At 37.4% G+C, this 57671-nt stretch carries 48 protein-coding genes; 25 read left to right on the top strand and 23 right to left on the bottom strand.

From position 1 onward, the window contains the following. Positions 1 to 55: 55 nt before the first annotated feature. Positions 56 to 880, bottom strand: a complete 825-nt coding sequence (gene coaW, locus SVZ03_01465; GenBank protein ID MDY6932874.1) for a type II pantothenate kinase — start codon at positions 878 to 880, stop codon at positions 56 to 58. Positions 881 to 1015: 135 nt separating this feature from the next. On the opposite strand from coaW, the gene SVZ03_01460 reads away from it, so the two are divergent. The 4 genes from SVZ03_01460 (at position 1016) to SVZ03_01445 (ending at position 3588) form a co-directional block, all read left to right on the top strand. Beyond that, positions 1016 to 1348, top strand: coding sequence for a PadR family transcriptional regulator (locus tag SVZ03_01460; GenBank protein MDY6932873.1), 333 nt, complete (start codon positions 1016 to 1018; stop codon positions 1346 to 1348). A gap of 296 nt (positions 1349 to 1644) precedes the next feature. Beyond that, the gene (locus SVZ03_01455; GenBank protein MDY6932872.1) at positions 1645 to 1770 is read left to right on the top strand and encodes a hypothetical protein; all 126 of its coding nucleotides are present in this window, start codon (positions 1645 to 1647) and stop codon (positions 1768 to 1770) included. A 129-nt stretch (positions 1771 to 1899) separates the two neighbouring features. After that, positions 1900 to 2292, top strand: a complete 393-nt coding sequence (locus tag SVZ03_01450) for an enoyl-CoA hydratase/isomerase family protein (protein ID MDY6932871.1) — start codon at positions 1900 to 1902, stop codon at positions 2290 to 2292. A 369-nt stretch (positions 2293 to 2661) separates the two neighbouring features. Further along, positions 2662 to 3588 (top strand): hypothetical protein, encoded by a 927-nt coding sequence (locus SVZ03_01445; GenBank protein MDY6932870.1) that lies wholly within the window; start codon positions 2662 to 2664, stop codon positions 3586 to 3588. A 115-nt stretch (positions 3589 to 3703) separates the two neighbouring features. Here SVZ03_01445 and mnmA read toward each other — a convergent pair whose 3' ends face one another. Then, positions 3704 to 4771 (bottom strand): tRNA 2-thiouridine(34) synthase MnmA, encoded by a 1068-nt coding sequence (gene mnmA / locus SVZ03_01440; GenBank protein MDY6932869.1) that lies wholly within the window; start codon positions 4769 to 4771, stop codon positions 3704 to 3706. Between the two features lie 215 nt (positions 4772 to 4986). Continuing rightward, a complete protein-coding gene (locus tag SVZ03_01435; protein ID MDY6932868.1) occupies positions 4987 to 6168 on the bottom strand; it encodes a PLP-dependent aminotransferase family protein in 1182 nt (393 codons plus the stop codon). Between the two features lie 573 nt (positions 6169 to 6741). On the opposite strand from SVZ03_01435, the gene cloSI reads away from it, so the two are divergent. Further along, positions 6742 to 8655, top strand: coding sequence for a clostripain (gene cloSI / locus SVZ03_01430; protein ID MDY6932867.1), 1914 nt, complete (start codon positions 6742 to 6744; stop codon positions 8653 to 8655). 100 nt (positions 8656 to 8755) lie between these two features. Here cloSI and SVZ03_01425 read toward each other — a convergent pair whose 3' ends face one another. The 5 genes from SVZ03_01425 to SVZ03_01405 form a co-directional block, all read right to left on the bottom strand. Continuing rightward, on the bottom strand, positions 8756 to 11530 hold the full coding sequence (locus SVZ03_01425) for a hypothetical protein (protein MDY6932866.1): 2775 nt from the start codon (positions 11528 to 11530) through the stop codon (positions 8756 to 8758). 310 nt (positions 11531 to 11840) lie between these two features. After that, entirely contained in the window at positions 11841 to 12176 is a 336-nt protein-coding gene (locus SVZ03_01420) for a hypothetical protein (GenBank protein ID MDY6932865.1), read from the bottom strand. A 154-nt stretch (positions 12177 to 12330) separates the two neighbouring features. Next, entirely contained in the window at positions 12331 to 12495 is a 165-nt protein-coding gene (locus tag SVZ03_01415) for a hypothetical protein (protein MDY6932864.1), read from the bottom strand. A 28-nt stretch (positions 12496 to 12523) separates the two neighbouring features. Further along, a complete protein-coding gene (locus SVZ03_01410) occupies positions 12524 to 13399 on the bottom strand; it encodes a radical SAM protein (GenBank protein MDY6932863.1) in 876 nt (291 codons plus the stop codon). Between the two features lie 9 nt (positions 13400 to 13408). Beyond that, entirely contained in the window at positions 13409 to 14056 is a 648-nt protein-coding gene (locus tag SVZ03_01405; GenBank protein MDY6932862.1) for a radical SAM protein, read from the bottom strand. Positions 14057 to 14673: 617 nt separating this feature from the next. On the opposite strand from SVZ03_01405, the gene SVZ03_01400 reads away from it, so the two are divergent. The 6 genes from SVZ03_01400 to SVZ03_01375 all read left to right on the top strand — a co-directional run bounded on the left by SVZ03_01400 (position 14674) and on the right by SVZ03_01375 (position 20683). After that, positions 14674 to 15186 (top strand): cytochrome c3 family protein, encoded by a 513-nt coding sequence (locus SVZ03_01400; protein ID MDY6932861.1) that lies wholly within the window; start codon positions 14674 to 14676, stop codon positions 15184 to 15186. Positions 15187 to 15245: 59 nt separating this feature from the next. Beyond that, complete coding sequence (locus SVZ03_01395) at positions 15246 to 17228, top strand: molybdopterin-dependent oxidoreductase (protein MDY6932860.1); 1983 nt, start codon at positions 15246 to 15248, stop codon at positions 17226 to 17228. Positions 17229 to 17238: 10 nt separating this feature from the next. Further along, positions 17239 to 18030 (top strand): 4Fe-4S dicluster domain-containing protein, encoded by a 792-nt coding sequence (locus tag SVZ03_01390; protein MDY6932859.1) that lies wholly within the window; start codon positions 17239 to 17241, stop codon positions 18028 to 18030. Continuing rightward, positions 18003 to 19358 (top strand): NrfD/PsrC family molybdoenzyme membrane anchor subunit, encoded by a 1356-nt coding sequence (nrfD, locus tag SVZ03_01385; GenBank protein MDY6932858.1) that lies wholly within the window; start codon positions 18003 to 18005, stop codon positions 19356 to 19358. Before SVZ03_01390 ends, nrfD begins: the two co-directional genes overlap by 28 nt. Before the next feature lie 519 nt (positions 19359 to 19877). Beyond that, the gene (locus SVZ03_01380) at positions 19878 to 20078 is read left to right on the top strand and encodes a hypothetical protein (GenBank protein ID MDY6932857.1); all 201 of its coding nucleotides are present in this window, start codon (positions 19878 to 19880) and stop codon (positions 20076 to 20078) included. Between the two features lie 149 nt (positions 20079 to 20227). Beyond that, positions 20228 to 20683 (top strand): DUF3795 domain-containing protein, encoded by a 456-nt coding sequence (locus SVZ03_01375; protein MDY6932856.1) that lies wholly within the window; start codon positions 20228 to 20230, stop codon positions 20681 to 20683. 86 nt (positions 20684 to 20769) lie between these two features. Here the strand turns inward: SVZ03_01375 and SVZ03_01370 are convergent, their stop codons facing one another. Beyond that, positions 20770 to 20934, bottom strand: a complete 165-nt coding sequence (locus SVZ03_01370) for an SDR family NAD(P)-dependent oxidoreductase (GenBank protein ID MDY6932855.1) — start codon at positions 20932 to 20934, stop codon at positions 20770 to 20772. Positions 20935 to 21623: 689 nt separating this feature from the next. Here SVZ03_01370 and lon point away from each other — a divergent pair. The 10 genes from lon to SVZ03_01320 all read left to right on the top strand — a co-directional run bounded on the left by lon (position 21624) and on the right by SVZ03_01320 (position 36818). Then, a complete protein-coding gene (lon, locus tag SVZ03_01365; GenBank protein MDY6932854.1) occupies positions 21624 to 23996 on the top strand; it encodes an endopeptidase La in 2373 nt (790 codons plus the stop codon). Positions 23997 to 24262: 266 nt separating this feature from the next. Next, positions 24263 to 25138: a phosphatase PAP2 family protein gene (locus SVZ03_01360; protein ID MDY6932853.1), complete on the top strand. Its 876-nt coding sequence runs from the start codon at positions 24263 to 24265 to the stop codon at positions 25136 to 25138. 269 nt (positions 25139 to 25407) lie between these two features. After that, a complete protein-coding gene (locus SVZ03_01355; GenBank protein MDY6932852.1) occupies positions 25408 to 26565 on the top strand; it encodes a hypothetical protein in 1158 nt (385 codons plus the stop codon). Between the two features lie 292 nt (positions 26566 to 26857). Next, positions 26858 to 28432, top strand: a complete 1575-nt coding sequence (locus tag SVZ03_01350; GenBank protein ID MDY6932851.1) for a VWA domain-containing protein — start codon at positions 26858 to 26860, stop codon at positions 28430 to 28432. Positions 28433 to 28701: 269 nt separating this feature from the next. Then, on the top strand, positions 28702 to 31284 hold the full coding sequence (gene clpB, locus SVZ03_01345; GenBank protein ID MDY6932850.1) for an ATP-dependent chaperone ClpB: 2583 nt from the start codon (positions 28702 to 28704) through the stop codon (positions 31282 to 31284). A gap of 77 nt (positions 31285 to 31361) precedes the next feature. Next, positions 31362 to 32447, top strand: coding sequence for a hypothetical protein (locus SVZ03_01340; protein MDY6932849.1), 1086 nt, complete (start codon positions 31362 to 31364; stop codon positions 32445 to 32447). 354 nt (positions 32448 to 32801) lie between these two features. After that, complete coding sequence (locus SVZ03_01335; protein ID MDY6932848.1) at positions 32802 to 33968, top strand: hypothetical protein; 1167 nt, start codon at positions 32802 to 32804, stop codon at positions 33966 to 33968. A gap of 155 nt (positions 33969 to 34123) precedes the next feature. Then, entirely contained in the window at positions 34124 to 35620 is a 1497-nt protein-coding gene (locus SVZ03_01330) for an AsmA family protein (protein MDY6932847.1), read from the top strand. A 117-nt stretch (positions 35621 to 35737) separates the two neighbouring features. Then, a complete protein-coding gene (locus tag SVZ03_01325; protein ID MDY6932846.1) occupies positions 35738 to 36268 on the top strand; it encodes a hypothetical protein in 531 nt (176 codons plus the stop codon). Next, positions 36261 to 36818: a hypothetical protein gene (locus tag SVZ03_01320; GenBank protein MDY6932845.1), complete on the top strand. Its 558-nt coding sequence runs from the start codon at positions 36261 to 36263 to the stop codon at positions 36816 to 36818. The genes SVZ03_01325 and SVZ03_01320 overlap by 8 nt, the downstream gene beginning before the upstream one ends. A gap of 46 nt (positions 36819 to 36864) precedes the next feature. Here the strand turns inward: SVZ03_01320 and SVZ03_01315 are convergent, their stop codons facing one another. The 6 genes from SVZ03_01315 to SVZ03_01290 all read right to left on the bottom strand — a co-directional run bounded on the left by SVZ03_01315 (position 36865) and on the right by SVZ03_01290 (position 42399). Further along, the gene (locus tag SVZ03_01315) at positions 36865 to 38694 is read right to left on the bottom strand and encodes an aldehyde ferredoxin oxidoreductase family protein (GenBank protein MDY6932844.1); all 1830 of its coding nucleotides are present in this window, start codon (positions 38692 to 38694) and stop codon (positions 36865 to 36867) included. Beyond that, the gene (locus SVZ03_01310) at positions 38691 to 39224 is read right to left on the bottom strand and encodes a 4Fe-4S dicluster domain-containing protein (protein ID MDY6932843.1); all 534 of its coding nucleotides are present in this window, start codon (positions 39222 to 39224) and stop codon (positions 38691 to 38693) included. Before SVZ03_01310 ends, SVZ03_01315 begins: the two co-directional genes overlap by 4 nt. A 337-nt stretch (positions 39225 to 39561) precedes the next feature. Further along, positions 39562 to 40149 carry a 2-oxoacid:acceptor oxidoreductase family protein gene (locus SVZ03_01305; protein MDY6932842.1) on the bottom strand — a complete coding sequence of 196 codons (588 nt, stop codon included), beginning with the start codon at positions 40147 to 40149 and terminating at the stop codon, positions 39562 to 39564. Then, positions 40146 to 40997: a 2-oxoacid:ferredoxin oxidoreductase subunit beta gene (locus SVZ03_01300; protein MDY6932841.1), complete on the bottom strand. Its 852-nt coding sequence runs from the start codon at positions 40995 to 40997 to the stop codon at positions 40146 to 40148. The genes SVZ03_01305 and SVZ03_01300 overlap by 4 nt, the downstream gene beginning before the upstream one ends. A 35-nt stretch (positions 40998 to 41032) precedes the next feature. After that, positions 41033 to 42175: a 2-oxoacid:acceptor oxidoreductase subunit alpha gene (locus SVZ03_01295; protein MDY6932840.1), complete on the bottom strand. Its 1143-nt coding sequence runs from the start codon at positions 42173 to 42175 to the stop codon at positions 41033 to 41035. Continuing rightward, entirely contained in the window at positions 42172 to 42399 is a 228-nt protein-coding gene (locus tag SVZ03_01290) for a 4Fe-4S binding protein (GenBank protein MDY6932839.1), read from the bottom strand. The genes SVZ03_01295 and SVZ03_01290 overlap by 4 nt, the downstream gene beginning before the upstream one ends. Positions 42400 to 43468: 1069 nt before the next feature. On the opposite strand from SVZ03_01290, the gene SVZ03_01285 reads away from it, so the two are divergent. The 3 genes from SVZ03_01285 (at position 43469) to SVZ03_01275 (ending at position 47700) form a co-directional block, all read left to right on the top strand. Beyond that, positions 43469 to 43825 (top strand): response regulator, encoded by a 357-nt coding sequence (locus SVZ03_01285; GenBank protein MDY6932838.1) that lies wholly within the window; start codon positions 43469 to 43471, stop codon positions 43823 to 43825. Between the two features lie 132 nt (positions 43826 to 43957). Next, positions 43958 to 46324 carry a PAS domain S-box protein gene (locus tag SVZ03_01280; protein ID MDY6932837.1) on the top strand — a complete coding sequence of 789 codons (2367 nt, stop codon included), beginning with the start codon at positions 43958 to 43960 and terminating at the stop codon, positions 46322 to 46324. A 218-nt stretch (positions 46325 to 46542) separates the two neighbouring features. Then, positions 46543 to 47700: a response regulator gene (locus SVZ03_01275; GenBank protein ID MDY6932836.1), complete on the top strand. Its 1158-nt coding sequence runs from the start codon at positions 46543 to 46545 to the stop codon at positions 47698 to 47700. Positions 47701 to 47744: 44 nt separating this feature from the next. Here SVZ03_01275 and SVZ03_01270 read toward each other — a convergent pair whose 3' ends face one another. The 4 genes from SVZ03_01270 to SVZ03_01255 form a co-directional block, all read right to left on the bottom strand. Beyond that, positions 47745 to 48497: a prolipoprotein diacylglyceryl transferase gene (locus SVZ03_01270; protein MDY6932835.1), complete on the bottom strand. Its 753-nt coding sequence runs from the start codon at positions 48495 to 48497 to the stop codon at positions 47745 to 47747. Positions 48498 to 48513: 16 nt separating this feature from the next. Then, positions 48514 to 49143: an STAS domain-containing protein gene (locus SVZ03_01265; protein MDY6932834.1), complete on the bottom strand. Its 630-nt coding sequence runs from the start codon at positions 49141 to 49143 to the stop codon at positions 48514 to 48516. A gap of 11 nt (positions 49144 to 49154) precedes the next feature. Beyond that, positions 49155 to 50057: a hypothetical protein gene (locus SVZ03_01260; GenBank protein ID MDY6932833.1), complete on the bottom strand. Its 903-nt coding sequence runs from the start codon at positions 50055 to 50057 to the stop codon at positions 49155 to 49157. An 85-nt stretch (positions 50058 to 50142) separates the two neighbouring features. Beyond that, positions 50143 to 51105, bottom strand: coding sequence for a nitronate monooxygenase (locus SVZ03_01255; protein MDY6932832.1), 963 nt, complete (start codon positions 51103 to 51105; stop codon positions 50143 to 50145). A gap of 442 nt (positions 51106 to 51547) precedes the next feature. Between SVZ03_01255 and SVZ03_01250 the strand changes: the two genes are divergently transcribed. After that, positions 51548 to 53038, top strand: a complete 1491-nt coding sequence (locus tag SVZ03_01250; protein MDY6932831.1) for a CoA-binding protein — start codon at positions 51548 to 51550, stop codon at positions 53036 to 53038. Positions 53039 to 53134: 96 nt separating this feature from the next. Here SVZ03_01250 and flgE read toward each other — a convergent pair whose 3' ends face one another. The 4 genes from flgE to SVZ03_01230 form a co-directional block, all read right to left on the bottom strand. Continuing rightward, a complete protein-coding gene (gene flgE, locus SVZ03_01245) occupies positions 53135 to 54508 on the bottom strand; it encodes a flagellar hook protein FlgE (GenBank protein MDY6932830.1) in 1374 nt (457 codons plus the stop codon). A 41-nt stretch (positions 54509 to 54549) separates the two neighbouring features. Beyond that, positions 54550 to 55101 (bottom strand): flagellar hook capping FlgD N-terminal domain-containing protein, encoded by a 552-nt coding sequence (locus SVZ03_01240; GenBank protein ID MDY6932829.1) that lies wholly within the window; start codon positions 55099 to 55101, stop codon positions 54550 to 54552. A 24-nt stretch (positions 55102 to 55125) separates the two neighbouring features. After that, the gene (locus tag SVZ03_01235; protein MDY6932828.1) at positions 55126 to 56415 is read right to left on the bottom strand and encodes a flagellar hook-length control protein FliK; all 1290 of its coding nucleotides are present in this window, start codon (positions 56413 to 56415) and stop codon (positions 55126 to 55128) included. 170 nt (positions 56416 to 56585) lie between these two features. Beyond that, positions 56586 to 57311, bottom strand: coding sequence for a cytidylate kinase-like family protein (locus SVZ03_01230; protein MDY6932827.1), 726 nt, complete (start codon positions 57309 to 57311; stop codon positions 56586 to 56588). Positions 57312 to 57671 lie beyond the last annotated feature (360 nt).

Raw genomic sequence — 57671 nt, 5'->3', positions numbered from 1 at the left:
TCTGAATGTGTTGCTATTAATCAAAGGATAGTGACTCGGTTCCGAGATTCTCGACTTAGGTGGTAATATTTCTGTCTACAGTAATTGCTGCTCCAATGGCTGTAGCATAGTCAGCATATTCTGGAATATAAAATTTCATGCCTAACAGGTCGCCTACATCAATTATTATACTTTTTACATACGGTATGCTTGCAAGTTTCCCTATTAAAATAATATTTATATATCCAGTTGCTCTGGCTGCTGAAATTGCTAATACGCCAATTGTTTGACACACGAGATTGATGATAGCCAATGCAATATCCTCATCAGATGCATCATCAGACAATTTTCCAAAGTTGGAGGCTGTTAATGATCCCGGTAAATGGTCTATAGGCCCTCCAGCGATATCCTGTACTGTTAGGTCTACCTTGTCAAGCGATCCGGTGCTTGCTTTCTCAAGTAGTATGTTGATATTTGATATATTAAGAATTTTTTTTGATAATCCAATGAGCGTGCCACCGCCAATTCCGCATCCACCCCAGTGTGAAATGTCATTATCATCAACTTGAACAATGGCCGTTCCGGTTCCCATGCTTACAACAATGCCCTTGTGAATATTGGTAAGGAATGATCCGCCAGTCCCAATTGATGTAAACTCATTTACCTTGGTAACGGGAATGTCTAATAATTTTGAATTGATGAATGAGGATCCTACCCCTGTTGCTGCAATCATTTTTACATTAGACAACGGTAAATTGAGGGAGTCTAACAATTTACCCAATGCTCCGGCAGCAGCGGTTATTGGATCGTCCGCTTTTACAGATATAGGATTTATAATACTGCCATCCTTTAAACCTACAATATCAGTTGTTGTTCCGCCAATATCGATACCTACTATCATATTTATTCCTTATTCAGCTAAGTATTTTTCAACATCAATATTCGATTATTATATCTTTAGTGCAAGATTATTATTGTACTGTTCTAAAAAAAATATCCATCCTGATATGTTTTATCTCTGTGGTCTTCTGGATACATGCTAAAATTTAGCAATATTGATAAATTTCTTGACGAACTCGGAATAAATGACGGACAGTTATACACTACTCTGAAAAAGCTTGATAGCGAAGGCCTTGTTATAAAAGATGTTGTTCATCAGGAGGGAGTACCGAGTAAACATAAATATAGTATAATTGAAGATGGGAAAGAGGAGTTTAAGGATTGGTTGGAAAATTTTAATGAAGAAGAGAACAAGATTCGGTACAATTTTCTCCGCAAAGATGCTTTAATAACAAGATGTGCATTTATTAAGCATATGAACAAGAAGGTTGCGCTGAGGAAAGTGAGGAAACAAATTGAAATAACTTAGAAGAGCATTGATGTATCAAGAATCGCCTGCAAGAATGTGATTTTGTTGGAATTGGATAGATTAAAAATATAAATTATAGAATATGGAATTATTAAGGAGCAGATGCGTTTTCAATGGCTCAAGGAATTTTATGATGAGTTACAAAAGTATGACAAATTTGATACTAATTAATAGAAAAGTTTAATTGTTTTTGTTATTGTGATTCAAGATCGATTAGGATGTTTCATTGTAGTTAGAGTTATTTGACAATTAACAGAAGCACAATATAAATTTTGATGATTTTGAGGGTAAATAAAATGACTACTTCATTGATTCAGGTTACATCTCCATGGGATGGCATTGTAACAATTACCCTTAATCGACCGGAGAAAAAATGCGCTTTCTATAGCGCTGCGACAGGAGTTAACGTCAGAACTCTATAAATTACAGGACCAGGAAGATGTTAAAGTAGTTATCATAACCGGAGCTGGTGATGCCTTTTCTGCAGGATTTGACCTTGAAGAATTTAAAAAATTAGACGACCCAGATTTTGTTAAAAAAATTTGGGATTTATGTGTTCATTCCATTTGGCATTTTTGAAGTTTCCACTGGCTACTATCGCGGCTGTTAATGGTTATGCCTTAGCAGGTGGTTTTGATATGGCAACGATGTGCGATATCCGTATCGCGTCTGAAAATGTAAAATTTGGACATCCTGAAATGAGTTTTGGATATGTAGTTTACTCGCCCCTTCATGATATTGTAGGCGGGGCCCAGGCAAGGGAGCTAATCCTGACTGGACGAACAATTGATGCATCAGAAGCTCTCTCAATTGGGTTAGTCTCAAAGGTTGTGCCAGGAGAGAGGCTAGAGGTAGAAGCCCGTAATGGTGCGACTCAGATCGCAAAAGCCTTACGGCATTTTTTGCTACGGACTAAGGCAAAAATAATAACAGAGCAAGTATAGAATTTACAGGGACACTCGATTTATAGGTCTATTTAGTGGAATGTAATATCTAATGCTATGGTAGAAATCAGATAGTAATTACTGAAAATTTGCTTATGCTTTTGCATAATTGTCTTATTGACATTAAATAGTTCAGCATAAGAGTATTTCTATGGATTATTTGTTTCTTTAATAGACTTGAGTGGTAAGCATTAGACTTATAGATAGTAACAGTTGATAAAAATATAGAGTAATTGATCCTCTCTATGACTGCAAAGTAAATAATAAACTCAAGCATTGAATTAATAATCCAATGTGGTAGTGAGTCTTTGCGATTATATAATCTTTATAAGGGATCCTTGATTAAATGAGTTGGAGGTGGTATATTTGATGACTAATAATAAAAACTTGGGTGAACCAAAACCTGTGGATGCTGCAACGGTCATATTGATGCGGGATAATAGTCAGGTGGGAATAGAAATTTTTTTCATGCAGAGACATCATAAGCAGGCCTTTATGGGGGGGATGTATGTATTCCCTGGAGGTAAATTGGATAAAGAAGACAGTGTCCTTGATCTCGATGATCATATTAAAGGATTTACATTCCACGAAGCGAAATCCCTGTTGAATGAGCCAGAGCTGGATGATGAGGTGGCTGTTGGTCTCTTTGTCGCTGCTATTAGAGAGACTTTTGAGGAGTCTGGAGCGCTTATGGCTCTTAGGAGTTCAGGAGAGAAGATCGATTTTAGCATTCCTGAGGTACAGATCTGCTATAACGAGTATAGAAAAAAGATACATAATGGCGAGATGACGATGAAGGATTTAGCTGAAAAGGAGGGGATATGCTTTACAATTGATCTTCTGACGCCTTATGCTCACTTGATTACACCAGAGGGAGCGCCAAAAAGATACAATACGAGATTTTTATTGGCGCAGGTTCCAGAGGGGCAGAGAACAATTCATGATTCTGTTGAGATGACTGATTCACTCTGGACTACAGCAAGTGGAGCGCTTGAGAAACACTATGCTGGTGAAATTGTCCTTTCACCGCCGACTTTGATGATAGTTGAGGAGATGTCTAATTATTCTACTGTTGATCAACTGCTATTCTGCATTTCACCTGATAATATCCATACTGTTTTGCTTCAGCATTATGCCAAGGATGGAGAAAGCGCGCTTCTTTATCCGCATGACCCTGATTATACAATTCCTGAATTTAAAATCCAGTCATGTCCGGAAGGCAAATCATCGCGCGTTGTATTAAAAGATGGAATATGGAGAACCATGTGTGTTGAAGATAGTGATGTCTCCAAATAAGCACTCAGTCATTCATGTTATTATAATTGGCGGATTGGAAGTCTCATGATTCCAGCCTTTTGTGTGGATTGTTAACAAATTAATGCAGTACCCTGACTGATTTCCTCAGCTTATATTAAAGCCCCTTCTCTATCCATGCGCCGCCAATGATATTTCCTCTGTTATCGTAGAAGACCGCTGCCTGTCCCGGTGTTACACCCATCTGTGGTTCTTCGAAATACACATATACACCACCCTCGCTTTCTTTTAGGCTGGCCTTGAAAGGCTTTTGAGATGAACGCGTCTTAACATAAGCAGTCAGATCATCAAAAGAGTTTTCCTTCATATAGTTTATTTCAGTAGCAAATAATCCTTTTTTATAAAGATATTCTTCATCTCCGGCAATGATGATGTTTTTATCAGCATCTATCTCAATCACATAGAGTGGTTTATTGGCGGATATTCCCAAGCCCCTCCTCTGTCCTATAGTATACTTGTGAATACCCTTGTGTCTCCCAATGACGTTGCCACTTGTATCGAGGATGTCCCCTGGTGGTGGTATTATGCCTTTAATTCTTTCAATAAATCCGGGATAGTCTTGATCTGAAACAAAGCAGATTTCCTGACTCTCAGGTTTATGCGCAACATGAAGATTAAAAGAATCTGCCATTTTAATTATGCCATCCTTAGTATATTCCCCTAGAGGCAAAATTATTTCTTGTAGTATTTCCTGAGATAGCATGAAAAGAAAGTAAGATTGATCCTTTTCCTTATCCAATCCCCTGGATATATAATACACCCCCTTATCACTGATTCTTATTCTTGCATAATGTCCGCTTGCGACCCCGTCGCATCCAATCGATTTGGCATAATCGATAATTTTTTTGAATTTTATCTTATAGTTGCATATTATGCATGGGCTAGGCGTTCTACCTCTCAAATATTCATCGCAAAATGGATGTACTATTGTATTAGAAAAATCGCTGTTAACCTCTAATACCTTATGCATGAAATCATATTGTTTTGCTATTCTCTTCGCATCAAGGATATATGATGGATAGTGATGGGATGGATATGGTTTGCCTGAATTATCGTGAATTGAAACATTAATTGTAATTCCTACAACCGTATGTCCCAATTTTTTCAGCATTATTGCAGCGACTGAGGAATCGACACCGCCACTCATGGCCACAGCTATGCGCAAATCTTGCTCCTTTTGGTATAATTATTCAATATCATGCACCTTCATCGTTATTTGATGATGTAATTCCATGCAATCTGAGTAATTGGTATATCGCCCGAATTGAGCCGATGCACGGTGCAGCCAAGAATACGATCGACCTATGCAAGACTCAACTTAGCCGATGAACGCCTGTCAATCGATACAGTTAGTGCAGTTGGCTCCAATGAGCTGTTGGCTTACTCCAACAGCTTTTTCATGGCCAACCCCAGTCGCTCGATTCCGACATCTATTGTTTGCTCATCCACACATGAGAAATTGAGTCTGAGTGTGTTTGTCTGCTTTTTGTTAGTGTAAAAAGGATCTCCCGGCACAAAAGCTACTTTGTCTTTTATGGCCAGATCAAATAGAGCCATCGATGAAATTCCTGCTGGCAACGTAGCCCACAAGAACATCCCTCCGTCTGGTTTAGTGTAGCCCACGGTGGATGGAAAGTATGTCTGAATGCTTCGGATCATAGCAGCACACTGGCTGCCGTAGGTCTTGACTATTTGTTTTATGTGTTCATCGAAATCATTATGAACTAAATACTCATGAATGATTCTTTGGACGAAATAGCCTGTATGCAAGTCGGAAGCCTGTTTGGCTACCAATAGCTTTTCCATGATTGAATCAGTTGCGATGATCCACCCAATGCGAAAAGAAGGAGCGATGGTTTTAGAAAATGACCCCAGCAGAACTGATTGCTCTGGTATCATAGTCTTGAACGACGGTCTCCTGATTCCAGAGAAGTTCAAATCCCCATAGGGGTCATCTTCGATCACGAGCGTGGTAGTACTTGCCAGTGCTTCAGCGATCCCACGACGGTTCTGTTTCGAGTACGAAATGCCCGACGGATTTTGATAGTTGGGAACCCCATACAACAATTTAGGTAACTTGGTTTTCAACACCTGTTTCAGAGCTTCGATATCCAATCCTTCTTCATTAATCGGTACTGGGTTGAACACCGATCTGTAAACCGAGAAGGCCTGGATTGCACCCAAATACCCTGGTTCCTCGATAATGACATCGTCACCTTCGTTCAGAAAAGCTTTGGCCAGTAAGTCGAGCCCTTGTTGTGAACCATTCGTTATCAGGATGTTATCAGTTGTAAAGGTAATCCCTTGCTTTTCTTGATATCGGTCAACAAGATATTGCCGAAGAGCGAGATAACCCTCTGAATTGCTGTATTGGAGAGACTCCTTCCCAGCTGTTTCAAAGACCCTTTGAGTTGCTTTCTGTATCTCGGCAATGGGAAACAGGTCTCGGTTTGGCAATCCGCCAGCAAAAGAGATCACCGAAGGGTCTATGGCAACCTTCAGTATCTCTCGGATAAATGACTTCGGCACATCCGATATGCGATCAGAAAAAATGTTATTCATCAATGACCTTCTGGATTGAGAGTAAGCCAACTAAAATATTATGTATGATTATTGATAAGGGTATATAATGAAAAAAGTGTCAATTCCAAAACGATTATTTGCAGATATCATGCAGTAATATATGTGATGAGAAAGGATTTATCGGATATGTTATGATGTGATATTAGCAGAGGTTCATTTTAATTACAACTTGGATAAACTTTCATGACAATCTATGTTCACAAACCTGTATTATGTCAGTTTTTTGACAATTAAATGCTCAAATTATATTAAATTTCAGAATTAACCCATTTATTAATTGGTAATTTAATAAATGTAAATAATTTCAATGAGATAAAAAAATACTAATTTTTCTTGACTATTCTCAATACTAAGATAGTTTTGGCTTTTTAGACAATAACAGCAGGAAAACTGATTGATGTCGATTTATATGACTTATGCCTGATTACATCTAATTACAGGATGTTATAGGAAGATATTAACGGCATAGGTGGTTTATTTTCTTTGTTATCAAAAGCAATGCATAGGTTCCCTATATTGATGAATATAATAATTCTACAAGGATAATAATAAATGAGAATAATTGTTAAAATTTATAGGCAGAAGAGCAATTTATTATTAGATGAGATCAATGATCTTGATTTACACAGGTTCATTATCAACCTCTGTTATATCGGTTTTGCATTTTATATGATAGCATGTAATGGAGATGGTGAAGACCTGACCTATGATTACATTGATACACAATCTACATTAGAGGTGTCCAACACAATACCTGAAGATAACGCTTATTTTCCATCTGAGAATTCACGTTCTATTACTGTTCAATTCAACGAGGAAATCGATGGTTCCACTGTAAATTTAGACACATTTAAATTATTGGATGAGAATGGGAATTATATTGAAGGTCGTGTATCCTTTAATTTTGTTACTAACAGAGCGCTTTTTTATGCAAACTCTCCTCTATCAAGGGATACCGTTTATCAGGCTATAGTTACACCGGGAATAAAATCAATTGATGGCAATAGTCTTAAAGGAGACTATAGTTGGCGCTTTTCAACATCAGAACGGGGTTGGACTGTGATGATCTACGCAGATGGGGATAATAATCTTGAAGGATTTCTGTTAGATGATATTAACGAGATGAAGAAGGGTTATGTTAACCTCCAGGGCTTGGATGTTATAGTATTAGTAGATAGAATCGATGGCTATTCCAGAGATGACATTGTATTTGAGGAAGATTTTACAGATACTAGACTATATCGAATTACTAATGGGTGTGTTAAGAGGATTGGGGGAGGGACTGAGTTTCCAGAGATTACGATGAGTTCAGATTATGAGGCGAATATGGGGAATGCTGAGACATTGGGCAAGTTTATTCGTTACTGTAAGAATAATTATCCAGCGCATAATTACGCATTGATACTATGGAATCATGGCAATGGCCTGCGAGGAAGGGAGGCTGTAGATGGCGATGGTCTCAATACTAGGGCTGTTTGCGTTGATGATACAGATGATTATGATTCCCTCTATACTGCGGAGATTACTGATGTGTTAGAGGAATTTGATTCCGTTGATCTGTTGGGATTCGACGCCTGTTTAATGGGTTCAGTTGAGGTTGCTTATCAATATCGCCCGAGTAATATGGACTTTCATGCAGATGTTATGGTTGCCTCTCCGCCTGTGGAGTGGGGACTCGGATGGCAGTACGATAAGATCTTTGAAAGGATAAATCAAGGTGGTGGGGATAATGGAGAGAATGATGAAGTGATGGGTGGTAGTGAGCTGAATTATAGTCCATTAACAATGACTGCTATTGAATTTGGAGGAATAATTGTTGAAGAACAATTTGATTCTACACAACCGAACGAGGAGGGGCAGGCATTGAGCTGTTACGACCTCAGCAGGGTTGATCATGTAAAGGATGCTGTGGATCAACTAGCGACTCATATTGTTGATTGTAATGAAAAGGAGGATTTTGAAGATATTAGGGGGAGCTACCCTTCCCCGGAAACGATGCACTATTTTTATGCTAGTATAGGGGAGTGGATCTCCTATCCCTTCTTCGATATCTATGATCTATGCGATAGGGTGAATGTAAGCAGCAGGTTTAATGACAATCCAATAATACAGACTGATGCCTCAATCGTAATGCAGGCTGTAGATGATATGGTTATCTATTCCTTTGCCGGCAGCGATTACAAGGGTTTTTCCAAGGGTAAGAACGGACTGCATATCTTTTTCACGGATGGCGACAGCCTTACCTATGGCAATCCATCGGAGAGGATTTGGGCTTACCAGTGGTGGTATAATGCAATAGACACTGATAATTGGTGGAATGGCGGTCATTATTATGGAAAGTTGGATTGGTGCCAGGAAGGAGCAATCCAGGGCAATGGTAAGGTTGAAAACTGGTTTGAGATGCTCGATTACTGGTTTGATGAGGATATTGGATTAGATGGCGGGTGGAATGGATATATTTGGTAAGCTGTTCTTCAATTGCCCCATCATCTATTCAGTAATTATAGAAAATCGGTTTATTTCATATTATTGTTTATGAATATATGAAATATTGAAATCATTGGTTTTACAGCATTCCTAGTCCCTTTTCCTTATGTGTAGGAGCATAAGGGGGGGGTAATCCGATCCTGATAGAACGAAACATGGACCCAATCATATGTCGAAAGAATTTATATTTATCCCTTGGGGCTGAACCGGTGAGAATAATAGCATAGTTCCTCCGTGGTATAGTATAAATCTCCATAATGTTATTTTTATTATCCCTGGATAATGTCCATAAATACTCAATACCATCTTTCTTCCCCCATCTCTCCTTAAGCCTGTGATTAGTTGTCTCCTTGAGCCAATGATCCGTAATCTTCCTCGCATCTCTACCTTTCTTTGGTATTTTGACTATATACAGATTAGCGATATCATCGAGACTTATAAATGATCTGATTATCCTTTTTTTGTAATCCCGATCCTTCAGTTCTTCCTTTTCTTCCCATCCATCAGGAATAGAGAGTGAAAGATCAAGTTCACGGATGATTATTGTATTTTGAGGATTAATCTCCTTTTGTGTTGTTCTGTAGCGATCCCATATCCTTCTATTGCGGGTTATTATCAGTTTCTTAATGAGTTTCTTGTCCACTACCGCAAAATTTGATTCATTCATTCTCCAGTCGGCTATTCTTGTTTCATCTTTCCTGCTAAGTTTAAGCCGAATCTCCTTTATGTCATTCTGCGCTGGTCGATTATTTATCACAATATTATTTCTCTTATAAAGTTTAAGGAGGTTCATGATCCTTGATATTGATCTCTCAATCCCCCTCTTCAGATATCTCTTTGTCTCATATTGTATTCTTATCTTCTCAACATTGAATTCCTTCAGGACTGAGATGATTGATTGTTCTTTGATGGAATATTGAAGGGTATTGGAGATATTGCCGGATTTTGCCTGCTCTATGAGCTCTGTAAACTTGTTAGAATAATTTATAAACGCTATCTTGGAATATGTCAGGCTGTCAAATAATATTGCATATTCCTGAACCTTGTCCCATATAAACTCAATCTCGAATTCCGCTAACATTTCCTTATAATTTTTCTCTCTCTGCCTCATCTGTCTTGCATTCATCTCATTCCTTTGAATTAGGGCGGAATATAGTGAATTTATATCATGCTTGGTGATCTTTACGGCATTGATAAGCTCTCTCTTCATTTTTTTTAGCTCAGTTAATTCCTCTTTTTTAAAATGAGATGTATATTTTCGGTGCAGTCCATGGGAATAGCTGATGAAATTGAGAATATTGTTAGTCCTTCTAATAGATAGAGCAAGCCTTTTCATAATTGGTGGAGATAGCTCCAACTCATGTTCAGTAACATCCTTAACGAGTGATTTGATAAAATTCAGATGGCTTATATTCCTCTGTGTTTGTCTTCTATATATTTCAAGAATTCTATGATTTTGTATTTCTTTTGTGTCTGAAACCCATCTTAGAAAATCGATGGATTTTTGTTTATATCCATTTACAGATTTGACTTTATCCTTAAAAATTTTTTTTGCATCAAAAAATTTTCTTTCGTTTGCTATTATAATCTCATTTTTAATCCCATTCCAAGCAATCTTATCATGTAAATCGGTTTTATTATCTTCATCATTCGAAAAAATTGCATTTATTAGGCTTTCTAAAGTAGAAAACAATCTCTTTCCCTCAATAGAAAATTGCTCTTGAGCATTACCTAAATATTTCATTATAATTCTATCAAATTGTATCTCGCAATCACTATAAAATTTGTTATCCTTACTCCCAGTAACGGTGAATAATATCTTCTTCCGTAAATTATCCATATCCTTGAATAATTGAGGCATGTTCGGATCATCAGGTATATTCATTATATATACCCCTTCCTCTGAATCATTGAGTAACATCTCTTCTTTTTGAAGAGGCCTCATATCAAGATGTTGTCTTGACAGGTATTTGAAAAGGGTGTTCTCAAGATCAATGGGATTTTTATAAAAGTTGTGAGCCCTTTGTAGGGAGAGTCTTTTATTAACACCCTCAAACATCTGAATTATCTTCTTATAATGTTCAAAATTCCTTACTATCATGCTGTATATGCCATGCCAGCGGTTTGAGTCAAAAAGAGCCTCTTGGGAAAATTGCATATTGTTGTTAATCTGAAGCTTATCCAGATATTCACTTGATAGAGAAAGAATAATATCACCTAGCTCCTTTGGGGTGATGTTGAATTCTCTTTGCATAAGTTCCTTATGTAAACTTTTCTCTATACTTATAAAAGCATTTTTGGATAACCTTTTCCTATTCATCATCATTCTTCCGACAAACGTCTCCATGGATAGGTATTTCCAATCGACCTTTGTAATATGTTCATTGGTTATTGCTCTTTGGAACTCCTTATTTGATTGATTAAAATGCTCATTTACGGATTTACTTAAGGATTCTTGAACAATATCCACAGTATGATGATAGGTTTGCCTTTCACCAATATTCTTTACAAGATATTCCATGTAATAGAGAGAGAATAATGGATCAAGGATCTTTGTTATGCATTCCTTTATTTCTATTTCGTTGTGTCTTTTTCTCTGATAGGCCAGGGGATCGTTGCTGTTATTTATATTTTCGAATATTTTTAGCATCTCCTGAGTCCTCTCAATCTCATTATCCACTAGGGTAAGAACAGACTTTTCGATTTTGTTATTATTTGATATCGAAATCCTTTCATTGTTAAGATTTTTCAATTCAGTCTTCCACCAACCATGTCTTTGGTTAACGAAACCATTGGATTCATTTGAATATATGAAAATGAGTATTGTGAATAAGGGGATAAAGATATTTTTCATTATAGTTCCTCTATTTGAAATGTTAGCGCTAAACCTAATTTAGCGAGTCTTAAAGGGATAGGGCTACATATATCTTATCGTTAAGATTATCGCTTAGCTTGAGTTACACATGGAGGGGGAAGTTGTGTTCACCCTATTGCTCGATAATAAAGGCAAAGGGTATGCGGATAATGGGGTTTATAAATCAGATATGTATGGATTTACATCAAGTGGGAATTTTTTTTGAATATTATATTAAGGAATTGTATTTATGTTTACGGGATGGCATCTCTAACATTGGTTATAGTATTGGCTGCTATTCAGAGTCATACTAAAAGGGGAACTCATACTCAACGCTTACGCTGCCTTCTGGATCTCTGGTTGAGGCGCCAGTTACAATCCTTTCATCTTCATAAATATATAGTGTAAGCTTGTCTTGAGAGGAATCAAGTTTTCTTACTGTCGCCTTTATATTATCTGGATTAATATAATCTGCTTCCCAGTTGCTATTCCCTTCAATGGTCATCTCGTTTCGGTCAATGTTCACTGAGCCCTGCCAATCCCCAATATATTCAATCACGATCTTTCCATCAATATCCTCCTCGCTGCAGCCCGCAAGAAACGAAAATAATAATAAAATGAGTATTATTTTACTATTGAGAAACATAAGAGCTTCCTCCAAGAGTGATACTTTGATTTTATTCCTTCAAAGTATGTTGGTACAATCTCGGTTTTAGGACAAAAACAAGTAGAGATGGATGTAATATGGTAAAATTGTTGTATCTCTATACCTTATTGTCATATATGTGGTGTCTGTTGTTTTATGATTCTAGTACATACTTATTCAATAAGAAATCGCTCTGTAAGGGTGTAAGATCAAATTTTTGGCTTGCTTCATCTATTAGTTTAGATCTGTCAGCAGCAGGGTTTTGTTTAAGCTCTAAACTAATAAAATGGATAGCCTTCTCCATGGGCTTTGTATTCATTATATTTTTCCCATAAGGATAGTTGTTACTATAGGCCTCTCATATGCTCAGGCTTAAGCACGCTCTCATCCCGTGAACCAATGACTAAACTAATTGTATTCACTATTTCATCTTTGTCATCTGGAAGTGTGGCTCGAATAGGAAGATAGTTTGAGGCGTGATTAGAGGTGAAGAGGCATCTATTCGTTACGTCCATGTTTTCAATAATCACTTTTAGTTCATTTAGCAATTCAAACTTATCTGGCAGTTCAAATTTGGATTCGCGCAGATCTATTTCGAGTTCTGTTGTTGGTATAACCATTAGAGTTAATGCTGACGCATAATCGGGTGACATTCTACCAAGATGCTTTCCCGTATCCACAGCATGCTCAATGGAATTTTTTTTACCGCCAATCCCTAAAAGCACTGTCTGCGAAAGAAGAATGCCAGCCGATTTTACCCTTTCAGCAGCCTCAAGCTGTTGATGAGGAAGAGCGCCCTTCTTAATCTTTCGCAGTATATTCATATTCCCGCTCTCAATCCCTTGATAGATTATGCCTAATCCTGCATCTTTCAACTCCTTTAGCTCATTTATTGATTTTTTGAGAATAGCCTTTGTATTTCCATAGAGTCCAACTCTATGAATAGAGGGATTCTTTTCTTTTAAATATCTTAGTATATCAAGAAGCATACCTGTTGGAACTATTAGGGCGTCCTGCCCAGCCAGAAAGGCGCGATTATATCCCGTATAATATGAGGCCTCGTCAATATCTCTCTTGATTATATCAATATCTTTAATATAGAACATTTTTTCTTTAGGGCTGCTACAAAAAGTGCACCTTGAATGTGAACATCCGACACTAACCTGAATTATCAGACTGTAAGCCTCGCTTGGTGGTCGGATGACAATGCCAACATAGTTCATGTCTCCTCCTTAGCAATGTTTTGGTTCTGCAATTGGCCAGATTATCTTATGTAATTGAATGTTTAATCTGACCTGCAATCTGTCAATAAGTATTAATTCTGCAAGTTCTGAAATAGACATACTATTTAATACAGGAGAAAAATTTATGATAATCTTTTTTTTTCTTAAATATTTTTTCAAGAAATCTTTTGCAAAATTATAGTCATCAATATCCGCTATGACAAATTTTATTTCGTCTTTTTTTGATAGATAATTCAGATTATCGAACATGAATGATGTCACTTCCCCGCTTGAAGGGGTTTTCACATCCAGGATTTTTCTAACTCCGGCCGGAACATTCTTTACACTTAGGCTTCCATTGGTCTCTAATTGAACAGAATATCCGATATCTATCAACCTTTCCATAAGAAATATAGAGTTGATCTGTAATAGAGGTTCACCACCGGTTATTGTTATATGGTTTATGGATTTATGTGATGCCATCTCTTCTATGATTTTTTCTACTGATTTAGTATAGCCCTCAGCTTTGGCATATTCAGTATCGCAATAAATACAGTTTAGATTACAGCCGCATAGCCTTATAAATATAGATGGGAATCCGGCCCTCGAGCTTTCACCCTGAATTGAATAAAATGTCTCGTTTACTAATAAGTCCATGCTAAAAGTAATGAATTTGCTTTTTATATATGTAATCTTAACCAATCCTTAATGGGACTAGCTTTTAAATAAGTATGCCAAGATATTACTAAGATTAGATGATGGAAATCCAGTAAATGGAATATCATATTTTTAGATGAGTAGATTTGATTGAAGGATAGAACTCTTCTTTTGATTAGTCAATCAATAATTCATTCGAATAATAAGAACATTCTCAATATATTCATTCTCACAAGATTGAAGGGATTACTTTTTAGTGTACTTTGAAGGATGAAAAATATTGATCCCCGTAGCGGTTCATAGGGTAAAGATATTTTCAATTATTATGAAAATAATAATAATTGAAATAATGCATAATTTTTTCTATATTTTTGTTGACATTAAAATACCCGATTAGATTATCAAAAAAAGTTGTTAAGAATGGTTTAGTAAAGAATTATTTTTTGAAAATCGAGTTTTACGTCTCTTGTTTTTGTAAAATAAATAGAAGTTATAAAAATTCAACCTTAAAATTTGTACAGCAACATATCCCGATTGAATGAGGGAAGTCCAATGATGTGTTGTTATATTATACCAAAGAGTGATTCATTACATCATAAGGTAAAAGGAGAATATTTGTGAAACGTCTAGCCCTGCTATTTTTCATCCCCTTTATAGTAATTGCCTTTATTTCGTTTATTGTATTTCAAAAAGCCTGTGATTATACAATGAATTTTCAGGCTCAAAAACCTATACCATTCAATCATCAGGCTCATCTATCTGAGTATGATGTAGGGAGTTGCGACACGTGTCATAAGTACTATGATAATGGAAGGTTTATGGGTATCCCTAGTGTTAACGATTGTAAGGATTGTCATAATGGTGAAGATGCAGAAGAGGTGAAAGCTTTTATGAATTATAATGATACTGATATTCCATGGGAACCTTTTTCCAAACAACCTGATCTTGTCTACTTTAGTCATAAGGTTGTCTTGGCATCCCCCAAAAGGGTGGGATGTGCTTCTTGCCATGGAGATAAAGCAAATTCTACTTCAACTGAAAAGATTACTGGTAAAATGAAGATGGGAAGATGTATGGATTGTCATGATGCTCTAAAGATAAGCAATACCTGCGCTGTTTGTCATGATTGACAGGATACAAATTATAATATAAAAGCATACAAAATAATTCAAGAGGAGCAATCGAATTCATGGAAAAAATAGATAGAAAAGATTTTTTATCAATGGCTGGTGGTGTGTTTGCTGGTGGAGCCGTTGGGACGCTTTGTAGTGGGGCTCCCTTTTTATCCTTACAGTGGGTTGTCGAATGGACTCAGGACCAATATGCTTCTGCCAAAGGAAGGGAGGTGTTGGTTAAGAGTAGATGCATAGATTGTGGATCTGATATAACCATCAGGATGATAGGAGATCGGGCGGTCAAGGTTGAAACCTCTAATGCAGGGTGTGCTATGGGTCAGATTGCGCTTCAGGAGTTATATCATCCTGAGAGGATCAAGCAGCCCATGAAAAGGATTGGGAATAAAGGATCGGGTAAGTTTATTCCTGTATCATGGGATACAGCAATCAAGGATATTTCATCAAGAATAACAGACTTAATTAATACCAATAAAACAGATAGCATTGTTGCGATTACAGGTGGAAAGCGAAATGCATCTAACCTGCTTGTTGAGAGGTTAGTTAGTTCTACAGGTAGTTCTAAGGTCTTCTTTGAGCCATCCCTGAATACAATATCCAATGCCGCAGTGAAGATTACACAAAGGTTGGATGGTTGTCTGGACTATGATTTTGAGAATGCAGATTATATTATTAGTTTTGGAGCAAGGATTTTGGAGGGGTGGGGAGATACGGCGCGGATTCACAAGGCCTTTGCAAATTGGAAAAGAAGGCGAGTGAAATTTGTACATATTGATACACTCTGCACAAGAACCGCTTCTATAGCGGATAATTGGATTCCCATAAGGCCTGGAACTGAGGGTGTATTGGCATTAGGGATTGCTCATCATCTCATAAAGATGGGCAAGCGCTCCAGCGGATCCTATTTTTCCAGTTGGTCTCAGATAGTCATCAATCAGTACACCCCTGATAGGGTATCCAAGATTACTGGGATAAGTGAAGATGAAATTGAAAAGCTTGCGAAAGAGTTCGCTTCTGCCAGAAGACCTTTAGCGGTTGCCGGAAAGGGTGGTGTTGAGGTCTCCTCATCGATTGCAGAGGTTATTGCGGTTCAGTCTTTGAACAACCTCGTAAATAACTTTAATAAAAGGGGTGGGGTCTCTGTTAGGTTGAACAATACACTTGGCAGATATGCAACCTCTTCAAATAAGGCAAAGGGACTCGATGATTTTATAAAAAATGTTGATGACATTGGAATCTTAATAATAAATGAGGCCAATCCAGTTCACCGTAGTGTATATGGAAAGCTTTTTTCGCAAAAGATGAAAAATATCCCAATGGTCGTTTCAATGACACCACTTGTTAACGATACAGCCCATTATTCAGATTATATACTACCAACCATTTCATCTATAGAGATGGCAACCTCAAGGAGTAATGAACCGGTAGCGCCGAGATATGAATCATTGCATGCTGGCGATATTATTCTTAAAATCGCTAGGGAGATTAAATCGATTAAACATCTATTCCCTGTGGATAGTTATAAGGATATTATCAAGCTTTCGGAAAAGGTTGAGATAAGGGAAGCGACCAATTATGCATTTCCAATTAAGCTTTTCAAGAATTATTATACTAAAATAACTGAAATGGTTGAAGGTGAGTCAGAATATCCTCTGACATTAATACCATATGAGATTCGATTAGTTGGTGATGGGAGCGGACTTGCTTTCCCTTATGTCCTAAAGAGCATTGATGGGAAAACCCTTTCCGGAAAAAGGTTATGGGTAGAGATGAATCCCATTACCGCAAAGAAGCATGGTGTCTCTGAGGGTTCTTCGATTGATATCATCTCAAGCAGAGGAGAAATTGAAGGGCTTAAGGTTCACCTAACCAAAACTGTTGCTCCTGAGGTGGTTGCTATCCCACTTGGATTCGGTCATGATGATTATACCAAATATGCTGAACACAAAGGGATCAATCCAAAGAGAATTATGTCTGATGATATAGATCCTATTTCTGGAATTGCTGATTGGTGGCATACGAGGATCAAAATTAGCTAAGAGGTGAATTATGAAAAGAAGGGAATTGGGAATGATGAAGAGGAAATGGGGGATGGTCATAGATTTAGACAAATGTACGGGATGTGGCATGTGTGAGGTCGCATGTATGCAGGAAAACAACATGCCAATATTTGAGGATGATTCCAATATTCCCAAGAGAGTATCCTTTCTGACGTTAATGAAGGTTACCAATGATCGAGAGAATGATTTGGAATACGGTGATGTTAAGGTTGTATACATTCCAAAGATGTGTCAGCAATGCGAAAACCCATCTTGTGTTTCTGTATGTCCTGTTACAGCAACGGATATTGGTGATGATGGAGTTGTAAGCCAAATATGGTCGAGATGTTTTGGATGCAGGTATTGTATCGCGGCATGTCCCTATGAGGCTAGAGTATTCAACTGGTGGAAACCCAGATATGAATGTACCTTTAAAGAATCACTCAATCCTGATGTTTCAATAGCATCAAGGGGTACTGTCGTGAAATGTACTTTTTGCAGCCACATCTGGAAGAGGGAGAGAGATAAGGCTGTTGCAAAAGGAATTACAGATATTAATGCGGTGGAGTACACACCTGCATGTGTTTCAGCATGTCCCACAGAGGCAATAGTATTTGGCGATCTGAATGATCCTACTACAAGGATTTCAAAACTTATTAAGAGCAATCGGGCATTTAGGTTGGTGCATACAGTTGATGAATGGGAGGAAAGTAAAAAGCAGAAGTTGAAGAAACTGTATCCGGAACCAAAGGTATATTATTTAACAAGCCATGAATGGATCCGCAAGATGATGCGGTTTTAATAAACTCCCAAAAGAGAAGAAGGAGATACACAGTGAATGGAATAATCGTTTTAGGGAAGCAAATTTTTCAAATAGGTATGTTAGCCGTTGATAGTGTTGTAGGAGAGTTTTTCAGTTACTCAAAGAAGGTGAAAATTAGCATATTTATCTTGCTTATATTTGCTGCAGGTTTTGCATTTGCGGGCCTTCAGGTAATTCTTTTGGGTTTAGGCTTTACTGATTTAAACAACATTATGGGTTGGGGGATCTGGATAGCTGGGGACTTGAGCCTTATTGTCCTTGGTGGAGGGGCCTTTTTCACTTCATTTATATTATACATCTTTAGAAGGGATGAGTTCCAACCAATCATTAACTCTGCAATTTTGATTGGTCTTCTCTGTTATGCTTTTACATTCATGTTTCTTCTTTTTGATGTTGGTCAGCCTTTAAGGGTTCCATTCGCTTACATATACCCCAACTGGGGTGAGCATCTCCTGCCAAACTCCATGCTAACAGAGGTTATTTTCTGTATTACTTTATACTTTACGATATTAGTAATTGAATTTACGCCAATAGTGCTTGAGCATCCATTTCTGGATAAAAATCCAATAATACATAAAATTACTCATTATATGCATAAATTGATGTGGATAGCAGCAGCTGTTGGAACATTTCTTTCATTCTTTCATCAGGGTTCTTTGGGGGGTACATATGGAATTCTCTTTGCAAAGCCCGGCTGGTATAGGCCTGAGGTATTTACTCACATCCCGCATACCTTCTTCATATTTGTTCTATCAGCCGTCTCTGTTGGTCCTTCATTTACTGTTTTAGTGACTTGGTTTGCTGGAAAGATGAAAAAGGTTGAGGTTGTACCTTTCAAAACATATGTAAGTCTTGCGCGTGTATCAGGTTTTATGTTCATTATTTATTTTATCTACAGGATGTGGGATGTCTATAGCATGTCTGCCGAGTTCGTGCCATTATTTGATAGAAGTTATTTGGATTTGTGGGGCGGGCCATTTGGACTGTGGATGTTAGTCCTTGAATTGGTAGCGTGTTTTATCCCTGTGATATTGCTAAATATTAGAAAATTTAGAGAGACTGAAAAGACTTTAATAATCGGTGTGGGATCAGCAACCCTAGGTATGATAATGAACAGAGTAAACGCTACAATACATGGTTTTTCAGTACCCAATTTTCCATGGAAGGAATTCCAATCCTATAGTCCAACGGTGCAGGAGTGGTTTCTTACCCTGGGCATCTTTGCCAGTATGGCTTTAGTATATATGTTGTGTTCAAAATATCTTCCTCTTTACCCAAATATAGAAAAACAGGAGAAGGTTGCTTAGAGAGATATTAGGGAATATTCTATTTCATTACATTTTAGACATTTTCTTATTATCCAAATAGTTTGCAGAAAGAATACAAATTATATGATTTGAATAAATCGATTTAGATTTCACTGAATAAAGAATAATTAAAGCAATAATTTTTTCAAAGCAAACATAACTGCAAATAAGACATAAGCCCTCTCCACCTCCTCTGACGGTGGAGAGGGCTTATGTCTTTTACTATTTAAAGAGTTTAAAAAGGACGAAAATTGAAGAAAATGTCATATAAGGATTTTAATAGATAATTTTCAAATTATATTGACAACCTGTAAGTTGAAATTTACCTAAAGAGCATTATGAGAGATAAATGTTAGAGATCTATTAACTGTAGTGGATAGTGAAATTGAAACTATAATATGAAAGTCTTATTTTGTTGGATTTACTTTTCCACTCAGATTCCCTGAACCAGATGATTATGAAAAATGGTTCTCTCAGGTTGGTTTAAAAACTGAACGAATTGAACTGATCCCAAAGGACATGAAACATAAGGGCAAAGATGTCTTAGCGGGTTATATTAGTTCAACATGGCTTCCGTTTACTGAAAGAGTCCCTGATAAACTAAAGGAATCATTTATTAGTAATGTTGTAAACGCTTACCTCAAGATTCATCTCATCGATAAAGACGGATTTACATATGTGCATATGATGCGTCTTGAAGTTAAGGCATGTCAAAAGTAATTGACTTTGATTTTGTTGGTGGAAGTTCAGTGGATTTCTTCGTGAGATGAGGTTTCGGGATAGAATTTGAATTGGCAAGTCATCAGCATCTATGCTGTGTACTTGGGCACAATTAAGTGAATATGAGCCATAGAGTAAGGGGGATTGGAATGGTTGAAAGAGATGACCTCATTGCTTTTTGCGGTCTCTATTGTGATGATTGTTTTGGATATAAAGGTAAGATTGCTGATTTGGCAAGGGACCTTAGAAAGGAGTTACGACAAGAAAAGTTTGATAGAATTGTTGACGGCATACCCTTTAAGGAGTTTCGCAACTATAAAGAATGCTATGACGTCTTGGGGGCTCTTGTAAGATTAAGGTGTAAAAATGCATGTAGGGGAGGTGGAGGGAATCCATTCTGTAAAATCAGGAAATGTTGTCAGAAGATGGAAATTGTTGGTTGTTGGGAATGCAATGAATTTGAAAAATGTGAAAAACTGGATTTTTTAAAAGTAAACCATGGTGATGCTCATTTGAAAAATCTCAGAATAATTAATAAAAAGGGAGTAGATGAGTTTTTTTATGGAAAAAAATATTGGTATACAGTGATTAAAGAAAAAAAATAGTTTTGTAGGATTTATTTTAGTATGTAAGAGTTAATATTTACTTCCAATGTCTTCAAGTAATCCTCATCCTCCACATTTAGAAAGAATCATCCGCGAACTATGCTGGCATTGTTGACTAAAATGTCAATGTCTCCTATAACCAGTGTTACTCTATTTGCTGTTTTATAAACAATAGCTCTGTCTGTTATATCAACCTGATAACCAAAAACCTTTGCTCCCAATTCTTCTAACCCAGTTTTAGCTTCCTTCAGTTATTTTTTATTGATATCCCATAGCACCAGTTTAGCTTTGTACTTTTCCAAATAAAGTCCCATCCCCATTGCACTGCCAATTGTTTATTGAGTCGCTTCTCAGCTATTCGATTTAGTAAATAATATAAATTAAAGCTGGACAATATAAAAGAATGAGGAATAATGTTGATTAAGGGAGACATCTCACTTCTAGACGGTTACTATTGATGTTCATAATTTGCGGTAATTCAGGGTATTTGAGGAGATTCTAATAAATATGGATAATTGTATATGGAAATGTGCAGATAGGGCTTCTTCATAGCTAAGGGCTGTATTGAGTTATAAGTATATGTTTCCAAATATACTTTTTTTTAAACAAATATTAACATTATAATTTTATTTATAATTGTAACCTTTGATAATGAATATTTTCTCATCAAATGATAAGGAAGCAATAAACATGAATAGTATCTTAAAAAAATTAGCTTTAATAAATCTAGATATTTTATATTCAATAAACTTTATTTGTTTGGCTGGAATCATATATGGAATTTTTTAATTTTTCTCAGTGGAAATGTTTAAAAAACAAGAATGTAATAATCACCGATATACTCATTAAGCGTAAATATTTTCCAATGAAAAGAGAAATTTTCAAGGTATGAATATTCGGTCAAGTATAAAGTATAATAAAAAGGAGCATCACAATATTGATGGATGAATCTAAGAATAACGAAGAGAATAAGCATTTAGTATTGCCATCCGAGGTTTTACCAGAGGTTATTCCAATTATTCCTGTATATCAACGACCAGTCTTTCCTGGGATGGTAATCCCTGTTGTGCTCAATGGACCAACATTGCTTGAGACAACTCGGCAGATTGTCTCGAAAGAGAATAAGATCGGTGGTATTGTCTTAATTAAAAATCAACATGATGGCACAATTGTATCAGAAGACCTCTATCAAGTGGGAGTAACTGTAAAGATATTAAAGGTTGTTCCAATAGATGAAGGCACTATTCAGATGACCATAAATGCGCTACATAGATTCACTCTCACTGAAGTAATGAATGATGAACCTGGAATACTTTGGAAGGTTTCTCATTATATCGAGAAGGATTTGAAATCAACGGATGAAATAAGAACATATTCAATGGCGATTATTTCAGCTTTAAAAGAGCTTATTAAGTCCAATTCACTTTTTCAGGAGGAGTTGAAATTATTCTTAAACAGGTTTACCATGGAGGATCCAGGTAAACTTTCAGATTTTGTAGCATCAATGACCTCTGCCGAACCACATGAAGTACAGGAGATATTAGAGACATTTAATGTAAAAAAGAGAGCAGAGAAGGTGCTTATTCTTTTGAGAAAGGAGATGGAGCTTAGTAAGCTTCAACAAAAGATAACCAAACAGATTGAAGAGAAGCTTTCAAAAAATCAGAAGGAATTCTTTTTACGCGAGCAGCTAAAAGAGATAAAAAAGGAATTGGGACTTACAAAAGATGAAAAGACTTCTGAGATTGAAAAATTTGAAGAGAGAATAGAGAAACTCAAACTCACTGAAGAGGCAGCAAATAAGATTGATGAAGAACTCAATAAGATGAAGTTGCTTGAGCCAAATTCTCCAGAATATGGTGTGAGTAGGAATTATTTGGATTGGTTAACCTCCCTTCCCTGGGGTATATATTCTGAGGATAATTATGATATTCAAAAGGCAAAATTAGTATTGGATCGTGATCATTATGGTCTGGATGATGTAAAGGAGAGAATACTTGAATTTATTAGCACTGGAAAGATGAAGGGGAATCTTTCCGGTTCTATCATATGTTTTTTGGGGCCACCTGGGGTTGGCAAAACTTCCATAGGTAAATCAGTAGCTGAAGCCTTAAATAGAAAGTTCTTCAGATTTTCACTCGGCGGTATGAGGGATGAGGCAGAGATAAAGGGCCATAGAAGAACATACATTGGAGCAATGCCAGGGAAGATCATTCAAACCCTGAAACTTGTTCAGACAGCAAACCCTGTTATTATGTTGGATGAGATTGACAAGCTTGGAGTTAGCTTTCAGGGTGATCCAGCTTCAGCCCTTTTAGAGGTCCTTGACCCGGAACAGAATTCTCAATTTCTCGATCATTACTTGGATGTGAGATTTGATCTATCCAATATTCTTTTTATCATGACAGCAAATCAACCTGATACCATTCCCCCGCCGCTACTTGATAGGATGGAGATAATGAAGCTGTCAGGATATATTTTAGAAGAAAAGTTTCAGATTGCTAAAAGATACCTTATCCCAAAGCAGCTAAAAGAGCATGGTTTGAAAAAGGGGATGGTCAAGGTGGACAATAAGGCAATTAAAAAGGTTATTAGTGGGTATGCCAGGGAGGCAGGTGTAAGAAGTGTTGAGAATAACATAAAAAAAATTATGAGAAAATCCACAAGGAAGTTTGCTGAAGGGGAGGAAGAAACAATCCAGGTAAATGTCGACAATATTGAAGATTTTTTAGGTAAGCCAAGATTTACAGATGAATCCTTGTATGACAAGAAAATACCAGGTGTAGTTATGGGATTGGCCTGGACAAGTCTCGGAGGGACAACATTATATGTAGAGGCTACAGCTATGCCCTCAAAGACAAAGGGCTATAAACAAACGGGGCAACTTGGCGATGTTATGAAAGAATCTACTGAGATCGCCTATTCATATATACATTCCATGGCAGAGGAGTATAGTATAAGTAAGGATTTTTTCGAAACTCATTATATTCACCTTCATGTGCCTGCTGGCGCGACACCTAAGGATGGACCCTCTGCGGGGATAACAATGGCCACTGCGCTCTATTCTCTTGCAAAGGATAAACCTATTAAAAAGCAGATCGCAATGACTGGCGAGCTTACTATTACTGGCAAGGTTCTACCCATTGGTGGTGTAAAAGAAAAGACCATTGCCGCAAAGAGAGCAAAGGTAAAGACGATAATCTTCCCCATGGAAAATATGAAAGACTTTGACGAACTACCAGATCACATTAAAAAGGGAATTGATGCGCATTTTATAAATTATTTCGATGAAATTTTGGAGATAGTTTATTAGAATTGTCTTCATTTTTGTTTTTATGGACTTCAATCAAAAGCAAATATCTACTTGTGAAAATTCTATGTTGATATTATAATAATAGAGTAGTTTTATTGATCTCACATTAGGGTATGATTGGGAGTGCATATCTCCTCATAAATATCAGTTAATCTTGCTTCGTTGGAAATAATTGTAATATATGCCTATAAGATTATCCATTTATTTCTCATTGACATACCTGAGAAGGGAGAGGGAGATAAAAGCTATAAAAAGGAGAAATTTTATTGGATCAGGTTCAGCAATGGGGAATTGATGTAATAATTGCTATTCAGCAATACAGAACACCATATCTTGATTACTTCTTTAAGGTCATCACTACATTAGGGGATAGCATCTTCTATCTTATATTTTTGCCGATTATATTTTGGTGCTCTAATACAAGGGTATCTGTTCGTCTCTTCGCAATATTCTTTCTTTCAAGCTGGATCAATTCTGAACTCAAGAACATCTTTGAACAACCACGTCCCTACAATCTGAATCCCGACGTTAAGATTGGAGAAACAGGTGGACCGGGGCTTCCCAGTGGTCATGCTCAGGGGTCTTTCATTTTATGGACCTATCTTGCCTGCTGGGTACAAAAGGGTTGGTTTTATGCCTTTTCTGTGTCAATTATAATTCTTATCGCTTTTTCACGTGTTTATTTAGGTGTTCACTTCCCCACAGATATTTTAGGAGGTTGGATAATTGCATGCCTGCTACTACTTGCTTTTTATGGTTCAATTGAAAAAATTGAAAAATGGCTCAAAAACCTTACACTTATTCAGGGAATGTTAATCACTTTTACAATACCTTTCCTCTTAGCGCTAATGCTTCCAACAAAGTGGTCTGTCTCTCCAATGGCACTGTTGGCTGGATTTGGTCCGGCCTTCTATATTGAGCGTAAGTATGTCAAATTTGATAGAACCGGCAACCTCCTGCAGTTGTTATTGCGCTGTGCAATAGGTATTCCAATGCTTATAGCTCTGCATTTTAGTTTGGGATTAGTTGCTATTGATGGAGTCGCTATGGGGTTGGTTTCTGTTTTTATTCATTTTTTTGTTATCGGCATATGGATAAGTCTATGCTCCCCTTGGATATTCAGCAGGATTAGATTTCTATAATCTAATAGTATAAACCCCTCATCAGCCTGTTGATCTTCCTGACCCGCTTAATATTTCCCCAAAAAAATAAATGTATCAAATGTAAGGGAAACAGATTTTATCACAAAGGTCAGCTGTTATTTATATAGTATATCAGATTAATTCATTCTGATAGTAACTTTTTAATTGATTTTCCCATATAAATTAATAAATTTAGTCATCTTTCGTATTGTTTTGGATGATATTTCTATGTTTTGTTAAGTATTTATGAATTGTGGAACAATTGCTCAATGAATGATTTTACAGTAATATCATACTCAAGTTCAAATACCAATAATCTTCTATCACTCACAGAGTCCAGATCGAGATATATGCTTCCCTTTGGGGGAAGATATCGGGTGGTTGATTTCACAATTAGGAATTCCATTTCCTCCGGCGCTCGAAAAACAATAATATATAACAACTGTGAGGATGAACTCGAATCATATGTTGAGCACTATGGGCCCTTTAAGAATATGAAATTCCCTTTAATAAAGGTGGTCTCACGGGAGTATTCCGATATGAGGTTCTGCTACAATCTCATTCTTGATAGCAATACAGCCTATTATATCATATATAATGGAGATAATCCTTCTGTAATTGACTTTACTCAGTTATTCAAGGTATATAAGAAGATGAGATCATCTGCTGTTCTTTTTAAGCTGAAGATTTCAGGAAAGGCGACTATGGCACATACGGTTCTTGTAATTAATCAGAAGGGTCTAATGAAGATTATTAACTCTGCAATTGAAGAAGATAGCAGATCTCCAAATATTTTTGAAATGATAATTAACATTCTAACGAATAAGGGTATTAAGAGTGATATAATAGATGCTTATTACTGGCCAGTAAAAAATATACCAGAATATTATTATATCAATATGGATATTCTTAGAGATCCGACATTATTAAAGCTTTTATGTAGTGAATCCTTGATGAGGGGTTTTATAAATAATGATAGAGCGGCTAAGGTTGGGATAAAGGCTAATATATTAAACTCATTTATATCCGATAACTGTCAGATTTTTGGGACAGTCATAAACTCAATTATATTTCCTGGAGTCGAGATTGGGGAAATGTCCATTGTAAAGGATTCAATTGTGTTGCCTTTTACACGCATCGGTGCTGGCGTTAGGATAATCAAGTCTCTAATAGACGAGCGGACTGACTTTAATACTGAAAAGGATCATCTTAATATTGGTGATGGTTGTATAATTGGCACAAGGGATAATCAAATAAAGAATAATGATTTTCCCAGATCAGTTTTTGGTAGTATAACCTTAATTGGTAAAGATTGTACAATCCCTGAGGGAGCTAAAATAGGCGGCGCTTGTTATATCGCTTCAGGTAAGGGCGAGAAATTTTTTTCAAAGACTAGACATCTATATAATGGATTATCAATTGCATAATAGCGGCTTTGCCATAAATGAATTAATTGAAGGCATTGTTTAATAAACCTAGAATCTATTTAAGAAGATTTAGGAAGATGAAAGAGGATATTGTAGAAATGGATTTCACATATCTCAGGTTTTATTGCTGGGATTATTTTTCATCGGTTTTTTGTGAAAAGATAGGTTGAATGATATGAAAAGAGTTTTTTTTATAATTATAATAGACTTATTATTTGTATTTATCACAAGAGCCTATTCTGAGGTTGCCGTCATCCCCTTCAAAATGATTAACCCATCTAGGAGTAATCCAATGGGAATGGGAAAAGAGTATGCAAAGCTTCTTGGCGCGGCTATATCAATTAAAAAGGGATTAGAGATATATCCCCCGACCCAATTGCAGACGTTTTTACATAAATTATCATTAAATCCCCAGCGGTCTATAACAGAAGAAGACCTGCAAATCTTAAGCAGGGCTATACATTCTGATTATTTTTTGCTTGGGGGTCTGTCTTGGGTAAAGGATTTATATCTATCTGAGAGTATTTTGTATTCGATTAGGGATCAAAGAATCGTATCACGCAGCCGTGAAAAATCCAACAGTCTCCTTCAATTAGCAGAGAAGGAGGTCGCAAGTATCTTTTATAATTATACTGACAAGACCATGGGGGAGACGCCTGACCTATGCCTAGATGTTGCTCTTTTGATCGATATTTCTCATTCCATTAGGAGTGAGTGGAGATCAGTAAATAATGGAGTATTAGATTTATCACGAAGTATTTTTGATATATGGAATATTAACTCAAGGGTGAATATTGTCCCTATGTCCACAGATCATTCTTATGATGAAAATTTGATGTATCACACTTCCCTTTTTAAGATTAAAAAGGGATTATCAAACTTGAAGCCAGGCGGCATTTGTTCGACTCAAATTCTTGAAAAGGCTCTTGCCAATACGCTGAATAATAGCTTTTGGCGGGATAATTCAGATAAGATAATTATTGTCGTCATGAATTCAATCCTTCAAAGTGGGAGGTTTTTAGAGAGATTTGCATTGAGGGCAAGGGGAAGGGGTATTCAAATATTTACAATTGGACTTGGGTGGATGAGTCATAAATCAATGGAAATACTAGAGCGATTATCGATTATAGGGAAGGGGCTTCACTTTGCAGCATCCTACCATCAGAGGCTTTTCGACACATCAGCCAGGATTATAGATATATTTATGGAATCTGGAAGATTGTTTCATGGACGAATCCATAGGAATATGTGGGAGGATGGCCTGTTTGAGAGTGCTGATGCTGTAAAAGCGGGGGATGTTGGGATGCCGAAGAGTTATTTGAGTGAGATATTATATGATGAAGCCAAATATCAAATTAATGCCTACAATATGTCAGGATTTTATTCGATTCTAACTGGGATGAATATTATCAAGACATATCAATTGGAGAATAATGTTTCAGTATTATTGAGTAAAGTTGGTTATCACTTCCTGGAGACGGAATACAAAACTCCAGTAAAGAAAACACTTGGACGAGTTCTTCTTGTAGATGAAAAAATATCCTTTTGGGTTGATGTTGTAAATAAGGGGGATATGGATTTTTTTGAAAGATTGGTATTCTTGAAACATTACTTTATACTTGGTGTGTCCCTGCAGGAGAAGCCAGGAGAACCATATGGGATTACGTTTAATCCCTATCATTTTGTTACTAATCTCTCTGGAGAGTATATACCTGATTTAATAAGGATCAATCTAAAAGAGATAGTTCAGCGTTCGGATTACTATATGAGTAATGGGTTATGTTATCCTCCTATATGGTTTATCAAAGTAAAGGCTGAACAAATAATTAGGAATAAACCTGTTAATGATATACGAGATCAAGGGTAAGGATTAGACGAATAAAGGGATTAGTAAACAGAATGATGGGATTGTTGATTTAGTCTGTTGGTTTCATAAATCAGTTAGATCATTATATTTTTTCAATTTGATAATAGGGAAAGAATTCTTTTATTTTAAGTTTTTAGGATAGACTTGTTGACGATTTGATATTAATTTGTTATAATAATACCGGGCGACTGTTAGCACTCTGTATTGATGAGTGCTAACAGTCGCCAATGGTAATTCTAACTTAATTAGGTTTATGGAGGGGCTAATTTATGAGAATGGATAAACTGACGCTAAAAGCACAGGATATTATATATAACGCACAAAATATTGCCACAGAGAATAATCATCAGGAGATTCAACCTGAGCATCTTTTAAAGGCTCTGATCGTTCAGGATGGAGGAATATTTAATTCTATTGCTCAAAAAATTGGAGTTTCCTCATATGAAATAAAGGATGAGGTTGATAGAGCCATTGCCTCGCTCCCCAAACAGATTGGAGCGGGTCCTGGCGGCGGTTCAATGTCAATGTCTTTGTCTGATGTTCTCAATAATGCATGGGATGAGGCTGTTAATCTTAAGGATGAATATCTCAGCACAGAACACCTGATACTCTCCCTCTCCTCGAAGGGGAATACTAAATCCAAAACTATTTTAAATGCACATGGTTTTACCAAAGAGAATATTTTGAAGGTTCTCATGGATATTCGTGGCAGCAAGAGGGCGACAGACGAGAGCGCTGAAGAGAAGTACAACGCCCTAGAGAGGTATGCCAGAGACCTGACCAGATTAGTAAGGATGAACAAGCTGGATCCGGTAATTGGGAGGGATGAAGAGATCAGAAGGGTAATGCAGGTCTTGACCCGAAGAACCAAGAACAATCCTGTATTGATTGGGGAGCCTGGGGTTGGCAAGACTGCGATAGTTGAGGGGCTTGCACAGAGGATCGTAGTTGGTGATGTTCCGGAGGGGTTGAAAAACAAGAGAATCGCGGCATTGGATATGGGAGCGCTTGTTGCTGGAGCAAAATACAGGGGAGAATTTGAGGAGAGACTGAAAGCCGTTATTCTGGAGATTGAGGAATCAGAGGGCGATGTAATCCTCTTTATTGACGAGCTTCATACCCTAATAGGGGCTGGGGCTGCTGAGGGTTCTATGGATGCCTCGAACATGTTGAAACCTGCTTTGGCAAGGGGAGAGCTTAGATGTATTGGCGCGACAACCCTTGGTGAGTATCAAAAGTATATCGAAAAGGATAAGGCGCTTGAGAGAAGATTCCAGCCAGTCTACACCAAGGAGCCAAGTGTTGAGGATACCATTGCCATCTTAAGGGGATTGAAGGAGAAATATGAGGTGCATCATGGTGTCAGGATATCTGACTCCGCTGTTATTGCGGCTGCTAAGCTCTCTAACAGATATATTACCGATAGGTTTCTGCCAGATAAGGCAGTGGACCTTATTGACGAATCCGCTTCTCTCATAAGGATGGAGATTGACTCATTACCCATAGAGCTTGATGAGATAGAGAGGAAAATAAGACAGCTCACAATAGAGAGGGAGGCGATAAAGAAGGAAAAGGATGATATTTCAAAGGAAAGACTCCAAAAGATTGAAGAGGATCTAGCAAATCTAAATGAGAAAAAGAATGAGTTAGTTGGCCAGTGGAGGAATGAGAAGGAGGTGATATCAGAGATTAGAACGATCAAGGAGAATATCGAGAGATTGAAGATTGAGGAACAGAAAGCTGAGAGAGAGGGTAATCTCAATCTTGTCGCTGAGATAAGATATGGCAAGATTATTGAGCTTGAAAAGAGAATGAAAGGGATGAATGATAAGCTTGCTAATATTCAGAGCGATAGGAAGCTCTTAAAAGAGGAGGTGACTGAGCAGGAGATCGCTGCTGTAGTGTCGAGATGGACTGGGATTCCAGTTAATAAGATGCTTGAGGGGGATAAGGAGAAGATTCTGCATATGGAGGCTGTGCTAGGTCGTAGGGTGGTTGGACAGGACGAGGCGATAATTGCAATATCCGATGCAGTGAGGAGATCTCGATCCGGCATTCAGGATATAAATAGACCCATAGGATCATTTATCTTCCTAGGCCCTACTGGTGTTGGGAAGACCGAAACAGCGAAGGCTGTAGCAGAGTTTTTATTCAATGATGAGAAGGCTATAACCAGGATTGATATGTCTGAATATATGGAAAAGCACTCTGTGGCGAGGTTAATTGGTGCTCCCCCAGGATATGTAGGATATGATGAAGGGGGGCAGCTTACGGAGTCTGTCCGAAGAAGGCCATATTCAATAATACTATTTGATGAGATTGAGAAGGCTCATACAGATGTCTTCAACATTTTTTTACAGATTCTTGATGAGGGAAGACTAACTGATTCAAAGGGTCGTACTGTTGATTTTAAAAACACCCTTATTATTATGACCTCCAATATCGGAACATCATATATTGCAGATGCATCTATACCAATGGAGGAGCGAGAGAGGGGTGTGGAGCAGGAGCTTAAACTCCGCTTTAAGCCAGAGTTTTTGAACAGGGTTGATGAGATAATTATATTTAATCCTCTTACTAAAGATAATATCAGAAATATAGTAAAATTACAGCTAAATCTCCTTGCAAAGAGTCTTAAAGAGCAAAGGGGTATTACACTTAAACTCACAGAGAGGGCTATTGATTACCTTGTAGATATTGGATATGATCCTCAGTTTGGAGCCAGACCCCTAAAAAGGGCAATTCAAAAGCATCTTCTAAATCAGCTTTCAGTTAAGTTATTGAGTGGCGATATTATGGGAGAAGAAAATATTATGATTGACAGCGATAAGAAATCCCTAGTCTTTAGTTGACTTTGATCAATTTATGTTGTATATTATGCAGATTTGGACAGATCAACCCCTTTTGATTGCTCTATATGGATTAATAGATGAGATTTAGTAAATATTTATTATATAATTTGTTTGTATTGACCATTCTGACAGCAAGTCTCAGTGCGTCCACTGATCTCACTATTGATCTTATAGATGATATTGAGTTTGTCAATAAAGAGATGACAGAGAGTAGTTTTGAACAATTTCCAACTCTTTTTTTCTCTGAGAATGACGAGGTTATACCCACTGCTTTTGCTATGGTGAATACACTGGGTTATCCTATGGGGAAATCAACAATATGTCTTTTCCCTCACTTTGAGTTTGGCATTGCGGCTGGAGGTGGTCTTCTGGAATATAGCAGAAAGGATGATTATACGGATGAGAAGCCCTCTGTTCCCTTTGGAGGTGTGAATTGTGGTTTCCATTGGGGAACTGGTATCACAGATAGATTAGATATAACCTTTAAACTTTTTTTCTTCTCCCTTGAATGGGTATCATCTATAGATCAGACTTTTCAAGGGGAAGGGGTTACAACATCCTATGAAATAAAATTGGATGAATCTGATGTGACCTCCTTAGGTGTTAAAGGGAGATACCGATTGATAAGGGATAGACTTTACATCCCTATGGTATACACCTTTGGTGGTATTACCCTAAATCTGAGTATTGATTATATGAAAGGAGAAGTTGGTACCACATTCAGCTTATCCGACACTCAGAGTGTTGACCTAAATTATCAAACAATGCCTATTTCAGCCAACATTTCATCCAATATTTGCGGGGAAGGAACTATAGACTGGAATATTCTCACCATTACACCGGAAATTTTTGCATATATTGATCTTTTTCATGTCTTTAGCCTCTATACCGGCCCTTCTGTTTCCTTTAATTTCGGTTCCTTTGATTTTAATATTGATGCAACAGGTGATTTCATTGTACTAATAGATCCGATAAGTGGTGATATTGGAAATGTGACTCTTCGTTCCAGAAATCATATGACCCCCAGACTCATAATTCCCAAGTGGACTGTTGGGTTTGAGATTGATTTATTGTTGGCCAAGTTGCAGATAGAAGGGGCTACCCTCCTTACAAGCGTTACAGATAGCTTTACTGCGCAGGTTGGTATACGATTTCAATTATAAATGCGAAAGACGATTTAATGTAAATCCCTTTATGCTTAATTATTAGACATTAGTTTGATGAACTGGAATGGAATTTCTTATTCATCTATACTATAATTCCTTGCTTTACATAATATATAGTTGTGGTATAATGTCTGTGATGAGGATAAGGGGGGCTTGCTTTTATCACTATTATTTTCTCAATTATAAAACCAATCAATTATTATATAATCATACTATAGCAATGTAGATCCATTGAACGGATATATTTCGAATATTAATATACAATTTAGATGAAGGGGTAGAAGGAAGGATTCTCTTTTATTTGGCATTGTTATATTGTACAAATAAACTACATTTCAAAAGGGGAAAGAAATGAAAAAAATGTTTAGAATTTTATTCGCAGTATTGACTTTTGGGTATTTCTCACAGGTATTGGCAGAGGCTGCTACCTTAACTGGAACTCCTCCAACCGTTACGGTTACAAGAATTGGTTCTATCACTGATTCTGCAATACTCAATCCAATAAATTCAGAAATTGAGACGGAACTTATAAATGCATTCAACCTAGCTGTTATTGAAGCTAATGAAAGTTTATCTATATTTCAAAATCAGGATGACCTTGCAAAAGGATTTGCTAATGCCAATGCTTACGCCTCACGCGCTGCGACCCATCAGGGATATCAGGATTATTCACACTTTGCTGTCACAACGGGCATAATGGTGGGAGTACAGACACCCAGCATTGATCCTGATTATTATGATGATTTAGAGGACAAGGTTAAGGAGGATGGTGATCTATACGCTGGGGTTGGCGTTGGCTTGGCCATGATAAACGTGGGTATTAACGCGAATTTTATCTATCCAGGATTATACTTGAGTTTCAAATTCGGAAAACTCCCTGAGAGCATCAATGAGATCGATGATTTTCAAACGAAGTCAACCCTCTTAGGTCTGGGTTTGAATTATACATGGAAAAAATCTAAGGATTATTTCATGGGTCTTATTAGATGGCGTGGGATATCCCTTGGAACTGGCCTATTGTATAACAAAACTGAGGTGGATCTAACGGTTAATATGGAGCCAATAATTGAAGAAATCCCGGATTACGATCTCTCGGCTTATGGCTTGAATGATATAACAGGTGTCAGTGTTGAGCTTACCCCTTCCTTTGTTATGGGAGTGCATGCAAAGACGATAAGCATTCCCTTTGATGCCACAACCTCAGTACGCTTGCTATGGGTCCTTAATCTCAACCTCGGAGCAGGGGTTGATATAGACATGGGAACATCTGATATTATCCTTGAAGCGGCTGGCGATGTGCACGCTAATGTGCCGGAGAACGCAGATGTTGAAATGAGCAACATTCCAGGCAGTGTTATTATAGACGGGAGCACAAGAGATGCGAAACCATCTTTTGTGAGGCCTAGAGTAACCACAGGTGTTGGAATAAATATATTGCCGATTAAGATCGACATCCCCATAACATGGTATCTGACATCTGGTTTTGCTGTTGGAATTACAGCAGGAATAGTCTGGTAAATATTTTTTATAAATATTCTTGATTTCCGTTTTTACTTTACATATTCTGATTAAAATAACTAAATTATATTTGTTCATTGGCTTGACTATTATATCGTTGTATAATAAATAACCTATTATATGAAATTATAATAGTTTTTCCAAGGAGGAAAATAATGAAAAAGCTTATCCTATGGTTTGGTATTTCTATCGGAATAGTGCTTCTTCTGATTGTCATTGCTGGTGTAGTAGTAATGTTTGTTGTGGATAAGGAGATGATCGCTTCACAGATGGAAAGCTCCCTCAATAGACATGTTACTATTGGCGACATTGATGTTGGTATATTCTCTGCACTATCAGGTATTGAGGTTAAGGATGTAAAGATATCTAATTACAAAACCCGAAAACAACTAGAGGCATTGAAGGATAAGCCCGTTAAGAAGAGGGATCTTTTTGTCGGATTAAAGGCCTTCAGTTTTAAGATTCGATTTTTACCGCTTCTATCCGGCAATTTTGTATTAAATGAGTTTGTCTTAGATGAGCCAATCATTAACATAATTAAGAATAGGGATGGCAGCTTCAACTTTGACGATTTGACCAAGCCAAAGTCGGGGGAACCTGAGAAGGAGGAGAAGAGGACTGAGGGCAAGGCTAAAACCAAAACAGACGAAAAGGGCAAAAAAGCCTCTGACAAACCCTTTACCGCAGATGATCTTCCCATTGAGATAACAATCGGTAAGATTGGAATTGAAAAGGGAGAGCTAAAGTACCTTGACAGAACCCTTGGGCAGACATTTCAGGTTTATAACCTCACTGCGCTAATCCATTCAATAGATATTGATCCAAAGGATCTCGATAATGGAAATTCTGTAAAACTAAAAGTAGAAATGGGTGTTAAAACCATTGGCAAGATGAAGTCAGGAAGCGTAAAATCTTTTGATATAGGGTTTGATATCAATGGCAACATCATACCATTTGATATAAAAAGCCGAAAGGCTGATCCGGAGATTGATCTACTGATGGGGCTCCCTTATGGAACCATTACAGGACTCCAAATTTTCGAAAAGATGAAGTCAGTGGAAGCCCTGTCTAAATATTGTGGGAAATTAGATTTTCTCAAGAAGGATATAAAATGGAGCAATGCCTTTGTTAAGGTCTGGTACAAAGGTGGAATAGTAAAATTTAGTGAGAGCAAAATAAATACTGATGATTATCTGTTAACCTTTGTCGGCTCTACAAATGTAAATTCAAAAGCTATTGCTATTGATGCTGACATGCTGCTTGCTGATAAACATCAGGACTCCATCCGCTCTGGAATTACGAAAAATGTATCCAAGAGCATTAAGGGCAAGATGAAGAAATATGTTAAACCAGATCAGATTACCAGTATCGCGATGAAACGGATCGCAAATGAGGATGGGAAGGTATACCTGAAGTATAGTATAAAGGGCACATTAAGCAAGCCAGATGCAAAACTGGTCCATCCCAGGCTGCCATCAATAAAAGGGTTAATAAAGGATTCAGCTGGAGATGTAAAGGATATTGCGAAGGAGAAGGTCAAAGAGATTGGGAAGAAGGTTGCGGAAAAGGCTGTGGACAAGGGCAAGGATAAGGCAAAAGAGGAAATAGAAAAGAAGCTTGACAAGAAATTTAAGAAGCAATTTAAATTTTAAGCAACCCTTATATATTATTAATCCTATATATCTTCTATTCAGGCCTTTGATGGAGTGATAGGTTAATTCGCTAGATTTTTTTGCTATTATGAAAAAATACTCTTTTCTTCAATCAGGATGTTTATTGAAACCCTTAAAAATATGATATTCATATTATTTCTCCTGTCTCATCTTTTTCACTCCTGTGCAATGGACGCGCCAGAGAAGGGATATGATTATTTAGCCCCACCAGTTATTACTAATGCCTTTCAGTCTCAGATGGATAACAAGAAAATAGTCGTCGAATTCAGGGGATACAATAATGAGTACTACTTTGACGGTTATAATATCTACATATCCACATCCAACATGAATAGAAACAATATACGAAGTTATAAATATGTTCAAGTTGATGGCTATACATCTGCAGAGCCTTCCTTTCCTTTGAGTCCGGAGGAGTATGATCCAGATCTAACCAGAGAGGCCATCCTTTATCATTATTACAGGGATGTTGAGGATATGGGAGACATCCCATTCCCATTTGAGGAGGGGACAACATATTATATACTGCTATGTTCTCATCACAGATTTGGGGAAATTTTCCCTGAAGGCGTCAGCAACCAGGTAAGCGTAGAGTTTGGCCAACAAGAAGGGATTAACAATGAATAAATCATTCTTAATACTCATAGGTATCTTTATCTTAGCCTGTAATGATATTGAATTTGAATATTATCAGCCGGCCAATCCACCTGTAGGTATAGAAATATCCAAATCAGATAATGATTATATTCTAGTATTTAGATCAGAAAACACTACAAATCAGAGATTTGGTGGATTTTTTATTTTCATTGACTCAAATATAAATGAACTAAAAAGAATAACTGATGAGTTACAGGATATCGATTTCGTTAATATGACAGATAGTGAGAGATTCATTTATACTGAACTCTATAAGGAAATGGCTCCATATATATTGGGCTCGCTTGTAGGGGATAATAGTGATGAATACAATCTGGGTATGGACTCGTCAATTGAAATCCTTTTTTCAGATGTTGAGGATGAGGGGAGAGATGTTAAAACCAACACTATTACTAAAAGTTTCTCAATGGATAGCATTGTCCCTGGTTCATGGTTGACGCTTGTGTCTTATCTTGTGGATGAAAACAATTTATTGGCTGGCGTCAGCATGAGGGGTGAGATTGTGGAGATTATACTATAAATATAATATTTCATGTCCACCGATTTATACTAATGGTATAGCAAATTTAGTCCTCAAATTTATTCTCCATTTCTGAATCTGGTACGCCATTGTTGTTCCAATTTCGTTTTTTGTAGTATAATGAAAGGAGCTTCTCAAATTCTTCTCTATCGATTACCTTGCCCGCATTTGGTCCTGTAAGCGCTGGGCGAGAGTGAACCTTGTATGGTAGCGTGTCATCCTTTCTGCTGATACCCATTCGGGCATTTATCAAGCGGGTTAGATCATAGATATCATTAGAGAGCTTCAAAAGGTGTTCAAGACCTACATCCCTTCCAGTTACATATCTGTAAAAATTTTCATAGTGCAGTTCATTCAGACCCAACTCTATCCATGGAAGGCGGCATACACCAAGCATATCGAATAGCGGACGCAGGGTTTGGTGATATATAACTGTGTCAACCTTAACCTCATCAGACCAATTTTGTCCCTCCTCCATCTCCTTGGCTATTGTCCAGGCGCGGGTATGATGAGCGCCTATGTCGGATGTAGCGTAGGCCAAACCCATGGATATGCCAGCACGGCTGTCATAGGCTGACTGTTCAAGACCCTTTACCTGAAGAATTATTTTATCCATCTCAGGCCATCTCTCAATTATTTTACGAGAGCCATCTGCAAGGATGTCTCCAATTCCCTGACGCATGGCGATCTTCTGAATCAGGTCTATTATTGCATCCTCGTCACCCCAGGATATCTTCCTATCATCAAGGTCAGCTAGAGTTAGTATACCCTGTTCATAACCCTCGATCACAGCTCCAACAATGTTGCCAGTTGAGATTGTATCTACACCCAATTCGTCGCATAGTCTGCTTGCAGATAGTATTGCTGCAAAATTGTCAATACCGAGGTTTGAGCCCAGCATAGCACAGGTCTCGTATTCAGGCCCCTCAGTTACAGTGCCGGTATACTTTCCGTTCTTTACAAGACAGATGTTGCCGCAACACATAGAACAGGCAAAGCATGCGCTGTCGCCTATCTTATACTGATCCAGCATCTTTGTGCCATTAATCTGCTCATGTTTGGCAAAAACACTGTCCTTGAAGTTGTAGGTTGGCAGGATCCCCTTTTCGTTTGCGTATTCGATTACGTTCATCAATCCTTGCTGCTGCCAAAGTTTAAAGTATTTATGTTCAACCATATATTTATAAGCCCTATCAGCCTCATCCATTAGCCCCTTGATATCAAAAACGGGAATGTCTTCATATCCTCGCACCACGATGGCTTTAAGATTTTTGGAACCCATGATTGCCCCGATGCCTGTCCTTCCGGCATTTCGACTCCAATCGGTGTTGATACATGCGAATCTTATCATATTCTCTCCAGCTATTCCTATTGTAGCCACATGGACCGCATGAGTGCCGAGTCGCTCCAAAATGATACCCTCAGTCTCCAGGCAACTCTTTCCCTTTAGTTCAGGCATGGGAATGATAGTCGTTTCATCGTTGTCAATAAAGAGGATGGATAATTTGTCAGACTTGCCGTCAATGGAGAGGACATCGATTCCTGACTGTCTAAGTTCAACTCCAAATCCGCCGCCAGCAGATGAATCCCCATACATATTAGTAGCCGGTGAGATGGCAATGAATGAGCATTTCCCAGATGCCGGTAAATATACTCCTGTGAGGGGACCAGGGGCAATAACTATGAGATTTTCTGGACCAAGGGGATCTATATAATAATTGTGCTTCTTAAGATTTTCCCACACCATTTTTGCGCCAAATCCCCTGCCACCGATATATCTTTCAATAAATTTATCTGAAAGGTTTTGACGCTCTATCCTCCCTGTTGTCAGGTTGACATGCATATGCTTCTTGAAATATCCACTCTTTATTGTCATAGCTCTTCCTTACCTATCTCTGCATAATGGATAATCTTCTTCTCCCCACTCTCGTAAAACTCGATTTCCTTCATTTGGGTGTAGCTCAATAAATTATGAAGGCGTTTCGATTCGCCTAACACAACTTCAGGAATAAGCATAAGCGCTCCTTTGGGGCATTTTTTTACACATTCAGGCTCTCCGTTGCACATATCGCACTTAATAGGATATTCGCAGTCATCATGAGCATATATCGCCCCAAAGGGGCATGCCTCTACACATTTGTAGCATGATATGCAGACAGACTCATCCAGTTGAACCACACCATTTACACGGCGCAGGGCGTCGACTGGACATACCTGCTCGCAAACGGGCGCCTTGCATTGGCTGCATACAATCGGCATCCTCATCACAGGGTGGGGATATGTTACCATAACTCGTATTGCTGACTTTTTTGGATTGTTTACTCCGAAATGCTTGATCGAGCAAACGAGTTCGCATATTTTACAACCTGAGCATTGCTCAGGTATTACAGTCAGTTTCTTGGACATTAGATCATACTCCTTTATTAATTTGCATCTGTTTATTATCTATCAATACCTTAATTCCTCATAGTATAACATCACAGAGGATAGTGGTAATTAAAGATCCAATGATATTATAGCTACATAATGAAGTAAAATTGTAAAACTTGTTTGATTATAATTGACAGAATAGCGACAACAGAATCGACCTTGAAAGTCAAGAGAAAAATACTGTTAGATAAGAAAATCAGGCATCTTATATAGATGCTATTGTGGTAAATATTGGGTGATTTTTTAAGATATCTGTTATTATATCAGTTTTTGAATGAGAAAAGAAGATGAAGAATTAAACTATTAGCGGATATTAAACATCCTCATCCTCAGAGGTTTCGGATTCAGGTAGACTAGTAATATCATACTGCTTCACAGATTGAAGGCCAGCATGAAGAGCCTTGAGGTTTATTCCCTCAGTTTTTTGGGGGGTTCTTGCTTTCAGGGCTTTTTCCAGGTTCTTTATAGACACAATTTCTGATAGAGATGCAATTGCTCCAAGGGCAATCATATTCGCAACCATTTGATTCTTTAATTCTTTAATGGCAATCTGCGTAAAGGGGATGGCCACAGCCCGATTGAAGGGTATCTGTTCAACAAATCCAGAATCAACAATAAGCAATCCTTGAGGTTTAAGACCACTGCAATAGGCATTGCATGATGCCTGATTCATGGCTAATAGCAGGTCAGTTTTTATTGCTTTGGGATAGTCAATTGGTTTATTGCTAATAACCACTTCTGCTTTGCTGGTTCCGCCTCTCGCTTCAGGCCCATAGCTCTGAGTCTGGCATACATATTTTTGGTCATATACTCCTACAGCTTCAGCCAGGATGATTGCCATAGTGATGATTCCCTGTCCCCCTGAACCGCTAAACCTTATCTCATATCGATCGTCTTTCATTCGGTTTCCTCTTCAGGTCTTATATTCTTTGTCATTTGTATTATTTTATTGTATTCTTCTGTATAAACAGGTTTCTGTAAATCTGCTAAAACGCCTATGGTAAACTTATCCTCCATAGATTCTTGCGTCATTTCATGTGTCTTTTCTATCGCTACAGCATGATCTCTAAAAAATTTCATCATTGTTATAGGATCAACCATATCATTTTTGCGACCGAATTGAGTATGACAATTTGAAAGAACTTCAACGACGCTGAATCCATTGTGAGTAATTGCCTTTTCAATAAGTTTTTCCAGAAGTTGGACATGATAAACAGTGCCTCTAGCAACATATGCTCCCCCGGCTGTTACTGCTAATTCTGAAATTGAAAATGGATGTTCAATATTTCCATATAAGGCTGTTGTGGCGAAGCTGCCATAGGGCGTGGTGGGTGAATGCTGCCCACCAGTCATGCCATATATCTGGTTGTTGATAATTATTGCTGTTAGTTCAATATTGCGCCTTGCGGCATGTATAAAATGATTGCCTCCAATCGCAGTGGCATCGCCATCTCCCATTACCGTAATGACCGTTAAAGAAGGCTTCGAAAGTTTGATGCCTGTGGCAAAGGTTAAAACGCGGCCATGAGTGGTATGCAGTGTATTGAAGTCAACGTAAACAGGCATTCTACCGGAACAACCAATCCCTGATGCCAGAACAATCTGGTCTTTACTTAGACCCAATCTGTCGATAGTTCGTACTAAAGCGCCCATTACGATGCCATTTCCGCAGCCCGGACACCAGACATGTGGGAACTTCTTTTCATGGCGCAAATATTTATGAATTATTCTTGTGGGCTTTTTTGCCATATTCAACTCCTAATATTGAGATTATATATAACAGCCTACATCTTTATTAGCTCACGGTATATCCCCTCTGGTGTTATCAACTGGCCATCAAAACGGTTATAATGGCTGATCTGAGACATGCCCTGGTTTACTCGTTTTACTTCCCTGCTTATCTGTCCCATGTTCATCTCCGGTACTATTACAGCCCGACATTGCGCCAGCATCTTTTCTACAGCTTTTCTTGGAAATGGGAAGAGTGTGATCAACTGCAACATTCCGGCCTTTATTCCACTCTCACGGGCATCAAGAATTGCCCTACGGGCGGAACGAGCGACAGAGCCATAAGCTATAATTCCTATTTCAGCATCATCCATCATAAAGGTTTCTGTTATCTGAATTTCATGAAAACCCTGTCTGATCTTGCGAAAGAGACGACTCATGAATATTTGGATTTCATCAGGACGTTGAGTAGGGAATCCATGTATATCATGGACGAGTCCGGTTACATGATATCTGTATCCATCTCCAAAGGCTGCCATGGGCGGGACTCCTCGACTGTTATCCTCAAAGGGTATGTGCCATTCCGGAGGTCTGCTGGGTGTAATTCTATCAAAGATTGTAATTTCATCCGGTGATGGAAGTATGATAGTCTCGCGGGTATGCGCTACTACTTCATCTGACAGAATGATTATAGGAACACGATATTTTTCTGATAGATTAAAGGCCTGAACAGTAACTTCAAAACAATCTAATACAGTGGATACAGCCAAAACAATAATAGGGTGATCCCCATGTGTCCCCCATCTTGCCTGCATCACATCCCCTTGTGACGGATTAGTTGGCAATCCTGTGCTAGGACCTCCTCGCATAACGTCTACTATTACACAGGGAGCCTCTGTAATGCAGGCATAACCCAAATTTTCTTGCATAAGCGAGAAACCAGGTCCGCTGGTAGCAGTCATGCTTTTGGCCCCTGCGAGTGAAGCGCCGATAACAGCTCCAATGCTGGCAATCTCATCCTCCATTTGTATGAATGTCCCCCCAGCCTGAGGTAGTCGTACAGATAATATCTCGCTGATCTCAGAGGCTGGAGTAATAGGATAGCCCGCAAAAAAATTACATCCCGCTGTTAATGCTCCCTCCACTATAGCTTCATTGCCATGCAAAAGCAACCTTTTATTGGATCCACTCTTTGTCATGATTGATTTACCTCAGTTTCATCATCCAGTTCTTCAATAGAAATAGCAAAGTCTGGGCAATGCAATTCGCAGAAACGGCATCCAACGCAATTATCAGGATGCTCGATCAATGGAACACTGTATCCATCCCTGCTAATTACGGATTTGGGACAAAATTCACTGCATATTCCGCAGGCCTTGCACCAATCATAGAATATTTTTGGAAGATAGCGTTTTTTATTCATGTTTAAATATATATCCTTTATTCAACCTAACATAAGTAACAAATAAAATATAGCCTTTTGTATTGCCCCTTACGAGGATATGAGGTATCACCCTTGTGTAAGGATTTAGGTATCATTATTATTTAATTTATCATTTATATAAAGGGCCTATAGTAAAAAAGGCACTGAGGTACAAAGAAGAAAATCAATATTAGTAGTGACTTTGTCCCTCTGTGCCTAGGTAATTTGTATTCTCCTCCAAGTAATGGCTGTTGACTCTACTTAAAGGGAGTGCACAAACAAAATCCATATAAATGTAACAATAATAACTAAAGTTAATTAAAGTAACAATTCTCAGAAATTATGCTAATTAAAGTGGTTGCCAATGTATCGTTACAATTATCGATTTATTGTAGTCGTTCAAATTTCATTAGAACAATATATTATTATCTTAATAATTATCTTTGTCAACCATATTGCTATTCTATTAATATTGCGTATAGTAAGTTTTAATAATTATCTTGGGAATTGTTGTGTTCTACCATGCTGATGGTGGACATGGCACTTTGTTGAAAAACTTTTTGTTATAATTGATCCTTACTATTCCTACAATCTATCATATGTAGATTATTAAATATGTTTATAAGTGGTTGAATGATTTCAGTTACAATAAATGATTCAAATCCTTCCCCTATTAGCGTACACTTTTGTCTATAGGACTTACAACTTAATCCTAATAATATTGTGACATCACTTAGCTAGGCATCTATTAGTATCTGTTATTCTTGACTTTTTATGTTATATGATATATGCTAAGATTATACCATTCAGCTATAATTAACAATCATTCTGATTGGAAATATTGGTTCAACACTAGTATATGTCAATATTCAGTTAGGTACTATTATAGCTGTCATTGTATTGGACTCTAATAAATAAGTAGAATAGAGTATTTAAGTGTAATACAATAATTTATAACTGACTAGGAATTGAAAAATTTCTGATATCCTATAGTTTGATTGCTATATCTATAATGAGTTTGAGTGTATTGTAGAATAGTACAATTAATTAAAGGAGTCCGGAGGTTAGCGTGAAGAAGACTGTTCTTTTTGTTGATGATGAGAACAATCTACTAAATGGCTTACAAAGGATGTTGAGGGTGAAGGCTGATGAATGGGAGATGGAATTCGTTGATAGTGGGGATAAAGCCCTTGAGAATCTTAAAAAGAAGAATTATGATATTATTGTAACCGATTATAAGATGCCTGGAATGAATGGGTTAGTATTACTGGAGAAAGTTAAGGGCAATTACCCTAAAATAAAACGTTTTCTATTAACAGGTCAATCGGAAATGGAGATATTCGAAAAGGCGAAGGGAGTAGTCGACGTATATATTTCAAAACCATGCAATGCTGAAGAGTTGATCTCAAATATTGATAAATCATGAGCAATGATGCATAAAGGAAGGATTTATCATAATAATAGAAGGCAATTTATTATATAATTTTATATAGGGTATTCACGCACAATTAATCTGCTTTTATGTTATATACATTCTTGTATTAGGGTATTTCATAAAATGTCTACAGATTGTATAATTCCAATTAAAACACTGATAGTGGAGGATCGAAGGTTTAACGTAAAAGTACTGCAAGAACTGCTATCAAAATCTTCGATTTACAGTTTTGAAACAGGAGCAACCTCTACCCTTGAGGATGCCTATAGATTGTTAGATAATGAATATTTTGATATTGTTTTGCTGGATTTGAATCTTCCTGACAGTTCAGGTCTCGACACTCTGAATAGGATTAGAACTAGATATCTTTCAATGCCAATTGTGGTGATTACTGGTATGGATGATGACTTTGGTATTAAAGTTATTGAACATGGCGCTCAAGATTTTCTTAACAAGAGTAAAATAAATAAATACATATTAGAGAAAACTATTCTCTTTGCAATTGAGCGAAAGAAGACAGAACAAAGACTTATAGAGAGTGAGGAGAGATGGCGTTCATTAGTTGAAAATACACCAGACATTATTGTTACTACAGGCCTTGATGGTCAGATAAAGTCTATTAACCGGAAAGTATCAGAACACTCTAATGATGAAAATGATATCTATTCATATATTTCACCTGAAGATCATAAGATAGTAAAGAAATCTATTGAAAGGATGTTATTAACAGGAGAGGTTCAGGACTTTGAATGCAATGGGATTGGGAGTGACGATGAAGTCCCAACATATGATGTTCGCATCAGTCCAGTTATCAGGGATGGGCAAGTTGAGGCTATAAATATGATTGTTAAAGATATTTCTGATCGTCAGCGTTCAGAGAAAGCGATATTGAGCCTATATTCTGAATTAAATCAAATTTTCAACACAATCACCGATGGAATATGTGTGATTGATACTGATCATAACATACTCAGAGTTAATAAGACCCTGATTACCATGTCAAATATATCCAATGTATGCTCAGAAGAGCTGGAGGGGAAGAAATGTCACGAAGTGTTGCACTACTCCTTTTGTAATACAAATGATTGTCCATTGAAGCGCATCCTTTTCGGCCAAAGTATGATTATTAAGGAGGAAGTGTGCTATAGACGCAAGGACGGCACAGTTCTCGATTGTGCCTTGACAGCGGTCCCTTTGTATGCGAGTAATAATGAGATAAATGGAATTGTTATTGGGCTAAAGGATATTACTGAACAGAAGCAGGCTGATAACTTAATTACTGCTGAGAGGGAAAAATTATCCACAACTCTCCAGTCTATTGGTGATGGGGTGATAGCAACTGATATGAATGAAAATATAACAATCATAAATAATATTGCAGAGGAGATCACAGGATGGTCAAAGGATGAGTCTATTAATAGATCACTCAGGCAGGTCTTTCACATTACCAATGGGAAGAATATCAATTACAGCAAGGATAGCATTGGAAATTTCTTGAAAAATTATAACAGGGTTAAATTGCCAAAATCGACTCATCTCATTACAAAGGATGGCATGATAAAGAATCTCTCAGGAACTATTTCAATAATTAAGGGAAGAGAAGGAAATGTGATTGGGTATGTTATAATTTTTCAAGACATTTCTGAACTCCTAAAATCAGAAGAACAATTGGCCCTGACCCAAAAGATGCAATCTATCGGACAATTGTCTGCCGGAATCGCACACGAGATCAATACTCCGATGCAATATATAGGTGACAATACAAAATTTTTTAAGGATTCCTTTTCCAGTATTTGTAATTTTTTTAGAGATTATTATGATATGATGGCTGAGGTTGTTGAAAGAAACAGAGTTAGTAGTAAGCGAATTAGAAAGATACTGGAGACGGAGAAGGAATTGGATATAGGTTATCTGATAAATGAAATTCCTACAGCTATTGAAGAAACCATAATAGGGATTGATAGGGTAAGCACAATTGTAAAGGCAATGAAGAGCTTCTCACATCCAAAGAGCAAAGAGAAGCAATTTTCGAATATAAACGAAGCAATTGAATCAACAGTTATTATATCCAAAAATGAATGGAAATATGTAGCAGAGCTTAAGACAGAACTGGAACCTGATCTCCCACTTGTGAAGTGCAATATTGATGAAATCAATCAGGCTATTTTAAATATCATTGTAAACGCATCTCAGGCAATAGCTGACGTTGTTGATGGTGGCGACAAGGGTAAAGGATATATTGATATAACTTCTTATAGAAATGGCGCTAATGTAATAATTTCAATTACAGATAACGGTCCTGGAATACCTGAAAAGGTGAGAAGTAGAATATTTGATCCCTTCTTTACAACTAAAGAGGTTGGCAAGGGCACTGGTCAGGGGTTGGCCATTGCTTATGTATCTATTGTTGAGAAGCATGGTGGGAGATTATCCTTTGAGTCTGAGATTGGCAAGGGCACAACTTTTATGATAGAATTGCCTATTGAATAAGGAGTAGAGGGGAAAGGGATAATGCAAAGTACGAACAGCCCTTCACCCTTATATCAATTCTATACTTTACATTTGAATTCTTTGTTACGGAGCATATCTTGTTATTGCTCATAAGGGGTATATAGGCATAAAGAAAAATGTACTACAATTTATACCTTAGGCTGCCGTCATCCTTGTGGCAGCGTTTGATTTTACTGGAATAGTGGAGGGGTGAAAGAATGGATGAAAAGATATTATTTGTAGATGATGATGCTAATATTCTTTCTTCATTTAAAAGACAACTCAGGAATAAATACAATCTTGTTACTGCTGAGAGTGGGATTCAGGGAATTGCTGCTCTAACAGAGGATGGGCCTTTCGCTGTTGTTGTTTCAGACTTTCGCATGCCGGAGATGGATGGGATTGAGTTTCTTTCCAAGGCCCGAGAAATTTCTCCTGACACAGTGCGCCTTATGCTTACTGGACAGGCCGATATGGAGTCCTCAATTAAAGCAATAAATGAAGGGAACATTTTCCGGTTCCTTACAAAACCCTGTTATATGAATGATCTGAAGAATGCATTAAATGCAGGGATTGAGCAATATCGTCTTATTACAGCGGAGCGTGAAATATTAGATAGGACCCTAAAGGGCAGCATTAAAATACTAATAGATGTATTATCCATAGTAAGTCCAATAACCTTTAGCCGTGCTTTCAGACTTCGTAAAATGGCTAGAGGAATCGCAGAACGTTTGAAGATAGAGAGATTCTGGGAAATTGAGATTGCTGCAATGCTATCGCAAATCGGCTGTGTTACTCTTCCAACAGAGATATTGGAAAAGAAGTATAAGGGGGTCGAACTTCCTGTAAATGAAAGGGTGATGTTTTATAAACATCCGCAAATAGGGAAGAAATTTCTATCAAATATCCCTCGTTTGGAGGAGATATCTGATGCGATTGTATATCAATTCAAACAATTTGATGGCGGAGGTTTGCCAGAGGATGATAAAAAGGGGAAGGCAATCCCATTAATTGGAAGAATAATTAAGGCGGTTCTGGATTATGATCTCCTGAAATCGAAGGGAGAGACAAATGAGAATTCACTTAAGATTATGCAAAGCCATATTCAGTGGTATGATCCTGAAATCTTTGCCGCTTTGGAAGCTGAGGTTCTGAGTGTTGAAGAGGGTTATATTGTCAAATCGATTATGATGAAGGATATATTAATAGGCATGGTGCTTGCTGATGATGTCAAGGATTTGAGAGGTAAGATATTGATTACAAAGGGTAATGAGATTACTGAGGTGTTAAAAACGAGGTTAATGAATTTTTCATCTCTGGGAGATGTAGTGGAACCTATTAAGGTAATTGATCAGATAGATAAGATGAGCGAGTAATTCTAATATATTAATCTTTGAAGTCCAGAAAAGGAAGAGATAAATTATGTCTCAACTTCTAATTTATTCGAATACATCCAGCATGCTATACCAATAAGTATGAAAAGGATGGCAGTTAGCTGTGCCTGAGTTAAATTAAGGAATGTTTCAGGGCATCTCCTAATGAATTCTACCATAAACCTGGCGGATGCACTTAGCATAAGATAGATTGAGAATAGTCTTCCAGTGGGAAGCCCTCTCTTTCGAAAAGCTAAGAGTAATCCGACCAATAAAAATGAAAAGAATGACTCAAAGAGAGGGGTTGGCAATACTGTCATTGTCGTTGGGACAATACCGTTTGGGTAAGCAGTGCCCCAAAAGGAGACAGTATCCAAACCATAACAACCATCTCCCGCAACATGGCAGCCAAGCCGTCCAAAACAATAGCCTAGGGCTAACGAGGGAGAGATAGCGTCAAAGATGGTTAATACATTATGTTTATTTTTTTTAATTACAATAATGCCTGCTGCTAAGCTTAGTATGTAACCCCCATATGCCGCTAATCCTGATCCTGAAAAGACCATGCCCCATGGATCAACTAAAAATGAATCAAAATGATCGAGTATATGAGCGATCTTTGCTCCAATGATTCCGCATGGTATCGCAACTAGCAGAAGCTTATATGCTAGATCAGGATCAATCCCCCTAAGTTTTAATTCCCTTTCCAGAAGCAGAAAGGCCATGTAGAAACCAAGGCCTAACATTACCCCATATCCGCCAATGGTTATAAATTTATACTTGAACAATATTGGAAACATAGTCTCTTAACTCCGGTTAAAATAAAACAGTTTGATCAGCTTCTACAGTGAATTCCATTTTACAGTCCGGGCACATGTAGGCGCCGCTTTTCTTAACTCGTATAAGGCTTTTGCATTCCGCACATTCCAATATAATTGGATTATCGAATGCTACTTTTTCTGCAATTTCATCTGAAGGCATCTCTAGACTATTCTCTTCAAATCCCACCTCTTCTATGGAATGCACCCTTAGTCTCTCCAATTCCAAGTTATCCTCATGCATTGAATTTTTCATCTCCGGATGATCTCTCATCTCAAGCTGTTTGTTCATGATCTGTAACGCCTCCTCCCTATTGCTGGCTATTCTAAATATTTTATCAAAACCTAGTAGTTTATATAGGGTTGAAATTTCATTTGTTAGATTGCAGATTACAAAACATCCATTATTTAATAATATTTTTTTGTGAACATAGAGAGTCACTCCAATCCCTACAGAACTAACATATTCCAATTTGCTGGTATCCATGATAATGAGGTTCTGATTTTTAGCGGTAAGCTGATCAATATATTCTTCCAAATCATGGCTGGTCTCGCTATCCAATGCCCCATCTAATTCAATAATGGCAACTTTACCATCAATAGCTTCTGTAAGACTAATAAAAACCAAGTGAATTACCTCTACATCTTTGTTATTGGAATGGCATCCTTAATTATTTTATTGACATTTAATAATTCTCTTTCATTAAGTCTTTTCGCAATTATTTTTGATCTTTTTTTAACAATACCTATTGATTCGCCTCTAAAAGGTGCGGGGACTTGAGCGCTTTCTAAATCAATTATATACTCCTCTGCTCTACCTCTCATCAATCCTCTGTCTCTAATGTAAATAATTATTGATATAAGAGAGGATAACGCAATCGATGCAACAAGAAAAAAGATAGAGAGTTGTTTGCATTTATTAATATGCTGTAACAAAAAAGTATAAATTCTATCTTTACTAATAATGAGGTTCATGCTTCCTACAGCTTTACTTTTTACAACAACAGCTCTAGTGATTAACCATCCTACAATATCGATCTTTTTATAGAGATATCTCTTTATCAGCCTTGTTAAATCTCTCTTAAAAGGAATCCTCTTCTCCATGATATGATAGTCAAGAAATCGGGTACCCCAAATATTTCTTTTCAATGGTAGAAGAATAAGGTCAATGTTGTATGCTAATTCATCGTTTACAATATTCCCCTTAAGTCTTTTAGCAATCGATTTGCTGGAGTGGACAATGATCTTACCATTAGTAAGTACAAAGAATGCTTCATCAATGATATTGTCCTGAATTTTTTCTTGAAAGAGTGTTCTTAACTTTAAGTAATTATTTCTCCTATAGCTAAGCTCCGCTGTGCTCGCAAAGGCTTCTGTTAGAATTATTGAGTAATTACGGGTATCATTCTCAATTTCTGTTATTCTGCTTTTCCCAATAAAATAAAAATAACTCATTAGGATTAGAGCAGACATTATTATTAGAATTAGAAGGTTGACAAAAAATAATCCAAAGGGGAAATGCCTTTTAGTTTTATTTTTCATTATTATTCGAACTTTTCACAGTTATCGCAGACTTTCAGATTCAACTTTTTCTAATTATTCAGTAATAACGGCTATGAGGTGTTAGTTATTTGCTTTTCAATCTATCAGCTGTTGTATTTAATATCGGATTAATATTCGAAATAATATCATCAAAAATATCTTGAACGCTTTTAATATCATTTATCATTCCTGCAATCTGACCGCTTTGCACTGAGCCATTATCAATGTCTCCTTTAACAGATGCCATGTAGGTCCTACCCTGTCCTATCATCTCTATTATTTTATCAGGAGACATGCCACTTCTCTCTGCTTCCAAGACCTCCTCTGATAGTTTATTCTTTATCATACGCACAAGGTCGTTCGTAGCTCTTCCAGTAATGGTTGTACCTCTGTCATCGGCATCAATTATCGCCTGCTTAAAATTTTTATGAACAGGGGACTCCTTGGTTACAGCGAACCGCGTCCCCATTTGTATTCCCTCAGCTCCTAAAGCAAATGCAGCGACCATTCCCCGTGCATCTGCAATTCCACCTGCTGCAATTACGGGAATCTCAACAGCATCCACAACCTGTGGAAGAAGTGCAAATGTAGAGATTTCATCTCTGCCATTATGACCACCAGCCTCAAATCCCTCTGCTACTATAAGATGATAACCCAGGTCCACGGCCTTTAGCGCCATCCTTACATTTGCGATCACCTGTATCGCGATAACCCCAGCAGATTGCAACATATCCGCAACCTTTGCTGGATTCCCGGCAGAGGTGACTACAATTTTTACTCCCTTGTCTAGGGCCGCGCCTATCATCTCCTTATAGTCAGGCCTTGCTAATGGAAAGCTCACACCAAAGGGATTGGTAGTAAGTGTCTTTATCTTATCCAGTTCGGTTTGTAAGGTTTCTTTATCTAAGGAGGCGATGCCTAATACTCCTAGCCCTCCAGCATTGGAGACCGCAGCAACAAGTTCAGCATTTGAAACCCAGGACATCCCCCCCTTGATGATGGGATATTTTATATCTAAGAGTCTACTAACTCTTGTTTTAATCATCATAATTCTCCTCTATTATGTCGTGTTGTTTATATGGGACAGCTTAGTGAGACTTTTTCAGCAAGTCTGATGCGTTTCGTGTAATTATTTTATGTGCTAGGCTTACGGAAACTGGCCATTAATGTCGGGAAATTTTATTATAACGGAAATATCAATGTTTGACTATAGAATCTGTCAAAAGTTTTTAAAATTGTCAATAATAAAATTATACATGAAATTTTGAGAGGATGCGAAATATTGTTGAAATCGATTGTTGTAATATAGAATATGTAACACAATTAAAAATAATGGACTGAAGGGGAGTAGGGTGATCATAATTTGATATTTGCTAGTTAAAAGAAGCAAATTTTTGATTGCTTGTTTAATATTAAGAAAAAGAAAATATACCTTCATATCATTAAATTCAGATATATTAAGATGATCGAGTTTAATTAGGAGTTAAGTAATGTTGGATAGAGTGGATAGAGAAATAGTAGAAGAAAAGGTGAAATTTCAAGATCTTGATAGAATATTCAATCCTAAGAGAATTGCTATCATTGGAGTATCCTCAAAAGGGGCTGGTTTCGGGAATGGTTCACTTCTCGCCATCCAGGCGCTAAATTATCCTGGAGATATTTATCCTGTTAATCCCAGGGGGGGCAGTATCAATGGGATGAAGATATATAAGAGTTTGGATGAAATTGATGGGGAATTAGATTTTGCTGTTATCAGTGTTCCAGCAAAGGATGTACCCGGGGTGATTGAGGAATGTTTAAAGAAAAATTCGGCGGGTGTTGAAATCCTATCAGCCGGGTTTAGTGAGACAGGAACTCAGGAAGGCATTATGCTTGAGGAAGATATAAAGAGGGTCGCGCAAAAGGGTATCAGGGTGATAGGTCCAAACTGTTTTGGTATCTATTGTCCAAAGTGTGGCCTTAATATACCCCCAGGTCCTGATTTTTCGCATGAAAGCGGGCCTGTCGCTTTTCTATCTCAGAGCGGCGGCATGTCATCAGATTTTGCATGTCTTGGTAAATGGATGGGGATCAATTTCAGCAAGATGGTGAGCTTTGGTAATGGTGTTGATCTAAGGGAGACGGAGCTATTGGAATATTTGGCAGAGGATTCGGATACAGAGATAATTTCGATGTACATAGAAGGTGTCAGGGATGGGAGAAGGTTTTTCAAGGTATTGAGGGATGTTGCCTCAAAAAAGCCTATAATTGTATATAAGGGTGGGCTTTCGGATGCAGGGCAGAGAGCTGTGGCAAGCCATACCGCCTCAATGGGGGGCAAGAGAAAGATATGGGAATCTATGATAAAGCAATGCAACATCGTTCAAGTTAGAAGCCTCATTGAGATGGCTGAAACCTGCCTTGCCTTTTGTCTGCTTCCAAGAAGGGTATATAGGCGGGTGTCGATCATTGGAGGTGGGGGAGCTTTAGGTGTGATGGCTTCTGATGCTGCTGATTCTTTTGGAATAGAACTTCCGGTTTTTAAGGGTGAAATTTATGATAATATAATGTCCTTGTTGCCAAAACCAGGTTCAAGCGCGGCTAATCCAATTGATGTGGCGAATCCAATGGTGTCAATTGAGTTTTTAAAGGAGGTTATGTTGATAGCCGGGAAGGACGAGAGGGTAGATTTCCAGGTTATGATTCAGCTTCTTCATACCTATAAAGCTGTTGCTGACAGAATGGGAGGGAATGTTAAGGAGTTAACCCCTTATGAACAACTTGCTTCAATGCTCTGGGATGTTGCAGAATCAACTGGTAAGCCGGCAGTTATCGTATTACCCAGATACAGGCAGGGGGTTGAGGATATTGATCTTGAGGAGATGATGCGTTTAGCAAGGCAGGCCTTTTATAATAAAGGAATACCTGTTTTTCATGATGTAATAGATGCCTTCAGGGCAGTGAAACATGTATCAGATTATTATAAACGACATGAACGATAGACAATATGCTGTATAAACTCAATGATAACCTGATTCAATAGGACAATAGTACACCTATAGAAGGTTTCAATTTATGATGCTATTTTGTGAGAAGCTCTATCTCTTAAGATTGAGTAACTCCTGTAGCATCTGATCAGAGGTTGTAATAGTTCTTGAGTTGGCCTGAAATCCTCTTTGAGTTACTATCATATCAGTGAATTGGTCTGATAGATCAACGTTTGACATCTCAAGGGAACCCGCTACTATCTTACCCCTTCCAGCCTCTGCAGCAGGGCCTATGTTGGGTAGTCCTGAGTTATTGGACACCTCGAATAGGTTTTCTCCCTTTGCGATGAGTCCCTGTGGGTTTGTAAATACAGACATAGCCACCTGACCTATCATCTGCTTGACACCATTGGAATATACTCCAGTGATTATACCGGAGTTGTCGATGTTATAATCCTCCATGTAACCCAAGGAATATCCATTTTGTTCAACGGCCTTGGTTGTTGATGGGGATGAGAACTGCGTTATGCCCTCAATTTGTCCTGCCTTGCCTAGATCGAGATTGATTGTTCTTATAGTCGGATCGCCGCTCCTTCTGTAATTGAGGTTAACCACCAGATTCCCCTGATTTAATCCATCGGGTGTTGAATCGTCTCCAACAGAGATAACTCTTCCATCTGGAGAAAACCTTAAGTTGATTCTGGATGTGGGATTGGCCTGATTAGGCTGATTTGCTCCTGCAGGAACATCAAGGATAACGTCGCCATAAGCGCCTGTAATTGCAGCCGAGGCCGTCCATTGATTAACGCCTGTTTTCCAGAAATTCATGGTTAAGCGGTGATTATTCCCGAGTTTGTCGTAGATGTCAATATTTGTGGTTATTCCTGCTGATGCTCTCATCTTGCCAGTAGAATTCGGTGGTAGAATAGACTTTTTGGAGTCAAGATTACATTTATATTTTACATAGGTTGTCTCCTTTGCCTCCACCTTACCATAGATAGGAACTATGATATCCTCCACTGTGCCAGATGGATTTACAACTTTTTCTCCAGCCTCATTGCTCGTGGACATCCATCCCTGTACCTTTAATCCGTTTGATGGATCTACCATAGTTCCATCTCTATCAAGAGCAAAAGAGCCATCCCTGGTGTAATATTTTTTATCGCCATCTGCTAAGATAAAAAAACCATCACCTGTAATTGAGAGATCAGTTTGATTTCCGGTTGTTTGCAGGCTGCCTTGGGTAAATATTTTATCAATTGAAGCCATAGTCATACCCAGGCCAACCTGCTTAGGGTTTACTCCACCTTTGTTCTCCTCTGGCTTAGCTGCTCCGGCAATGGTCTGTGACAGCATATCCTGAAATGTGACTCTTCCGGATTTAAATCCGTACGTATTTACATTAGATATATTATTACCTATCACGTCCATCCTGGTCTGGTGATTCTTTAAACCTGAAACACCGGAAAAAAGGGATCTCATCATGGCTCAATACTCCTGATTATATTTTCTATAGTTATACTCTCTTAATTAGTATCGTTATATGTGTTGATATCTTTAGAGGGATTTGCTTGTTTAGAATATTCTTTAATCATATTTGCTTTATTATTCATCATATTTGTTGAGGCTTCAATTGAATATATTGCATGTATATCTGAAAGCCCAATTTCACTGTTGTTAACCTTTAGTTTTACGCCATCATTGCTGTAAAATATTTTGCTTACAATACCCTTCAGTCTCTTCCCTGTAATGGGATTTATTGCCTCAACTCCCTTGCCTAAGAGGGAGTATGCTTCGCCCGATAGAGTGCTAGCTGTTAAGGCTTTGATTGACTTGTTTATCTCTGTCATCTGTTCAAGGGCTGAGAATTGTGCCATCTGAGATATGAATTCCTTATCATTCATGGGTTGTGTAGGATCTTGATGGCGTAGTTCAGCAACCAGCAATTTAAGGAATGAGTCTTTATTCAGTCCCTTCTTAATTCCCTCAGGTTTTTTTTCTTCCTGAGTGTTGGTTAGTCTTGAAGGATTCCTTGCATTATTGACTTTATCACTCTGTATGGGGAATATATTATCCATTATGCTCTCCTGGATTATAAAAACTTAAATTATCATATCTATCTCTCCATGGTGAATATACCTGGAGATAGTCTCATATCCATTCTGCAGGTTAATATTAGGATCAATATTGATTGAGAAATCCTCGCCTCTTGCATGCCATTCCCAACTTTTGTTTTCATTTTTAACATTAACCTGAAATTCTCCCACAGACATCCCTGCCTCCTGGAGCTTTTCTTTTATTAAATATATATTTTCTAAAAGAAGATTCCTCGCCTCTGCCGTTTCAGCAAGAAATCTGCCGGAGATCATTCCTTGGTCAAGCCCCAGGTTCACGTTTACCCTACCTAGCGATTCGGGGTATAGTCTGATGGAGAATTTGCCATTCTTATTATCCCTGATATAAATTCTTGCATTCTGTATTATGTTTTGAAGTTGTTCATTGAAGTTATTATTTTTCGGAAGGTTTAGCGCTGAAGCGCTTCCTTTTGATATGTTGCTATGATTCCTAAAAAAATGAAATGCGCTATTCGAATCATTGTTATCTGATGGCGCGCTTTCATTATTATTGGTGGCTTTACTAAAAAATTGAATTTTTTCATTTATTAACCCAATCGTTTCTATTGGCTTGGACTCCATAGTACTAGGTAAGGTGTTATCATTTGATTTTGAAAGATGCTTTTGTATTGAATTATTTAGTTGTTTAATTATATCCTTGAATTGGAGGAATTTGCTATCAATCTTGATCTGTTCTCTTGATAAAGGCTCTTCATTGTTAAGCATATTGAGGAATGACCTAAGTTTTATAAGGTTGTCAAAAATATTCTTCTGAATATGTGTATCCTTGATATCTCTACCCATAAGGGAGTCCTTCAAGCCTTGCAATACTTCTTTAATATTTTTAATCTCTCGAGCATCAACAGACAGATCCTTCAGCATATTTTGTAGGATATTGAGCATGTCTAAATTTAAGTCTATACTCAATCCTATTCCCTCACTGCTAATTTCAGTCTTATTATCATTTTCAATTATTGAATTAGACTTTTCCTTAATGTTCTGAGCAATAGTATCCTTATCATCATTATCCACTTTAGAATCAGCAGATTTTGATTTTTCAGATCCTGGTTTCGCACTATTTTCAATCCTTTCCTCATTTGAGGATATAGGCTCTTCAGCAGGATTATTTTTATTATCATCAATATTTGGCGCTTCACCCATATTATCTATTTGTCTATCAAGAACATTCTTAAAATTTGTAGTACTATTAGTTATCTTATTAAAAGTATCTATTGATGTTTTATTTTCATGCTGGGTACTATAAAAATCTATTTTCATGAAATTAGATATCCTCAATTATAATAAGTGATTATAATCCAATTTTATTATATATTATTAATATCGATAAAAGGTAATATAAACTGAATGGAAAATTAGAATATGTTAATACTATTCTATTAGGTTGGACGATTAGAGGGGAATATACTAATTCATAAAATTTTGAAAAACTATAAATACCCTTTTATTTTGATTAAAGCAATGATAATATTTGCACATTCATCGGGGCTTAATTTTTCACTATTAAGCACTAAGTGATAGTTTTTAGGATCAGAGATATCGAATTTAATATATTCTTTAAAATCATTTTCTCTCATATCAGACTTTTTATTAATTAACTTCTCAGCTTCTTTTTTATTTATTTTGCATAGAGTTGATATTCTTTCTATTCTCCATTTTAATGGGGCAACAATCTTAATGTGTAATCCTTTTTCCATATCTCTGGTTATCCAGCATCCGCCTCTGCCTATTATAATCGCATTTCCATTTGTAGCAACCGTTCGGATAATTTCACCCATTTTTCGGTATATAGTCAAGTGTGAAGGTAATTTGGCAAACATGGTTTGCAGGACATTAGTAATTTTATTTACAGATGTATGGGTCATCACGTTTAATAGATTAGTCGTAAAGCCCGTATCTTCTGATATTTTTTCTAAGACTTTTTTATCATACAATGCCCATTCAGGTTCTGACTTATAATCTCTATTTATTTTTTTTACAATTGTTTCCCCAATTTCAACACCTCCACATCCATATTCTCTTGAAATAGTAATAAAAGGTAAATTTTGTTTCTTGTTTATAAATAATTTTTCATCCTTTATATTAATAATTTTATCTTTTTGCTGTTTCCAATATTTCAACTGATTACTTATATGCAAGTCCATTGATCTTGTCATATAGATTCTCCTTGGTATAAAAAATATACAAATTTATATTTTAAAAAGATATAAATATTGTAGATTCTCTTGAGCATTTTCATAAATTGTATGGATTTTATAGAAAATACTCAGATTGATAAATCATTGAAATTTATCATTTTAATTTCAAGTATAATTTAGTAAATCGATATAATTTTATATTTGTAAATAATAGGCGCATGTCTTATTGTATGTGTACTTGCTTTTAGTCGTATGTTCGTTCACCAACTCTCCCTTTGCAGTCTGGCAATGAGCCACTTTTCAAGCCTTTTATCCAGCTTGCCAACCCATGATTCGATTTTATTTATATCGCCGCTCATGATTGCCGCTTTTTCTTCA

Source organism: Spirochaetota bacterium (assembly GCA_034190085.1).
Lineage (GTDB): Bacteria > Spirochaetota > UBA4802 > UBA4802 > JAFGDQ01 > JAXHTS01.
This window is presented reverse-complemented; position numbering and strand designations above follow the sequence as displayed.

Coding starts and splice junctions, on each gene's coding strand:
- coaW (MDY6932874.1), bottom strand. CDS start 880: ATGATAGTAGGTATCGATATTGGCGGAACAACAACTGATATTGTAGGT.
- SVZ03_01460 (MDY6932873.1), top strand. CDS start 1,016: ATGCTAAAATTTAGCAATATTGATAAATTTCTTGACGAACTCGGAATA.
- SVZ03_01455 (MDY6932872.1), top strand. CDS start 1,645: ATGACTACTTCATTGATTCAGGTTACATCTCCATGGGATGGCATTGTA.
- SVZ03_01450 (MDY6932871.1), top strand. CDS start 1,900: ATGTGTTCATTCCATTTGGCATTTTTGAAGTTTCCACTGGCTACTATC.
- SVZ03_01445 (MDY6932870.1), top strand. CDS start 2,662: ATGACTAATAATAAAAACTTGGGTGAACCAAAACCTGTGGATGCTGCA.
- SVZ03_01435 (MDY6932868.1), bottom strand. CDS start 6,168: ATGAATAACATTTTTTCTGATCGCATATCGGATGTGCCGAAGTCATTT.
- cloSI (MDY6932867.1), top strand. CDS start 6,742: ATGAGAATAATTGTTAAAATTTATAGGCAGAAGAGCAATTTATTATTA.
- SVZ03_01425 (MDY6932866.1), bottom strand. CDS start 11,530: ATGAAAAATATCTTTATCCCCTTATTCACAATACTCATTTTCATATAT.
- SVZ03_01420 (MDY6932865.1), bottom strand. CDS start 12,176: ATGTTTCTCAATAGTAAAATAATACTCATTTTATTATTATTTTCGTTT.
- SVZ03_01415 (MDY6932864.1), bottom strand. CDS start 12,495: ATGAATACAAAGCCCATGGAGAAGGCTATCCATTTTATTAGTTTAGAG.
- SVZ03_01410 (MDY6932863.1), bottom strand. CDS start 13,399: ATGAACTATGTTGGCATTGTCATCCGACCACCAAGCGAGGCTTACAGT.
- SVZ03_01405 (MDY6932862.1), bottom strand. CDS start 14,056: ATGGACTTATTAGTAAACGAGACATTTTATTCAATTCAGGGTGAAAGC.
- SVZ03_01395 (MDY6932860.1), top strand. CDS start 15,246: ATGGAAAAAATAGATAGAAAAGATTTTTTATCAATGGCTGGTGGTGTG.
- SVZ03_01390 (MDY6932859.1), top strand. CDS start 17,239: ATGAAAAGAAGGGAATTGGGAATGATGAAGAGGAAATGGGGGATGGTC.
- nrfD (MDY6932858.1), top strand. CDS start 18,003: ATGGATCCGCAAGATGATGCGGTTTTAATAAACTCCCAAAAGAGAAGA.
- SVZ03_01380 (MDY6932857.1), top strand. CDS start 19,878: ATGAAACATAAGGGCAAAGATGTCTTAGCGGGTTATATTAGTTCAACA.
- SVZ03_01375 (MDY6932856.1), top strand. CDS start 20,228: ATGGTTGAAAGAGATGACCTCATTGCTTTTTGCGGTCTCTATTGTGAT.
- lon (MDY6932854.1), top strand. CDS start 21,624: ATGGATGAATCTAAGAATAACGAAGAGAATAAGCATTTAGTATTGCCA.
- SVZ03_01355 (MDY6932852.1), top strand. CDS start 25,408: ATGAATGATTTTACAGTAATATCATACTCAAGTTCAAATACCAATAAT.
- SVZ03_01350 (MDY6932851.1), top strand. CDS start 26,858: ATGGGAATGGGAAAAGAGTATGCAAAGCTTCTTGGCGCGGCTATATCA.
- clpB (MDY6932850.1), top strand. CDS start 28,702: ATGAGAATGGATAAACTGACGCTAAAAGCACAGGATATTATATATAAC.
- SVZ03_01340 (MDY6932849.1), top strand. CDS start 31,362: ATGAGATTTAGTAAATATTTATTATATAATTTGTTTGTATTGACCATT.
- SVZ03_01335 (MDY6932848.1), top strand. CDS start 32,802: ATGAAAAAAATGTTTAGAATTTTATTCGCAGTATTGACTTTTGGGTAT.
- SVZ03_01330 (MDY6932847.1), top strand. CDS start 34,124: ATGAAAAAGCTTATCCTATGGTTTGGTATTTCTATCGGAATAGTGCTT.
- SVZ03_01325 (MDY6932846.1), top strand. CDS start 35,738: ATGTTTATTGAAACCCTTAAAAATATGATATTCATATTATTTCTCCTG.
- SVZ03_01320 (MDY6932845.1), top strand. CDS start 36,261: ATGAATAAATCATTCTTAATACTCATAGGTATCTTTATCTTAGCCTGT.
- SVZ03_01315 (MDY6932844.1), bottom strand. CDS start 38,694: ATGACAATAAAGAGTGGATATTTCAAGAAGCATATGCATGTCAACCTG.
- SVZ03_01310 (MDY6932843.1), bottom strand. CDS start 39,224: ATGTCCAAGAAACTGACTGTAATACCTGAGCAATGCTCAGGTTGTAAA.
- SVZ03_01305 (MDY6932842.1), bottom strand. CDS start 40,149: ATGAAAGACGATCGATATGAGATAAGGTTTAGCGGTTCAGGGGGACAG.
- SVZ03_01300 (MDY6932841.1), bottom strand. CDS start 40,997: ATGGCAAAAAAGCCCACAAGAATAATTCATAAATATTTGCGCCATGAA.
- SVZ03_01295 (MDY6932840.1), bottom strand. CDS start 42,175: ATGACAAAGAGTGGATCCAATAAAAGGTTGCTTTTGCATGGCAATGAA.
- SVZ03_01290 (MDY6932839.1), bottom strand. CDS start 42,399: ATGAATAAAAAACGCTATCTTCCAAAAATATTCTATGATTGGTGCAAG.
- SVZ03_01280 (MDY6932837.1), top strand. CDS start 43,958: ATGTCTACAGATTGTATAATTCCAATTAAAACACTGATAGTGGAGGAT.
- SVZ03_01275 (MDY6932836.1), top strand. CDS start 46,543: ATGGATGAAAAGATATTATTTGTAGATGATGATGCTAATATTCTTTCT.
- SVZ03_01270 (MDY6932835.1), bottom strand. CDS start 48,497: ATGTTTCCAATATTGTTCAAGTATAAATTTATAACCATTGGCGGATAT.
- SVZ03_01260 (MDY6932833.1), bottom strand. CDS start 50,057: ATGAAAAATAAAACTAAAAGGCATTTCCCCTTTGGATTATTTTTTGTC.
- SVZ03_01255 (MDY6932832.1), bottom strand. CDS start 51,105: ATGATGATTAAAACAAGAGTTAGTAGACTCTTAGATATAAAATATCCC.
- SVZ03_01250 (MDY6932831.1), top strand. CDS start 51,548: ATGTTGGATAGAGTGGATAGAGAAATAGTAGAAGAAAAGGTGAAATTT.
- flgE (MDY6932830.1), bottom strand. CDS start 54,508: ATGATGAGATCCCTTTTTTCCGGTGTTTCAGGTTTAAAGAATCACCAG.
- SVZ03_01240 (MDY6932829.1), bottom strand. CDS start 55,101: ATGGATAATATATTCCCCATACAGAGTGATAAAGTCAATAATGCAAGG.
- SVZ03_01235 (MDY6932828.1), bottom strand. CDS start 56,415: ATGAAAATAGATTTTTATAGTACCCAGCATGAAAATAAAACATCAATA.
- SVZ03_01230 (MDY6932827.1), bottom strand. CDS start 57,311: ATGACAAGATCAATGGACTTGCATATAAGTAATCAGTTGAAATATTGG.